The sequence below is a fragment of the Flavivirga sp. 57AJ16 genome (assembly GCF_028736925.1).
Classification (GTDB): Bacteria; Bacteroidota; Bacteroidia; order Flavobacteriales; family Flavobacteriaceae; genus Flavivirga.
Genome location: NZ_JAQZAT010000007.1, coordinates 1 through 57,671, shown reverse-complemented (window position 1 = coordinate 57,671; position 57,671 = coordinate 1). Strand labels below are relative to the sequence as shown.

General features: G+C 32.8%; 57 protein-coding genes and 1 tRNA gene (1 of these 58 running past the window's edge). 27 read left to right on the top strand and 31 right to left on the bottom strand.

The annotated features are described in order from the left end of the window. Positions 1-736 carry the 5' portion of a metallophosphoesterase gene (locus tag PQO00_RS09160; protein WP_274184544.1) on the bottom strand. The gene continues 341 nt to the left of window position 1, outside the view, so the window shows 736 of its 1,077 coding nt (coding positions 1-736); its start codon is at positions 734-736; its stop codon lies beyond the left edge, outside the window. Between the two features lie 233 nt (positions 737-969). After that, a complete protein-coding gene (gene dnaK, locus PQO00_RS09155) occupies positions 970-2,877 on the bottom strand; it encodes a molecular chaperone DnaK (RefSeq protein ID WP_274184543.1) in 1,908 nt (635 codons plus the stop codon). A gap of 432 nt (positions 2,878-3,309) precedes the next feature. Between dnaK and PQO00_RS09150 the strand changes: the two genes are divergently transcribed. After that, on the top strand, positions 3,310-4,731 hold the full coding sequence (locus tag PQO00_RS09150; protein WP_274184542.1) for an L-serine ammonia-lyase: 1,422 nt from the start codon (positions 3,310-3,312) through the stop codon (positions 4,729-4,731). A gap of 321 nt (positions 4,732-5,052) precedes the next feature. Here the strand turns inward: PQO00_RS09150 and PQO00_RS09145 are convergent, their stop codons facing one another. Further along, positions 5,053-5,511 carry a nuclear transport factor 2 family protein gene (locus tag PQO00_RS09145; protein ID WP_274184541.1) on the bottom strand — a complete coding sequence of 153 codons (459 nt, stop codon included), beginning with the start codon at positions 5,509-5,511 and terminating at the stop codon, positions 5,053-5,055. Positions 5,512-5,852: 341 nt separating this feature from the next. Here PQO00_RS09145 and panB point away from each other — a divergent pair, with 341 nt between their 5' ends. From panB to PQO00_RS09130, 3 genes are all read left to right on the top strand, one after another. After that, a complete protein-coding gene (gene panB / locus PQO00_RS09140) occupies positions 5,853-6,671 on the top strand; it encodes a 3-methyl-2-oxobutanoate hydroxymethyltransferase (RefSeq protein ID WP_274184540.1) in 819 nt (272 codons plus the stop codon). A gap of 181 nt (positions 6,672-6,852) precedes the next feature. Next, the gene (locus PQO00_RS09135; protein ID WP_274184539.1) at positions 6,853-7,551 is read left to right on the top strand and encodes an RluA family pseudouridine synthase; all 699 of its coding nucleotides are present in this window, start codon (positions 6,853-6,855) and stop codon (positions 7,549-7,551) included. 152 nt (positions 7,552-7,703) lie between these two features. Next, positions 7,704-9,083 carry an aldehyde dehydrogenase gene (locus tag PQO00_RS09130; RefSeq protein WP_274184538.1) on the top strand — a complete coding sequence of 460 codons (1,380 nt, stop codon included), beginning with the start codon at positions 7,704-7,706 and terminating at the stop codon, positions 9,081-9,083. A 50-nt stretch (positions 9,084-9,133) separates the two neighbouring features. On the opposite strand, the gene PQO00_RS09125 is transcribed toward PQO00_RS09130, so the two are convergent. From PQO00_RS09125 to PQO00_RS09105, 5 genes are all read right to left on the bottom strand, one after another. Next, complete coding sequence (locus PQO00_RS09125; protein WP_274184537.1) at positions 9,134-9,934, bottom strand: sensor histidine kinase; 801 nt, start codon at positions 9,932-9,934, stop codon at positions 9,134-9,136. Next, a complete protein-coding gene (locus PQO00_RS09120) occupies positions 9,910-10,632 on the bottom strand; it encodes a hypothetical protein (RefSeq protein ID WP_274184536.1) in 723 nt (240 codons plus the stop codon). Before PQO00_RS09120 ends, PQO00_RS09125 begins: the two co-directional genes overlap by 25 nt. Before the next feature lie 6 nt (positions 10,633-10,638). Next, a complete protein-coding gene (locus PQO00_RS09115; RefSeq protein WP_274184535.1) occupies positions 10,639-11,157 on the bottom strand; it encodes a hypothetical protein in 519 nt (172 codons plus the stop codon). 98 nt (positions 11,158-11,255) lie between these two features. After that, entirely contained in the window at positions 11,256-11,882 is a 627-nt protein-coding gene (locus PQO00_RS09110; protein WP_274184534.1) for a CPBP family intramembrane glutamic endopeptidase, read from the bottom strand. 2 nt (positions 11,883-11,884) lie between these two features. Further along, complete coding sequence (locus tag PQO00_RS09105; protein ID WP_274184533.1) at positions 11,885-12,343, bottom strand: Lrp/AsnC family transcriptional regulator; 459 nt, start codon at positions 12,341-12,343, stop codon at positions 11,885-11,887. Positions 12,344-12,506: 163 nt separating this feature from the next. Between PQO00_RS09105 and PQO00_RS09100 the strand changes: the two genes are divergently transcribed. After that, a complete protein-coding gene (locus tag PQO00_RS09100; RefSeq protein ID WP_274184532.1) occupies positions 12,507-13,727 on the top strand; it encodes an aminotransferase class I/II-fold pyridoxal phosphate-dependent enzyme in 1,221 nt (406 codons plus the stop codon). Positions 13,728-13,807: 80 nt separating this feature from the next. Here the strand turns inward: PQO00_RS09100 and PQO00_RS09095 are convergent, their stop codons facing one another. Next, a complete protein-coding gene (locus tag PQO00_RS09095; protein WP_274184531.1) occupies positions 13,808-14,830 on the bottom strand; it encodes a metal-dependent hydrolase in 1,023 nt (340 codons plus the stop codon). A 93-nt stretch (positions 14,831-14,923) separates the two neighbouring features. Between PQO00_RS09095 and PQO00_RS09090 the strand changes: the two genes are divergently transcribed. From PQO00_RS09090 to PQO00_RS09075, 4 genes are all read left to right on the top strand, one after another. Continuing rightward, positions 14,924-16,588 carry a Na+/H+ antiporter NhaC family protein gene (locus tag PQO00_RS09090; RefSeq protein ID WP_274184530.1) on the top strand — a complete coding sequence of 555 codons (1,665 nt, stop codon included), beginning with the start codon at positions 14,924-14,926 and terminating at the stop codon, positions 16,586-16,588. A 146-nt stretch (positions 16,589-16,734) separates the two neighbouring features. Continuing rightward, on the top strand, positions 16,735-17,379 hold the full coding sequence (locus PQO00_RS09085; protein WP_274184529.1) for a peroxiredoxin: 645 nt from the start codon (positions 16,735-16,737) through the stop codon (positions 17,377-17,379). Positions 17,380-17,462: 83 nt separating this feature from the next. Beyond that, a complete protein-coding gene (locus PQO00_RS09080) occupies positions 17,463-17,771 on the top strand; it encodes a co-chaperone YbbN (RefSeq protein WP_274184528.1) in 309 nt (102 codons plus the stop codon). Between the two features lie 12 nt (positions 17,772-17,783). After that, positions 17,784-18,041 carry a hypothetical protein gene (locus PQO00_RS09075; protein ID WP_274184527.1) on the top strand — a complete coding sequence of 86 codons (258 nt, stop codon included), beginning with the start codon at positions 17,784-17,786 and terminating at the stop codon, positions 18,039-18,041. 58 nt (positions 18,042-18,099) lie between these two features. Here PQO00_RS09075 and PQO00_RS09070 read toward each other — a convergent pair whose 3' ends face one another. The 4 genes from PQO00_RS09070 to katG form a co-directional block, all read right to left on the bottom strand. Then, positions 18,100-18,300: an ankyrin repeat domain-containing protein gene (locus PQO00_RS09070; protein ID WP_274184708.1), complete on the bottom strand. Its 201-nt coding sequence runs from the start codon at positions 18,298-18,300 to the stop codon at positions 18,100-18,102. 103 nt (positions 18,301-18,403) lie between these two features. Continuing rightward, positions 18,404-18,580 carry a hypothetical protein gene (locus PQO00_RS09065; protein ID WP_274184526.1) on the bottom strand — a complete coding sequence of 59 codons (177 nt, stop codon included), beginning with the start codon at positions 18,578-18,580 and terminating at the stop codon, positions 18,404-18,406. A 106-nt stretch (positions 18,581-18,686) separates the two neighbouring features. Beyond that, positions 18,687-18,902 carry an ankyrin repeat domain-containing protein gene (locus PQO00_RS09060; protein ID WP_274184525.1) on the bottom strand — a complete coding sequence of 72 codons (216 nt, stop codon included), beginning with the start codon at positions 18,900-18,902 and terminating at the stop codon, positions 18,687-18,689. Positions 18,903-19,211: 309 nt separating this feature from the next. Further along, a complete protein-coding gene (gene katG, locus PQO00_RS09055) occupies positions 19,212-21,404 on the bottom strand; it encodes a catalase/peroxidase HPI (protein WP_274184524.1) in 2,193 nt (730 codons plus the stop codon). A 437-nt stretch (positions 21,405-21,841) separates the two neighbouring features. Here katG and tpx point away from each other — a divergent pair, with 437 nt between their 5' ends. The 6 genes from tpx (at position 21,842) to ribB (ending at position 29,373) form a co-directional block, all read left to right on the top strand. Next, on the top strand, positions 21,842-22,339 hold the full coding sequence (gene tpx, locus PQO00_RS09050; protein WP_274184523.1) for a thiol peroxidase: 498 nt from the start codon (positions 21,842-21,844) through the stop codon (positions 22,337-22,339). A gap of 26 nt (positions 22,340-22,365) precedes the next feature. Further along, the gene (locus PQO00_RS09045; protein ID WP_274184522.1) at positions 22,366-22,734 is read left to right on the top strand and encodes a diacylglycerol kinase; all 369 of its coding nucleotides are present in this window, start codon (positions 22,366-22,368) and stop codon (positions 22,732-22,734) included. Positions 22,735-22,797: 63 nt separating this feature from the next. Further along, positions 22,798-25,173, top strand: coding sequence for a DNA translocase FtsK (locus PQO00_RS09040; protein WP_274184521.1), 2,376 nt, complete (start codon positions 22,798-22,800; stop codon positions 25,171-25,173). 153 nt (positions 25,174-25,326) lie between these two features. Further along, positions 25,327-25,965: an outer membrane lipoprotein carrier protein LolA gene (locus PQO00_RS09035; protein ID WP_274184520.1), complete on the top strand. Its 639-nt coding sequence runs from the start codon at positions 25,327-25,329 to the stop codon at positions 25,963-25,965. A 272-nt stretch (positions 25,966-26,237) separates the two neighbouring features. Continuing rightward, positions 26,238-28,202, top strand: a complete 1,965-nt coding sequence (locus PQO00_RS09030; protein ID WP_274184519.1) for an LptF/LptG family permease — start codon at positions 26,238-26,240, stop codon at positions 28,200-28,202. A 16-nt stretch (positions 28,203-28,218) separates the two neighbouring features. Continuing rightward, positions 28,219-29,373, top strand: coding sequence for a 3,4-dihydroxy-2-butanone-4-phosphate synthase (ribB, locus tag PQO00_RS09025; protein WP_274184518.1), 1,155 nt, complete (start codon positions 28,219-28,221; stop codon positions 29,371-29,373). On the opposite strand, the gene PQO00_RS09020 is transcribed toward ribB, so the two are convergent. The 4 genes from PQO00_RS09020 to PQO00_RS09005 all read right to left on the bottom strand — a co-directional run bounded on the left by PQO00_RS09020 (position 29,370) and on the right by PQO00_RS09005 (position 32,931). Beyond that, the gene (locus tag PQO00_RS09020) at positions 29,370-30,497 is read right to left on the bottom strand and encodes a family 16 glycosylhydrolase (RefSeq protein WP_274184517.1); all 1,128 of its coding nucleotides are present in this window, start codon (positions 30,495-30,497) and stop codon (positions 29,370-29,372) included. The two genes, ribB and PQO00_RS09020, sit on opposite strands and share 4 nt — an antisense overlap. Positions 30,498-30,626: 129 nt before the next feature. Then, positions 30,627-31,826: a DegT/DnrJ/EryC1/StrS aminotransferase family protein gene (locus PQO00_RS09015; protein WP_274184516.1), complete on the bottom strand. Its 1,200-nt coding sequence runs from the start codon at positions 31,824-31,826 to the stop codon at positions 30,627-30,629. 23 nt (positions 31,827-31,849) lie between these two features. Further along, positions 31,850-32,479 carry an NAD(P)H-dependent oxidoreductase gene (locus PQO00_RS09010; RefSeq protein WP_274184515.1) on the bottom strand — a complete coding sequence of 210 codons (630 nt, stop codon included), beginning with the start codon at positions 32,477-32,479 and terminating at the stop codon, positions 31,850-31,852. 260 nt (positions 32,480-32,739) lie between these two features. Next, positions 32,740-32,931: a hypothetical protein gene (locus PQO00_RS09005; RefSeq protein ID WP_274184514.1), complete on the bottom strand. Its 192-nt coding sequence runs from the start codon at positions 32,929-32,931 to the stop codon at positions 32,740-32,742. A gap of 141 nt (positions 32,932-33,072) precedes the next feature. Here PQO00_RS09005 and PQO00_RS09000 point away from each other — a divergent pair. Beyond that, positions 33,073-33,157 (top strand) — tRNA-Ser (locus tag PQO00_RS09000). Positions 33,158-33,246: 89 nt separating this feature from the next. Here the strand turns inward: PQO00_RS09000 and PQO00_RS08995 are convergent. The 9 genes from PQO00_RS08995 to PQO00_RS08955 form a co-directional block, all read right to left on the bottom strand. After that, positions 33,247-34,329 carry a hypothetical protein gene (locus PQO00_RS08995; protein ID WP_274184513.1) on the bottom strand — a complete coding sequence of 361 codons (1,083 nt, stop codon included), beginning with the start codon at positions 34,327-34,329 and terminating at the stop codon, positions 33,247-33,249. A 1-nt stretch (position 34,330) separates the two neighbouring features. Further along, complete coding sequence (locus PQO00_RS08990) at positions 34,331-35,131, bottom strand: hypothetical protein (RefSeq protein WP_274184512.1); 801 nt, start codon at positions 35,129-35,131, stop codon at positions 34,331-34,333. A gap of 10 nt (positions 35,132-35,141) precedes the next feature. Beyond that, complete coding sequence (locus tag PQO00_RS08985) at positions 35,142-37,979, bottom strand: type I restriction endonuclease subunit R (RefSeq protein WP_274184511.1); 2,838 nt, start codon at positions 37,977-37,979, stop codon at positions 35,142-35,144. Further along, complete coding sequence (locus tag PQO00_RS08980; protein WP_274184510.1) at positions 37,980-38,852, bottom strand: GIY-YIG nuclease family protein; 873 nt, start codon at positions 38,850-38,852, stop codon at positions 37,980-37,982. A gap of 15 nt (positions 38,853-38,867) precedes the next feature. Then, complete coding sequence (locus tag PQO00_RS08975; protein WP_274184509.1) at positions 38,868-39,227, bottom strand: hypothetical protein; 360 nt, start codon at positions 39,225-39,227, stop codon at positions 38,868-38,870. Positions 39,228-39,247: 20 nt separating this feature from the next. After that, positions 39,248-40,615, bottom strand: coding sequence for a hypothetical protein (locus tag PQO00_RS08970; RefSeq protein WP_274184508.1), 1,368 nt, complete (start codon positions 40,613-40,615; stop codon positions 39,248-39,250). A 135-nt stretch (positions 40,616-40,750) separates the two neighbouring features. Beyond that, positions 40,751-42,112, bottom strand: a complete 1,362-nt coding sequence (locus PQO00_RS08965) for a hypothetical protein (protein ID WP_274184507.1) — start codon at positions 42,110-42,112, stop codon at positions 40,751-40,753. 3 nt (positions 42,113-42,115) lie between these two features. Next, the gene (locus PQO00_RS08960; RefSeq protein WP_274184506.1) at positions 42,116-43,339 is read right to left on the bottom strand and encodes a restriction endonuclease subunit S; all 1,224 of its coding nucleotides are present in this window, start codon (positions 43,337-43,339) and stop codon (positions 42,116-42,118) included. Between the two features lies 1 nt (position 43,340). Then, positions 43,341-44,903: a type I restriction-modification system subunit M gene (locus PQO00_RS08955; RefSeq protein WP_274184505.1), complete on the bottom strand. Its 1,563-nt coding sequence runs from the start codon at positions 44,901-44,903 to the stop codon at positions 43,341-43,343. 270 nt (positions 44,904-45,173) lie between these two features. Here PQO00_RS08955 and PQO00_RS08950 point away from each other — a divergent pair, with 270 nt between their 5' ends. Then, on the top strand, positions 45,174-45,812 hold the full coding sequence (locus PQO00_RS08950; protein WP_274184504.1) for a JAB domain-containing protein: 639 nt from the start codon (positions 45,174-45,176) through the stop codon (positions 45,810-45,812). On the opposite strand, the gene PQO00_RS08945 is transcribed toward PQO00_RS08950, so the two are convergent. The 4 genes from PQO00_RS08945 to PQO00_RS08930 form a co-directional block, all read right to left on the bottom strand. After that, positions 45,804-46,844: a protein rep gene (locus PQO00_RS08945; protein ID WP_274184503.1), complete on the bottom strand. Its 1,041-nt coding sequence runs from the start codon at positions 46,842-46,844 to the stop codon at positions 45,804-45,806. The two genes, PQO00_RS08950 and PQO00_RS08945, sit on opposite strands and share 9 nt — an antisense overlap. 20 nt (positions 46,845-46,864) lie before the next feature. After that, positions 46,865-47,140: a helix-turn-helix domain-containing protein gene (locus PQO00_RS08940; protein ID WP_274184502.1), complete on the bottom strand. Its 276-nt coding sequence runs from the start codon at positions 47,138-47,140 to the stop codon at positions 46,865-46,867. An 81-nt stretch (positions 47,141-47,221) separates the two neighbouring features. After that, positions 47,222-48,268, bottom strand: coding sequence for a hypothetical protein (locus tag PQO00_RS08935; RefSeq protein WP_274184501.1), 1,047 nt, complete (start codon positions 48,266-48,268; stop codon positions 47,222-47,224). Next, positions 48,269-49,543, bottom strand: a complete 1,275-nt coding sequence (locus PQO00_RS08930; RefSeq protein ID WP_274184500.1) for a tyrosine-type recombinase/integrase — start codon at positions 49,541-49,543, stop codon at positions 48,269-48,271. Between the two features lie 635 nt (positions 49,544-50,178). On the opposite strand from PQO00_RS08930, the gene PQO00_RS08925 reads away from it, so the two are divergent. From PQO00_RS08925 to PQO00_RS08900, 6 genes are all read left to right on the top strand, one after another. After that, entirely contained in the window at positions 50,179-50,322 is a 144-nt protein-coding gene (locus tag PQO00_RS08925; protein ID WP_274184499.1) for an Arm DNA-binding domain-containing protein, read from the top strand. Positions 50,323-50,340: 18 nt separating this feature from the next. Beyond that, positions 50,341-50,748, top strand: coding sequence for a phage integrase SAM-like domain-containing protein (locus PQO00_RS08920; RefSeq protein ID WP_274184498.1), 408 nt, complete (start codon positions 50,341-50,343; stop codon positions 50,746-50,748). Positions 50,749-51,123: 375 nt separating this feature from the next. Next, positions 51,124-51,270: a methyltransferase domain-containing protein gene (locus tag PQO00_RS08915; RefSeq protein ID WP_274184497.1), complete on the top strand. Its 147-nt coding sequence runs from the start codon at positions 51,124-51,126 to the stop codon at positions 51,268-51,270. A gap of 378 nt (positions 51,271-51,648) precedes the next feature. Next, complete coding sequence (locus PQO00_RS08910; protein ID WP_274184496.1) at positions 51,649-52,488, top strand: SDR family oxidoreductase; 840 nt, start codon at positions 51,649-51,651, stop codon at positions 52,486-52,488. A 22-nt stretch (positions 52,489-52,510) separates the two neighbouring features. After that, a complete protein-coding gene (locus PQO00_RS08905) occupies positions 52,511-53,425 on the top strand; it encodes an AraC family transcriptional regulator (RefSeq protein WP_274184495.1) in 915 nt (304 codons plus the stop codon). A 233-nt stretch (positions 53,426-53,658) separates the two neighbouring features. Further along, positions 53,659-53,799, top strand: a complete 141-nt coding sequence (locus tag PQO00_RS08900; protein WP_337992834.1) for a hypothetical protein — start codon at positions 53,659-53,661, stop codon at positions 53,797-53,799. A 53-nt stretch (positions 53,800-53,852) separates the two neighbouring features. Here PQO00_RS08900 and PQO00_RS08895 read toward each other — a convergent pair whose 3' ends face one another. Then, a complete protein-coding gene (locus tag PQO00_RS08895; protein WP_274184494.1) occupies positions 53,853-54,149 on the bottom strand; it encodes a hypothetical protein in 297 nt (98 codons plus the stop codon). Positions 54,150-54,295: 146 nt separating this feature from the next. On the opposite strand from PQO00_RS08895, the gene PQO00_RS08890 reads away from it, so the two are divergent. The 4 genes from PQO00_RS08890 (at position 54,296) to PQO00_RS08875 (ending at position 57,294) form a co-directional block, all read left to right on the top strand. Further along, on the top strand, positions 54,296-54,463 hold the full coding sequence (locus tag PQO00_RS08890) for a hypothetical protein (RefSeq protein ID WP_274184493.1): 168 nt from the start codon (positions 54,296-54,298) through the stop codon (positions 54,461-54,463). A 450-nt stretch (positions 54,464-54,913) separates the two neighbouring features. Continuing rightward, positions 54,914-55,195, top strand: a complete 282-nt coding sequence (locus PQO00_RS08885; RefSeq protein WP_274184492.1) for a DUF6520 family protein — start codon at positions 54,914-54,916, stop codon at positions 55,193-55,195. 526 nt (positions 55,196-55,721) lie between these two features. Further along, positions 55,722-56,180: a MauE/DoxX family redox-associated membrane protein gene (locus PQO00_RS08880; RefSeq protein ID WP_274184491.1), complete on the top strand. Its 459-nt coding sequence runs from the start codon at positions 55,722-55,724 to the stop codon at positions 56,178-56,180. Next, complete coding sequence (locus tag PQO00_RS08875; protein WP_274184490.1) at positions 56,170-57,294, top strand: hypothetical protein; 1,125 nt, start codon at positions 56,170-56,172, stop codon at positions 57,292-57,294. Before PQO00_RS08880 ends, PQO00_RS08875 begins: the two co-directional genes overlap by 11 nt. Positions 57,295-57,671 lie beyond the last annotated feature (377 nt).

The following is a 57,671-nucleotide window of genomic DNA, read 5'->3' as shown; positions in this document are numbered from 1 at the left end:
TTCCATAATTACCATCTTTAATGGGGTAGTTCTCTTTTTCAATATGCTCATTTTGAGCATTCAAATAGGAGTGTGTTAATACTACAATGGTATGATTTTTATATTCCTTTCTACTCGTTAGGCTTTGGCCCCACTCAATAACGGTCTCTCTTGGTGCAAATTCCAGGTTCAAAAAGAGAAATTTGCGGTCATGGGGAGAAATAAACTCAAAAGCCGAATTTTCCAAGGTAGGTATGCCATCAATATTATAAGTCACTTCCCTAAGAAGTTGAGCATTTAACAAGTTTCTATGGGCTGGAAAATATGTATTATAATTTGATTTTCTGTTTTCTATATTTTTATAACCAAAATCGTGATTTCCGGCGGCTAGTATATAAGGCACTTTTCCATCTAATTTATCAAACGCTCTTGATATGGCCATCCACTGTTCCCTGCTTGGTCTATTCCCATTAATATTATCGGTGACCAAGAGCTCATTTTGTTCTACCAAATCACCTGTACACAATACCATTTTAATATTTAGAGTGTTGATATTTTCTTCAATCCATCCCGTCATAAGTTCAAATACCCCCTGATTTCGTCCAAATTTCATATAAGATTGCGGATCTGGCAATAAAATTAATGTCCAAGAATCCGGATTAGAAAGCTTAGGTGGTTTGTAGGCTTCTTGTGAATAAATAGGATTTATTAAAAGGAAAAATAAAAGTAGTCCACTAATATTTTTAAAAACAGTCATAACGCTTCTACTTGAAAATAATTGAGTCGTAAATATACTAGGATTTTATAAGTTTAAGAACGACTAACTAAATTTAAAAATTACAAACCTCTAATATATTTTGATTACTCTGTTTTACTGAACTCACTTAAATCAAAAAACGCAATCAAATAAATGATTGCGTTTTTTTAACATCTATATTTAACCTTTTGGTTATTTTCTATATGAGACCCTTCGGCTCTGCTCAGGACAAGCTACTTGACTTCTTCGAAGTCTACGTCTTCTACATCACTGCCTTCAGCCTGAGTCTGTTCTCCTGCTCCTGCATCTGGTCCTGGTGCTCCCCCTCCTTGTGCCTCAGCTTGTGCTTTGTACATTTCTTCAGAGGCTACTTTCCAAGCTTCGTTTATTTTATCTAATGCAGGCGTGATCACTTCTAAATCCTTAGTTTCGTAAGCTTTCTTCAAGGCTTCTAAAGCGGCTTCTATGGGTTGCTTTTTATCATCCGATAATTTATCACCAAACTCTTCTAATTGTTTTTCCGTTTGGAAAATCATAGAATCTGCCTCGTTTAATTTCTGAGCACTTTCAGCTGCTTTTGCATCTGCCTCGGCATTCGCTTCAGCATCAGCTTTCATTTTTTCAATTTCTTCTTCCGTTAATCCTGAAGAGGCCTCAATACGGATATCTTGTGATTTATTGGTCGCTTTATCTGTAGCAGATACTTTAATGATACCATTAGCATCAATATCAAACGTTACCTCAATTTGTGGTGTGCCACGTCTTGCTGGTGGAATACCATCTAAATGGAAGCGCCCAATGGTTTTATTATCTGCCGCCATAGCTCTTTCTCCCTGCAATACATGGATTTCAACTGATGGCTGATTATCTGCTGCTGTAGAGAATACTTGTGACTTTTTAGTCGGGATTGTTGTATTTGCTTCTATAAGCTTTGTAAATACATTACCCATGGTTTCTATACCAAGAGATAATGGAGTTACATCCAAAAGCAATACATCTTTTACATCTCCAGTTAAAACGCCTCCTTGTATTCCAGCTCCTAATGATACTACCTCATCTGGATTTACACCTTTACTTGGTGCTTTTCCGAAGAATTTCTCAACAGCTTCCTGTACAGCAGGAATACGTGTAGAACCTCCTACTAATATCACTTCATCAATATCGCTTTTTGATAAGCCTGCCGCTTTTAAAGCAGATTGACAAGGCGCTATAGTACGCTTTACTAAATCGTCAATTAATTGCTCAAATTTAGAACGTGTTAATGTACGTACCAAGTGCTTTGGGCCACTGGCTGTAGCCGTAATATATGGTAAGTTGATCTCTGTTTGTGCAGAAGACGATAATTCAATCTTAGCCTTTTCAGCAGCTTCTTTTAAACGTTGCAAAGACATAGGGTCTTGTCTTAAATCCATAGACTCCTCTGCTTTAAACTCATCTGCCAACCAGTTGATTATTTTTTCATCTACATCATCACCTCCTAAATGTGTATCGCCATCAGTGGAAAGCACTTCAAAAACACCGTCTCCTAGTTCTAGGATAGATACATCATGTGTTCCGCCACCAAAATCAAATACAACAATTTTCTGGTCTTTGCCTTTTTTATCTAAACCGTAAGCTAATGCTGCTGCTGTAGGTTCGTTTATAATTCTACGAACTTTTAAACCTGCAATCTCTCCAGCTTCTTTAGTCGCCTGACGTTGTGAATCGTTAAAATATGCCGGCACAGTAATGACTGCTTCACTTACATCTGTTCCTAGGTAATCTTCTGCAGTTTTCTTCATTTTTTGAAGAATCATGGCCGATAATTCTTGAGGTGTGTATAAACGACCGTCAATATCCACACGAGGTGTATCATTATCTCCCTTTACCACTTTATAAGGTACACGCTCTGCTTCTTTCTTAGATTCAGAATATTTATTTCCCATAAAACGTTTTATAGAATAAACCGTTTTTGTTGGGTTAGTAACTGCTTGACGTTTTGCTGGATCACCAACTTTAATTTCGCCGCCTTCTACAAAAGCTATAACCGATGGCGTAGTACGCTTACCTTCTGCGTTTGGGATGACAACAGGTTCGTTACCTTCCATCACAGAAACGCAAGAGTTGGTTGTTCCTAAATCGATTCCAATAATTTTACTCATAATATTTTATTTATACTTTTATTTATGTTCAATGTTCATTTTTAAACTCGACTTGTAATAGTCAATCATTATGCCATTTGAGAAATACTGACAAGCTGTCATTTATAACTCATATATTTTAAAGAATAGACTTAGATGGAGCAAAACAAATCAATAACCAACTAAGCACATAAGCCCCTTTGTTATTAGAACAAAGATTTGATCGTAACTAACTGACAAGCTAAAAATACTTATAAATATGATTTTCTTTAAAAAACATGAATCATTTAAACAGTCATATAATATGTCATTTTCACATTAAAAGTTAAGACATCTAACCGTAGATTTCTTACTAATTATGGCTATAGAAAGACTTCAAAATATATTCGATAATTTTAATCGGACAGCAAGGTAAAACAATTTATATTTGCACTACTAAAACGATATAGGGGCATGGAATGTATTTCTGTTTTTGATATGTTAAAGATTGGTATTGGACCATCGAGTTCGCATACCCTAGGACCTTGGAGGGCTGCAGAAAGATGGATTAAAGAACTAAAAGATAACGATACTTTTGATACCGTTGAAAAAATATCTGTAGATCTCTATGGTTCCTTATCATTAACAGGTAAAGGCCATGCAACAGATTATGCTGTCATGCTTGGGTTAAATGGTGCTGATCCGGAAACTATGCCTATAGAAAATATTGCCTCTGTTATTTCTGAAATCAAAAAAAGCAAAACCTTAAGCTTTAACAACGAAAAGCCCATCACTTTTAATACTGATACCGATATTGTGTTCAATAGGGATTTTTTGCCATTTCATGCAAACGGATTAACCTTTACAGCTACCATAAATGGAAAAAATGCAAAATCTACTTTTTATTCTATCGGTGGTGGTTTTGTAGTTAAGGAAACTCTTGAAAATTCTAAGAAAAATTTTGAAATTAAACGTTCTTTTCCCTACCATATTGATAAAGGCACAGAACTTTTACAATTTTGCAAAACTTTGGGCAAATCGATCTCTGAAGTTGTTTTAGAAAATGAAAAGTCGCTTCGTTCGGAAAAAGAAATAGATAAAGAACTAAAACGCATTTGGGATACCATGCTCGAATGCATATATATTGGTTGCCATACAGAAGGTAATCTTCCTGGAGGACTAAATGTAAGACGTCGTGCTTTTGATATGCACCAAAATTTAAAAGGTGATATTGCTTATACAAACCCTGTTGAATGGGTTTATGCCATAAGGGATACGGAAGTTAAATTTCGACAGATCTTAAAATGGGTGAGTTGTTTTGCGCTTGCTGTAAATGAAGTCAATGCTTCTTTGGGCAGAGTTGTTACTGCTCCTACTAACGGAAGTGCTGGCGTTATTCCTGCCGTTTTATTATATTATTTAGTGATTGAAAATCACGATGCTAATTTTGAAGATATTAAGCGTTTTTTATTAGTTGCAGGCGAAATTGGTAGTATCTTTAAAAAAGGGGCAACCATTAGTGCAGCCATGGGAGGCTGTCAAGCAGAAATAGGTGTATCATCAGCGATGGCCTCTGGTGCGCTATGTGAACTTTTAGGAGGCACTCCGGAACAAGTACTGATTGCTGCAGAAATAGCTATGGAGCATCATTTAGGATTAACGTGCGACCCTATTGGAGGCCTGGTACAAATACCATGTATAGAGCGTAATGCCATGGGGGCCATTAAAGCCATAAACGCTGCTGAAATGGCTTTAAATACAGATCCTAAAAATGTAAAGGTGCCACTGGATAAAGTAGTGTCCACCATGTGGGAAACTGCAAAAGATATGCATACAAAATATAAAGAAACTTCTGAAGGAGGCTTAGCTGTTGGAGTAAATCTAACAGATTGCTAGATAAAAGGCAAGCAGTATTCAGTGGCAGTAAGCAGTTCGCACCATATAACCATAATGCTCTTAGCGCCTTTGCAGCTTAGCGTGATATTTTAGTATACAGTGTTCAGTGGCAGTAAGCAGTTCGCACCGTATAACCATAATGCTCTTAGCGCCTTTGCGTCTTCGCGAGAAACATATTTCAGTAGGCAGTGTTCAGTTAACAGTATTAAGTTGGCAGTATTCAGCTTCAATTTCAACTTCATTCTTTAACCTCTTTGCGCCTTGGCAACTCAACAATTAAACGGTTAAACGGTTAAACGATTAAACAACTAAACAAAAAACCTATTCCCCACAAGTAGATTTCCTCCGAGTATCGATCAAGTAAATGATTTTCCACTGATCACCATCTTTAAATAACTGAAACGAATTAACACCACAGTGACTAAATGTGCCATTAAACCAAAACTCGTAAGGCGTCCATACATTTGCCATATTGCCGTCCACCTGAATGCTGTAATCCAATAAACGCTCGTCCCATTTTTGGTCATCTGGCCTGTTTGCAATGGCTTTTATAAATTTTTCAGAATCATCCGTAACCAAAATATCCTTTCCTTCCTTATTTCTATAAGCAGTTTGCATGAGTATCTTATCCATCATAACAGATGTCATAAGAGCTGTATCTTTTTTATGAAATCCTTCAAAAAATGTATTTACTGCAACTTTTACTTGAGCTTGCTCATCTTTTTGAGCATATATAACAGATGTCATTAAAACGAATAAATAGAATATTGTTCGAACCATAGGATGTGAATTTTAATTAATACCAATTTAACTTTGAAATCGAGCATAAGTAAAAAGAAATGGTTTTTATGTGCTATTCAAAGTTAAATACCTATAAATGTAGGACAACCTATGCAATGATGGCACATCTTAAAGAAAAGTTTAACATATACCATATAATGCAACATATAACTCGTTTGTTATTCACTTTTATGCATCATAAAATCAATCGTATCTATGACTATGATTGATTTTTATGCTTTGAACCAGTAAACACTCATTCAAATTATTTATATCGCATTTTATAACAAAACTGGTATAATTCATTACTTTTACGTACTATTTAAAAAATCAGAAAAATTATGTCTGTAGCTAAAACAGAGTACAAGCGCGTCACAGTAAAAACATTGGTTGACATGAAAGCCAATGGTGAAAAAATATCGATGTTAACTGCTTACGATTATACAATGGCAAAAATTGTTGATGGTGCTGGTATCGATGTGATACTTGTTGGTGATTCTGCAAGTAATGTCATGGCCGGACATGAAACCACATTGCCAATTACTTTAGATCAAATGATTTACCATGCATCTTCTGTAATTCGTGCCGTATACCGTGCTTTAGTAGTTGTGGATTTACCATTTGGCAGCTATCAAAGCGATCCCAAAGAAGCCTTGCGGTCTGCTATTAGAATTATGAAAGAAAGTGGTGCACATTCGGTTAAATTAGAAGGAGGCAAAGAAATAAAAGACTCTATTAAACGCATATTGAATGCTGGTATCCCAGTTATGGGACATTTAGGCTTAACACCGCAGTCTATATATAAGTTTGGTACTTACACGGTAAGAGCTAAAGAAGAAGAAGAAGCCCTGCGCCTTATTGAAGATGCCAAAATGCTAGAGCGCATTGGGTGTTTTGCTATTGTACTTGAAAAAATACCTGCCAAACTTGCTAAACAAGTCGCAGAAAGTGTAACTATACCTATTATAGGTATTGGTGCAGGAAATGGTGTTGACGGCCAAGTACTGGTATTGCATGATATGCTAGGAATGACCCACGAATTTAACCCTCGTTTTTTACGCCGTTATATGAATTTATATGAAGATATGACCAATGCGATCTCTCAATATGTTGATGATGTAAAAAGCCTTGATTTTCCAAATGATAGTGAACAGTATTAATTTTAGTAGGCAGTGGGCAGTAGGCAGTAGGCAGTAGGCAGTAGGCAGTAGGCAGTAGGCAGTAGGCAGTAGGCAGTAGGCAGTAGGCAGTAGGCAGTAGGCAGTAGGCAAAATTAAATTATTTGTGTATTAGTGATTAAAAAAATGATTTTAAAATTTAAATCAACCCTAAAAATCCAACATGTCTAAAATTGTCTCCAATAAATCCAATCTACAAGTTCTTTATGAAGACAATCACATTATTATCGTTAACAAACGGGCGGGAGATATTGTGCAAGGCGATAAAACAGGAGACAGGCCCTTAAGCGATGTCGTAAAAGGATATATTAAAGAGAAGTACAACAAACCTGGCAATGTATATTTAGGGGTTGTTCATCGCTTAGACAGGCCTACTACAGGTCTTGTTATTTTTGCAAAAACAAGTAAAGCATTACCCAGACTTAATAAACTATTTCTTTCAAAGGATATAAAAAAAACATACTGGGCCATAGTAAAAAACACGCCTTCTAAACCTGAAGGAACTTTAATAAATTGGCTAAAAAAAAATCCTAAAAACAATAAATCCACTGCGTATACAAAAGAGGTTAAAGACAGTAAAAAAGCTGTTCTTCACTATAAATCGTTAAAAACGTTAGACAACTATTATTTGCTTGAAATTAATTTAGAAACAGGCAGGCACCATCAAATACGATCTCAATTATCCAACATAGGATGCCCCATTAAGGGCGATCTAAAATATGGTTTCGATAGAAGTAATAAAGATGCTAGTATTCATTTACATGCTAGATATATTGAGTTTATCCATCCCGTTAAAAAAGAGCTGATAAACATTTCTGCGCCATTGCCAAAAGACGCCATTTGGGATGCTTGTTCCCCATAAAACCAATTAAACTTTAAATAATACCAATTAACAAATAAAATAAGCCAAATAATTCGATTAGTTCACTATCTATCTTTCATTTTAAAAATAGAAGTTCATGAATCTTCGATTTCTTTATTGGTATAATTTGAATATCTTTATAAAAAACACTTTTGGATACCATACCCATAATACTTTCAAGACAAAGGGATTTTTTCAAGTCCCAAAAAATGAAAGATGTCCCTTATAGACTATCACTTTTAAAGGCGTTAAAAAAAGAAATAATTGCTAGTGAACATGCTATTTACGATGCTTTAAAAAAGGATTTTAAAAAACCGGAATTCGAAACTTTTATTAGCGAATTTGGATTAGTTATGTCCGAGTTGAACTTGGCCATTAAAAACCTTAAAAAGTGGGCAAGACCAAAACGAGTAAGATCATCGATATTAACATTTCCTGTTCGAGACTATATCTATAAAGAACCTTACGGAAACATATTAATTATCGCCCCTTGGAACTATCCTTTTCTATTAGCAATAGAGCCTTTAATCATGGCCATCGCAGCCGGAAATACGGTTATTTTAAAACCCAGCGAGCTCACTAAGCACACATCACAGCGCATCGCAGATATCGTTCAAAGGACATTTCCTGAAGCTGTTGCAACAACCATTGAAGGTGGTGTAGAAATTGCTACAGAACTATTAGCCCAAAAATGGGATTATATATTCTTTACGGGGAGTGTTCCTGTTGGAAAAATTGTGGCACGTGCTGCCGCTAAGCATTTAACACCTGTTACTTTAGAATTAGGCGGAAAATCGCCCTGTATTATTGATGACACGGCTAATTTAAAACTGGCTGCTCGACGCATATCCTGGGGGAAGTTTTTAAACGCTGGCCAAACATGTATTGCTGCCGATTACATCATTATAAAATCTAATATTAAAGATGTTTTCATTGATGCTTTAAAAATCGAAATTGTTAAAAGATATGGTGATAATCCAAAAGATTCTAGCGATTTACCTAGAATTATCAATAAGAAAAATGTGCAACGAATCGCAGATATGCTAGCAGGTTCCCAAGTCATTTTTGGTGGTCATGTTGATGTAGAAAATTGTTACATAGCTCCCACACTAATTGACACCCCCCATTTAGATAGTAAAATAATGCGTGATGAAATTTTTGGTCCTGTTTTACCTATTCTAACTTATGATACCGAGCAGGATATTGAACATATTATTTGGAATGGCAATAAACCTTTGGCGCTCTATGTGTTTTCAAAAAATAACACTTTTGTTGAACAAACTATAAAAAAATACAATTTTGGTGGCGGTGTAGTAAATGATTTATTGATCCATTTTGGAAATCACAGATTGCCTTTTGGAGGTGTTGGAGCCAGTGGCATGGGAGCTTATCATGGAAAAACGGGTTTCAATACATTTTCACACCATAAAGCCATATCCAAACGAGGAAATTGGCTCGATCCAAGTGTGAGATATGCACCCTATAAAGGGAAATTGGGACTCTTAAAAAAAATGTTTAAATATTTCTCTTAAATAAAAAAATTCTTGAAACCGACTATCCCTCGAGGAATTCTTTAGATCCACTAGGAAATGGGATAATCCAATAGTAATTGTACACCTTCATTTGGTTTGGACAACAGCTCAAACTCTGCATTAATTAATAATGCCCTACTCTTCATGTTTATTAACCCCGAACCTTTTTCTATCCCATTCATATCAAAGCCCTTACCATCATCTGTCGCAATGATCATCAAGCTTTTTGTTTGATATTCTATGGTAATAGCTATATTTTCGGCCTCAGAATATTTTACCGAATTAGATAAAAACTCCTGTATTATCCTAAAAATAATGATCTCATGTTTTCTGTTTGTAAACTCTATTTTCTCACCTACTGTCTTAAGTTCGGCAGAAATGAACTTCATCTTTTTAAGTCGGTCTAACTCATTTGTGATAGATTTTTCAAAACCAATATTTAAAACAACTTCGTTATTCAATGTTTTTGAAAGCGCTCTTACTTCAGACAAACTATTTTTAAGGGCCTCGGTAGTATCCTTAAATTTATCCTTTATATCGTCGGCTACCTGCATTTTTAAAATACTTAGTTGCATACTCGCAAAGGATAATAATTGACCAACATTATCGTGCAATTCCCAGCCTATATTCTTAAGGGTTTGTTCTTGTATTTCGGTTTGAGCTTGTGCTATTTCTTCTTCAAAAGCCTGTTGTTGCTTTATTTTATCCAACAGCAATTTATTCTTTCTTTTTTGAAATACAACAAAAAAGATAATGACCAATGACGTTACAACTACTAAAACGGCAATCATATAAATCAATAAATAGCGTTCAGCAGGTGTACTTGCTAATTGTTGTCCGGTTTGCACCATATTAAAGCAAATGTAAAAGTTAAATACATAAATATATTAGCAAATAAGAAAATTTCCCATTGCAAAAAAATAAAATTCCAATCTCTATTAGGGTTCCCTACTTCATAAGCAAAATAAACATCATAAAAATCTAAAGGCGTAATAATTAACCACCAGATAAATATGGCGAAACTGATATAGAAATTTATAGATCTATAAAATGTTAATACCTTATCACTTTGCAAGATCTCAATAAAATAAAATACGGTACACAGTAATATGATGATAGCACTAAGAATACTCAAGATTGGGAAAAACTTATAAAAAAAGGCATCCCAATTTAAAATAATGTAGATGATAGAAAAAAAGAAATACGCATACCCAAAAAACTTAACAATAGCCCTTGACCTCTTAGTTTTTAAAATTTCATGGTAATAAAAAGAAAAAAATAAAATGGCGCCTATTTGCCAATAAGATGTAGCCCACCAATGGTTCTTTTCAAAAACAGTTCCTATAAGAAAGCTAAACATTTTTTCAGGGTGAACGTACCATGTATAAAAACTGAAAAAATCACAAATGGTTAAATAAACTAAAAAATATATAAAATATTTAGCAGCTGTAAATTTGTACTTTTTATAAAGCAACAAACCTGTTACAGCTGCTAACGATTCTGTTATAATTGTAAGAGTATAATAATTCTGTTTTATAAATTCTTCCACAAAAAATTATTGAGGGTAGCCACCAGAGCCTCCACCACCTCTATTCAGAGGAGGTGTAGGAATATCTTCCTCTTCATCACCTCTTAAACTAGATGGAAGCATACTAGCTGTGTCATGTAATTTTTTACCCGTAGGTACTATAAACATGGTCGTTAAATTCTTTTTACTTGATCCGGCATTTTCTCCATAAACACCTAAATAAACACGAATACCAGTCATATTGTATCCTAATCTTTCGGCTTCATTTTTTGAGTAAGCCAAATAATTTTCAATATCCTTTAACTTCCAGGAAGTCCAACGATTATCTTTTTTTCTTCCTTGTTGCTGTGCTGCAGAATCTACTGCTGCTTCTCTGTACTCAGTCCAATTATTATTTAAGTTTTGGGCTCTGTCCCTTTCAATAACACCATCTGGTATTTCAAATTTTGTTGACATTGATTTCACATCAATGTCCATTGAGCAAAAATAATACGTTAATACGGCTCCAATAATAAATCCCAAAATAATGTAACTAAATTTCTTCATGTTTTTAGTATGGTTGTAGTTAATAAATAGCTAGCCAAAAATAAGAAAAAGATTTAAAAGCGTCGTATTTTTGCACAATTAGTAAGGCCTTCTGGAAATTATGTAGGAAAACCAAGCATACTTCCCATTCCCACTGTAAATAACCAACAACCATAAATAGCATGTTCTATAGATACCAAGAGTGTAGATTGTGTATTTTTATAGGTTGTCGCAAACAATAAGCCCCCTAAAAAAGTGAGGGCAATCACTAAATAATTTTTGAAAAATATATGCCCTAAAGAAAATACAATAGCATTTACAAAAATGAACAGCGTATCGTTTTTAAATAAACCTTTATAACGTTGAAAATAAAAAGTTCTATAAATTAGCTCTTGTGGATACACCGAAAAGAAACTATAAATAAGCAATATAAAAATCCATAATTTAGGTTTATTGAGCAATACGCCAAAAAGCGATTCTTTATCTGTTAACCCAACAAACAATATAGTAAACATGGCAATAACAGCTAGTTTTAAAATGGTTTGCTTCCAGAACACAAGCCATTTTAGACCCGGGGCGATTTTAAACTTTTTCTTCTCAACCCTCAACAAAATATAAATGATGTATAAAAATCCAATGAAACCAATACCCATTTTAAGTTTTATAGAATAAGTAAAAGCAAAACTAACAGGTAATAGAATAAAAACAATTAAAAACTCAATGCCCTTATAGATTGCTGTATTCATAATCACATGTTAATTGCCGTGGTATGCCTTACTTCATTTATAACAAACATACTATGTGTACTACCTATATGATCGATGGTTGTTAGCCTTTTAACCATAAACTCACGAAAAGCCTGCATGTCCTTAACTAAAACTTTTAATAAATAATCATAATCACCACTAACATGATAACATTCTAGCACCTCTTTTATATTGGCAACCTCTTTTTCAAACCTTATAACATATTCTTGACTGTGCTGTACAAGCTTGATATGGCAAAATGCCACAAAAGCTTTATCCACGCGTTCTTTATTTACCAATGCAACATATTTGTTAATGTAGCCTTCCCTTTCCAGCTTTTTTATACGCTCATAGACCGCCGTTACAGAAAGGTTTAATTTATTGGAAAGTTCTTTATTTGTTTGTTTACTATCTACTTGTAAGTAATCCAATAACTTTCTATCGATCTCATCAAAAATCATAATTGAAAAATTTTCATCAATATACACAAAAACACATAAAAAAATATAATATAATCTATAAATGATCTATAAATAAGTTTTATTTTCTTAATAACAAACCATCTATTGTTTTATAATCTCAAAATATTGAGTTTTGCTATAAATTTTTTAAACATAAAACATCATGGCTTTTAAACCCGCAAATAACATACAGGACTTACAGTATTTTGGTGAATTTGGAGGCGTAAACCCTTCCATTTCGGATGCTTCGACCTATACATTTTTATCTGCAAAAACCATGTTTGATACTTTTGAGGGCAATGCCGATGGCTGCTATTTATATTCGCGTCATTCCTCGCCTTCAAATTTATATCTCGGAGAAGCTTTGGCTGCGATGGAAGGCACAGAAACCGCCAATGTTTCTGCATCTGGAATGGGCGCTATTACGCCTGTAATACTGCAATTATGTGGTAGTGGGGATCATATTATTTCTAGTAGAACTATTTATGGGGGTACTTATGCATTTTTGAAAAATTTCACACCACGATTTAATATAAACACTTCTTTTGTCGATATTACTAATTTAGAAATGGTCGAAAACGCCATCACAGAAAACACAAAAGTACTGTATTGTGAATCTGTAAGCAATCCGCTTTTAGAAGTCGCCAACATAAAGGGGTTAGCAGATATTGCCAAGAAGCATGATTTAAAATTAGTAGTAGACAACACCTTTTCCCCGCTATCTATAGCACCAGCCATGTTAGGCGCCGATGTCGTTATACATAGCTTAACAAAATTCATTAATGGATCTAGCGATACTGTTGGAGGTGTCGTTTGCGGTACACAAGAGTTTATAAATGAATTACGCAATGTAAACGATGGCGCTTCTATGTTATTGGGTTCCACAATGGACAGCTTAAGAGCTTCATCTATTTTAAAGAACTTAAGAACCTTGCATATTAGAATAGAACAACATAGTTATAATGCCACTTATTTAGCCAAAAAGTTTGAAGCCGATGGTTTAAAAACTGTTTATCCAGGGCTAGAGTCCCATCCATCCCACGAATTATTTAAAAGTATGATGAATGAAAAATATGGTTTTGGAGGTATGTTGACCATTGATGTAGGCTCTTTGGATAAAGCGAACGAACTTATGGAAATGATGCAAGATAAAAACTTAGGCTATTTAGCTGTAAGTCTAGGGTTTTACAAAACGCTTTTTAGTGCTCCAGGAAGCTCTACATCGTCTGAAATACCAGAAGAAGAACAAAAGGAAATGGGTTTAAGTGATGGGCTAATTCGTTTTTCCATTGGACTGGATGCAGATATTGAACGTACCTATCAAACCATGCGGGCATGTATGGAAGCTCTCAATATACCTGGTTCTAAATTAAAGACTGTTTAACCCGGATTACACATGAGTTGTCGTTACAAAGGTTAAACTTAAAAAGTAGAGAAGCTCTATAGTTTTAGGCATAGCCTGAGTTAAATCCCCTTGATACGTGTCCATAAACCTAACATGATGGTTTCAAAATTCTCAAACTTAGGCTTAAAAGGTTTTATATTTAATCGGCCATTGTCCTTGTAAAGTGTTAAACTAAAAACGGATGAGTTTGGATTGTTTGTATCTAAAATAGGATACCTTAAATCGTTGTATTGATACGCATTGTCCGCAACCTTATAAATGCTATAATAATGATTACTAAACCACGCCAAGTTTTTAATATCATTAAATTCAATGGGCTTTAAATCGCGTTGTTTGGGTAAACTTTTAAAATCCAAAAACCTGTTTTTTCTATCCAATAAAGAATAGTTGGCTACGAAATACAAAGAATCCGTTTCAATAATCCCATACCATAATATATTATTAAAAATAGCTGGCTGCGTACTATACCGCTCGGCACTAATATTATTTTCTGCCATAGATTTTCTAAATACAGCATCTATATAAAACTTGTTTCCTATAGTGAATAACATATAAGCAGAGCTAATTCCCAAACCTAGCTTTAACCAAAGCTTTCTTCTATTCGATGCGCTATTAAAAAACATTAAAACAATCATACAGATGAGAAATGGCAATGTATAAATGGGGTCTACTACGGCAATATTATTAAAAGCAACACGATAATTACTAAACGGAGCAAACAATTGAGTACCATACGGCGTAAAACAATCTAAAATAGGATGTGTGAACAATGACCAAAAGAACAGTTTAATCCAATCATTTTTAGTGGTAGTATGTATGCGTTTACCCGAATTATATAATTTATAAATGCCCCATCCCAAAAGAAATGCTGCAAAAACCGAAAACAAAATAGAATGCATAAAACCTCTATGGAACAACATGGCATCAATTTCATTGTTGAACAGTAAACTACCAACATACACATCCAAATCTGGAATAGTACCCCCAATAGCACCAAATAGCAAAGCCTTATTACCTATTTTCTTTCCTAGAACAGCTTCACCACAAGCTGCACCTAAAACGATTTGGGTTAATGAATCCATTTTTAATTTTAAAATACATGCAAATGTACGCAACTCATATCATTTGCATAACTTCATTGAAAATCGTAACATTACGCGACTAAAACGCAATAGATGCAAAACGAAAATAACCTTTCAGAAATAAACATTGAAAATCAAAAAATTATTGACAATAAAGCATTAAACATATGGGAAGCCTTAATTCCTGTTTTATTTTTAATGGTATTATTAGCCTACAATATCTTTTTTGCCGATGGCAGTATGCTGGGAGATTATTCTAATCAATTTATCTTATTAATATCTGGAGGTGTTGCAGCATTGGTTGGCTTTTTTAACAAAGTTTCTTTTAACATCATGTTAAAAGAAATTTGGGAGAACTTAAAAAGTGTTTTCGTTCCTATTATGATTTTATTTTTAGTAGGCGCACTTGCTGGAACATGGCTAATTAGTGGTATTATCCCAGCTATGGTATACTATGGCCTACAAGTTTTAAACCCATCCATATTTTTACCGGCTTCTGTAATAATAGCTGCCATAATTTCCATAGCAACAGGAAGTTCCTGGACGACTTCTGCAACCGTAGGTATTGCACTCATAGGCATTGGTAGCGCTTTGGGCATCCCTTCTGGGATGATCGCTGGTGCTGTTATTTCCGGAGCTTATTTTGGAGATAAAATGTCCCCTTTAAGTGATACTACAAATTTAGCACCTGCTATGGCCGGAACAGATTTGTTTACCCATATTCGCTATATGACCATTACCACAGTACCAACCATACTTATTACATTAATAGCATTTTCTATTTTGAGTACCACTATTGACACTACAGGAAGTACAGACACTGCTTTTATATTAGAAACCATAAATAACAACTTTAATATAACGCCGTTATTGTTTATTGTGCCTTTGGTTGTCGTTACTCTCATATTACTAAAAACCAAACCATTAATTGCCCTAGCTTCTGGTGTTATATTAGCTGCCATATTTGCATTGGTATTCCAACCAGAAGTATTAAATAAATTATCTTCATCTAAAACAAAAACAATTCTCACTTCTGTTTTAGCCGATACTCAAATAACTATTGACTATAAAAAATATGTTGCTACCTATACGGATGAGGAATTAGAGGCCATAAAATCGAATGCAGACTTAAAAAACTTATTCACGGACGATGATTTGGGAAAAATCTATACTAAAGACGATTTAGCAAAAGTCTTCTCTTTTAAATCATTGGACCCATCCACATTGGCCAGTAAAGTAAACAGTTTAGACAAGCTAATAACCTTAAAAAGATTAAAGAAACTCCTTAATTCTGGAGGCATGAACGGTATGCTTTGGACGATTTATTTAATATGTTGTGCCATGGTATTTGGAGGCGTTATGGACGCTATTGGTGCTTTAGCCAGAATTACAAACGCCCTATTGTCTATTGCAACGACTGTATTTGGTTTATTTTCCAGTACCGTAATAAGTTGTTTAGGTTTAAACGCTATTGCTTCAGACCAATATTTAGCCATCGTTATTCCAGGAAAAATGTTTAAGCAAGCCTTTGAGGACAAAGGGTTAGCTCCAGAAAACCTTAGTAGAACCCTAGAGGATTCTGGAACAGTAACCTCTGTTTTAATTCCTTGGAATACCTGTGGTGCTTACCAATCTGGAGTCCTGGGTGTTGGAGTTGGTGAGTATTTTATATATGCCATTTTTAATTGGCTTAGCCCTTTTACCACACTCTTATTTGCTGCTTTTTCAATTAAAATAAGACAACTGAAGAAAAAATAACAGTATAACATACTCATTTACAGATAGTATAAACAAATACTATAAGTCAATAGTTATTTAAAATTTTATTCTTATTTCATTTTCTCTTGTTATAGATTATTTTTGCATACTTAAACGCGAATTATTAATTAAAAATTTAAATACAAATGGCATTAGTAGGAAAACAATTTCCAGATTTGAATGTAGACGCAATGAACGAAATGGGTGATACTTTTAAAGTAAACGTTCTTGAAGAAGCAAAAAACAACAACAAAAAAGTATTATTATTCTGGTATCCTAAAGATTTTACTTTTGTATGTCCAACAGAATTACATGCTTTTCAAGCAGCATTAGCAGAATTCGAAAAACGTAATACCATTGTTATAGGAGCTTCTTGTGATACTCCAGAAGTACATTTTGCATGGTTAAACACAGCAAAAAACCAAGGTGGCATTGAAGGTGTTACATACCCGCTTTTAGCAGATTCTAATAGAAATCTAGCCTCTACTTTAGGTATTTTAGATATCACTAACGAGCAATACAATGAGGAAACCGGTGTTGTAACCGTAGAAGGGGACAATGTTACTTACAGAGCAACATACGTTATAGATGAAAACGGTATAGTACAACACGAAGGCATAAACAATATGCCTATTGGTAGAAATGTGAATGAATTTTTACGCATTATAGACGCTTTAACACATGTACAGGAAAAAGGAGAAGTTTGCCCTGCTAACTGGGAAGAAGGTAAAGAAGCTATGAATGCAAATAGAAATGCCACTGCCGAGTATTTAGCTGCTCACGTAAATTAAGAAATTCCAATAATCTAAATACCAAATTCCAATCACTTTGATTTTGGAATTTGGTATTTGTATATAGAAAATAAAAAAACATTATGATTCAAGAATTAAGTCAGGATAACTTAAGTGAATTGGTTGCGAGTAACAAGACCGTTGTTGTGCAATATTCTGCAACATGGTGTGGCAATTGTCGCATTATGAAACCTAAAGTTAAAAAATTAGCTTCAGAGTTAGAAAATATAACTTTTATTATCGCAGATGCTGAAAAATTTCCTAAATCCAGACAATTGGCAACTGTTGATAATTTACCAACGTTTGCTACTTTTAAAGATGGCGCATTTGTAAATCAAGTTCAAACCAATAAGTTTGATGTTTTAAAAGAACTTGTTGAAGAAGTTATCTAAAAAAACTAATTGATGAAATTACCAATAATTAAACACCTTACTCAATTCATTGAAGACAATGATGAAGATTTTGTAGTAGAAACTATTGAAACCTTAGAAGCTTTAACCGAGGTCCCATCTCTTAAAGATGAAGAATTAGATATTATTGGTGAACTTATTTCTAATATGTATGGTGCTATAGAAGTGAATAAAATGATAAAAGAAGGCACACCACAAAAAGAAGCTTTAAACCGTTTTATGAAACGTGTTTTAGGCTCTATTGACAAATAAAGAATCTCTTGAAACCCGAGCTATCTTCGTATTCTTATGATTAAATCATACTACCGCACTACCGTACACTTTCCAAAAGCTTTTCAATATCGGCAAATCCCTTTTCATTAGCATAATCTAAAGCCGTTTTACCTTCACTATCTTTAATAGCCCTATCAACGCCATGTTTTAACAACAATCCCACTATTTGGGCTTGATTGTACATGCAAGCATATATTATACCATTTCTACCATAAAATACAACATATAATTCGTTTATTTTTCACTATTTCTACATTATAAAAATAAATCGTAGCTAAGGCTATGATAGATTTTCATGCTTTGAACTAGCAAAAACTAATTCAAATTATTTATATCGCATTTTATAGCAGAACTGGTATTAAAGGTGTTGTACCATTATTGTTCTTAGCATTAACAGCTGCCCCTTGTTGTATTAAATATTCAGCTAAAAATTCATTTCCTTTAAAAGACACACCTATCAAAGCCGTATTTCCAGAATCATCAACGGTATCTATAGCTAAATCAATATAAAATGGCATAGAAAATTTAGATATAAAAAATTGAAGTTCAAGGTAAAAAGCGTAGGCATAGCCTAGTTACGGCGAGTATTTTTAACGAAGAAATTCGGTTTTTCACTCTGAAGGTTCATGTTATTTTATATTGATTTAGATATATATCCGCATTATTCTCGATGAGTAATTTTACAATATCTATTTTACCAAAATAAGCAGCAAAAATTAAAGGTGTAAACCCTCTTGAATCTTTAGCGTTTATCAAATTGGGATGACATTTTATAAGTGCTTCTACCTGCTCCCTATCTCCAGATTGAATAGCACTTTGCAAAAAATTTATAGCATTCATATTAATTTCAAAATAAATGGGGGCACATGTAGTTAAACACAACCCCCTATTCAAAATATTTAATAAAAGAATTTCTTGAAACCAACTATCCTTGAGGCAGAGCCATAGTGGTACACTTCGGCTTTAGTTTATCTTGAGTACTTCGGCTGTGCTCTGCATAAACTCTAGTCGAAAGGCTCAATACATGTTTCGCTAGTTTTTTTTGACCTTAGAGTCTAAAACCGAAATGACAATCTCAACGGAAACCCTGCCTTTGCCGGCAGGCAGGCCCGACGCAATGCGTCGAGGAATGCTTTTCGATTAAAAAAATCAGTCTAAATCAAAACGGTCTAAATTCATAACCTTTGTCCAGGCTTTAACAAAGTCATTTACAAACTTTTCCTGAGCATCATCCGCACCATAAACCTCTGCAACTGCTCTTAACTCTGAATTTGAGCCAAAAATTAAATCGGCACGAGTTCCTGTAAACATCACCTCTCCTGTTCTACGATCCCTTCCTTCAAATAATATATCATCATCTGTGACCGCTTTCCATGTATAAGCAAAATCCAAAATAATCGTAAAGAAATCATTGGTAAGATAACCTACACGATCTGTAAATACACCATGGTTAGAACCGTCATAATTAGCCCCTAATACACGTAAACCACCTACTAATACTGTCATTTCAGGAATAGTAAGTGTTAATAAGCTAGCCCGGTCCACCAATAAATTTTCTGCAGCTACTTTCAAATCTGACTTTATATAATTTCTAAAACCATCTGCTTGCGGTTCTAAATGACCAAAAGACTCTATATCTGTTTGTTCTTGAGAAGCATCTCCTCGACCTCCAGTAAAAGGCACTGTTACATCATGTCCCGCATTTTTAGCAGCTTGCTCAACACCTACGGTCCCTCCCAAAACAATTAAGTCTGCTATCGAAACAGTACCACTAAATTCTTTCTGAATAGCCTTATATACAGCAAGTACTTTTTCCAATTCCATAGGGTTATTTACTTCCCAATCTTTTTGAGGTGCTAAACGGATACGACCACCATTGGCGCCTCCACGCATATCCGAACCTCTAAAGGTAGATGCCGAGGCCCAAGCTGTAGATACTAATTGGGATATTGATAAACCAGAAACAAAAATCATGTTTTTTAAATATGTAATAGCACTGGCATTCAATGTATAGTCAACCCTTGGTATAGGGTCCTGCCATAACAATTCCTCATGAGGCACTTCTGGTCCCAAATAACGAGATACCGGTCCCATATCACGGTGCGTTAATTTATACCAGGCACGAGCAAATGCATCTTCAAAAGCTTTGTGGTCTTTATGGAAACGTTTTGAAATTTCCAGATAAGTGGGATCCATTTTCAGAGCCATATCTGCATCGGTCATCATTAAAGCCTGTCTTTTTGATGCGTCCCCTGCCCTAGGTGCCGTTTTAGCTTGCGATTCTTTTGTCGGAGTCCATTGGTTTGCTCCTGCCGGACTTTTAGTCAACTCCCAATCGTAATTTAATAACACATCAAAATATTCATGGTCCCATTGTATAGGGTTAGGCGTCCAGGCACCTTCAAGACCGCTTGTAATCGCATCATCCAAAACACCCGTGCCATACGTGTTTTTCCACCCTGTACCCATTTCTTCTATTAAACCCCCTGCAGGTTCGGCACCTATATATGTGTTAGGATCTGCAGCGCCATGTGCTTTTCCAAATGTATGGCCTCCAGCAGTTAGCGCCACCGTTTCTTCATCATTCATAGCCATACGTCCAAAAGTTTCTTTAATGAGCTTAGCGGTTCCTAATGGATCAGGTATGCCATTCGGGCCTTCCGGATTTACATAGATCAGCCCCATATGTGTCGCTCCCAAATGGCCCTCAATAGCTTCTCCACCTTCAAACCGTTCCTTATTTCCCAACCACTCTGTTTCCGACCCCCAATAAACATCCTGTTCTGGCTCCCAAATATCTTCACGACCACCAGCAAAACCAAACGTTTTAAAGCCCATAGACTCTAAAGCACAGTTACCTGCAAGAATCAATAGATCTGCCCAAGAGATTTTCCTTCCATATTTCTTTTTTATAGGCCATAGCAATAAACGTGCTTTATCCAAATTTCCGTTATCGGGCCAACTATTTATTGGAGCAAAACGTTGGTTTCCGGTGGCAGCTCCACCACGTCCATCCCCAACACGATAGGTGCCGGCACTATGCCATGCCATACGAATCATAAAGGGGCCATAATGACCATAATCTGCAGGCCACCAGTCTTGTGAATCCGTCATTAAATCTATAACTTCTTGTTTTAAAGTTGGAAAATCAACACTATTAAATGCTTTAGCATAATTAAACTCCGCTCCCATTGGGTTGGATTTTACCCCATTTTGACGAAGGATGTTCAATTTAAGTTCATTTGGCCACCAATCGCGGTTTCCCGTACCACTACCGGCTGTTTTTTTGTGAGCCCCGCCCATAAATGGGCATTTGTTTATGTCACCGTTATTTGTATCCATTTATATTAGATTTATTAGTTATTTGATTCATTGAACTCCTCTTGACTTTTTGTTTTTAACCGAAATCGAAGATTCATGAACTCCGATTTATGATAAATAAGAGTTAAATGAACTAAAATGAGCTAAAATTTGTTCAGATAAGGCTCTTTTTGAAAGTCATAGCATCGTTACGTGTAAGAAAAGTAACGAAATATAGACGAATTTTAGCCACCTTTTTAGGAAATATAAAAGTCAAAATGAGTTCATTTACACAAACTTAATTTTTATTGCTTAAAAATTAATGTTTTATTTATATTTATAAGCTATAAATGCATAGTTAAAATTTATTTAAAAAAAATTTTTAATAGTTTTTTGTAATGATTATAATAATTTCAAAAAATTAATATTTCTAAACAATTTTATATGCTTACTTTTAATGTTTAATAAAAAAATACATAATGGCAACAGTTACTTTAAAAGGAAATCCCATAGAAACATCTGGAAACTTACCACAAGTAGGAAGTTTAGCTCCAGATTTCACCTTAACAGCAATCGATTTATCAACTAAAACCTTAAACGATTTTAAAGGACAAAAATTAGTTTTAAATATTTTCCCCAGTGTAGACACGGGTACTTGTGCGCAATCTGTTAGACAATTTAATAAAGAAGCCAGCCAATTGGAAAACACTAAAGTTTTATGTATCTCTCACGATTTACCATTTGCACATGCTCGTTTTTGTGGTGCCGAAGGTTTAGATAACGTCATTAGTTTATCCGATTATAAAGATGGTAGTTTTGGAAAAGCCTACGGGCTAAATTTCATTACAGGTCCATTAGAAGCGCTACATTCCAGAAGTGTTATAATAGTAGATGAAAACGGCACTGTAAAATATACCGAACAAGTTCCAGAAACTGTCGATGAACCTAATTATAAAGCAGCTCTTGATGCTTTATAAAATATATTAAAACGGCCGTTTAATACATGACAAAAAAAGACTCCTTTATAGTAAATCGGCTTAAAAGTATTGGTTACGCTTTTAAAGGAGCCTTACTACTTTTAAGAACAGAAGCTAGTGTCAAAATTCAGTTTGCAATTGCCCTGATACTTACCTTTATTGGGTTTTATTATGAAATTTCGTCAACCGAATGGCTTGTTCAACTGTTATGCATAGGTGTCGTCATGAGTATTGAAGGTATCAATACAGCTATAGAAGCCATAGCCGATTTTATTCACCCAGAACACCATAAAAAAATAGGTTTAATAAAAGATATCGCTGCTGGAGCTGTATTTATAGCTTCCGTATTTGCTATTATCATCGGTTTTATCATATACATCCCAAAGATTTTTTAAAATACTATTACTTTAGGATAAACGTTAGTAATTTGTATTTTTGTTTAACTTAACAACGCATTAATGGCGAAAAGAAAAACCAAGACCAAAAAACCACCTAAACAAAAAATTAAAAAGCCAAGTTTTAAGCTATCGAGTCAACAAAAGTTGGTTTTTGGTAGTTTACTTGTTATATGTGGTGTTTGGTTGTGCATAGCCTTAGCTTCTTATTTCTTTACTGGAGAAGCAGATCAAAGCGTTATAAGCACATTTCCGTCCAGAACCTCAGAAACTCAAAATTGGGTCAGTCAATTTGGTGCATGGATCGGTGAGTTTTTTATTCAACGTGGTTTTGGTATTGCTTCATTTATATATTCCGGATTGATCTTTTTATCTGGAATTTATGTTTTGATGAACCTGAATAAAGCCAAATTAAGAAAACATTGGTTTTGGGGAATTTTAATAGCTGTATGGTTGTCTGTTTTTTTTGGTTTCTTCGGGAACAAAACAGATATCCTCGGTGGCACTATTGGTTTTGAAATTAACACGTTCCTACAAGATTACATTGGAAAAATAGGTACTTCCCTCCTACTTTTATTAGGACTAATCACTTATTTGGCCATTCGTTTTAGGGTTACTTTCGAAAGTTTCATCAATATCTTTAAGTCTGCAAAAAAGGATATTAAAAATGAGATTTCCGATCTAAAAGAGGATTTGATTATCCCTTTGGACAATAATTTATCTGAAGAAGCCGAAGCTATTAAATCTGCCCATGAAATTCCTTTACACAATGATGGGTCTCCAGTAAAAAAAGAAACTAATTCTGCTCCGCTTGAAGTTGAAATAGCACCAAAAGAAGACGAAGAAGAACAGGATCTTGAAATGAAGGTTGAAAAAGTTTCTGAAGAACTTTCTGAAACGGATAACCTGGCCAATAAATTAGTGGAAGACTTTGGACAATTTGACCCCACGCTTGAGCTGGCAAAATATCAATTTCCACCTCTGGACCTTCTAAAAAAGTATGACTCTGAGGGTATTACCATAAACCAGGAAGAATTAGAAGAAAATAAGAATAAAATTGTTGAGACTTTAAATAACTACAAGATTGGTATTGCTAGCATTAAAGCTACTATTGGTCCTACAGTTACTTTATATGAAATCGTTCCCGAAGCAGGTGTTCGTATTTCAAAAATTAAAAATTTAGAGGACGATATTGCTCTATCATTATCTGCTCTTGGTATTCGTATTATAGCCCCTATTCCCGGAAAAGGAACTATTGGTATCGAAGTTCCAAATAAAAATGCCACTATTGTTTCAATGCGTTCGGTTATTGCCTCTAAAAAGTTTCAAACTTCGGACATGCAACTTCCTATAGCTTTAGGAAAAACGATTAGCAACGAAACCTTTGTAGTTGACCTTGCTAAAATGCCTCACTTACTAATGGCCGGTGCTACCGGACAAGGTAAATCGGTAGGTTTAAATGCTGTTTTAACATCGTTACTATATAAAAAACATCCAGCAGAGGTTAAATTTATTTTAGTAGATCCTAAAAAGGTAGAGCTAACGCTTTTCAATAAAATAGAACGTCATTATTTAGCTAAATTACCAGACAGTGAGGATGCCATAATCACAGATAACACAAAGGTTATCAATACATTAAACTCTTTATGTATTGAAATGGATAATCGTTACGAATTGCTAAAAAATGCCATGTGTAGAAACATTGCAGAATACAACGTAAAATTTAAGGCACGTAAATTAAATCCAAATGATGGGCACCAGTTCTTACCGTACATTGTTTTGGTGGTCGATGAATTTGCAGATTTAATTATGACAGCTGGAAAAGAGGTCGAAACACCCATAGCACGTTTGGCACAATTGGCCAGAGCTATTGGAATCCATTTAATCATTGCAACACAACGCCCATCTGTTAACGTTATTACTGGTATAATCAAGGCAAACTTTCCAGCTCGTATAGCATTTAGAGTAACCTCTAAAATTGATTCAAGAACCATTCTAGATGGCTCTGGTGCCGATCAATTAATTGGTCGTGGTGATATGTTATTTACACAAGGCAATGATGTTATTCGTGTACAATGTGCTTTTGTAGATACGCCTGAGGTTGAAAAGATAACAGATTATATAGGCTCTCAAAAAGCATATCCAGACGCTTACCAATTACCAGAATATGTTGGCGAAGAAAGTGGCACAGGTATTGATATAGATATTTCAGATAGAGACAAACTATTTAAAGATGCTGCTATTGTTATTGTAACAGCACAACAAGGTTCTGCTTCCTTATTGCAACGAAAATTAAAACTGGGCTATAACAGGGCGGGAAGATTAATAGACCAATTAGAAGCAGCAGGTATCGTAGGGCCATTTGAGGGCAGTAAAGCAAGACAAGTCTTGATTACCGACCTTACAGCTTTAGATCAACATTTAGAAAACGAGATATAATTTAAATATGAAAATGAAACGAACATTAACAAATTTTAAGCATTTTTTCACAAAAGGGAATGTTTAAAATTTTTAATGTGAGAACGGAGTGGTTACACACGTTCTCAATTTTATAATCAATTTAATATCAAATAATTACTAAAATTTAAACGTGTGAAAAATACTATAACATTCCTATTGATTGCTTTTACAATTAGTAGTGGCTTAGCACAAAACAACGCCAAATTATTGTTAGATAAAGTTTCTCAAAAAGTAAAGGGCTATCAAAATATTTCAATAGCCTTTAAGTACACTCTTGAAAACGCTTCAGAAAATATAAAACAAGAAACCAGGGGTGATGTTACCATGAAAGGTGATAAATATAAACTAAACATCCTTGGAGTGATACGCCTTTTTGATGGTAAAACACTTTATACCATAAGCCCTGAAGATGAAGAAGTGACTATCTCTTCAGAAAATGATAATGAAGAAGATGCCATTACACCAAGTAAAATGCTATCTTTTTATGAAGATGGCTATACTTATAAGCTAGATATTGAACAAAGCATAAAAGGCAGAAAAATACAATACATCAAACTAACACCTATAGATTCAAACTCCGAAATAAAGTATATCCTATTAGGTATCGATGCACAGACCAAGCATATATACAATTTAATTCAACTTGGAAAAAACAGTACAAAAACGACTTTCACTGTTAATTCCTTTAAAACAAATGAGCCTTTGTCAGAAACCTTATTTACCTTTGATGCCAATAAATATAAAGATTATTACATCAACAAATTAGATTAGGTAAATACTTGTAAAACGAGTATTAACAAATTTTAAAGAACATTTTTATTTTTTAAAGATTTTTAATATGAGAACGAAGTGCTTACACACGTTCTTAATTTTATAATTAAGCTTGTTAAACAAATAATATAAATTGAATTATGCATCATTTTGAAATTCAATTGGTATAAAATTTAAACGTGTGAAACATTTATGAATAAAAATTTAATCATCAACGAAAATGATTGTATAAATGTTACATCTGACCATAAAAAAACAATCCGTGTGAACAGATGAAAATATTAGACCGATACATCCTAACTACATACCTTAAAACTTTTATCAGTGTATTTATAATACTCATGCTGATATTTATTTTGCAGACCATTTGGTTGTATATCAAAGAACTTGCCGGCAAAGATTTAGACATTGTAATCATAGCCAAATTTTTAATTTACTTTATGCCAAAACTAATTCCTTTGGTATTGCCGCTTACCATATTACTGGCATCCATTATGGTATTTGGGTCCTTTGCAGAAAACTATGAGTTTGCTGCCATGAAATCAACAGGCATTTCTTTACAACGCGCCATGTCTGGCCTTAGCATCTTTATCGTTATACTTGGATTTGTTACTTTTTTATTTTCCAATAACGTTATTCCCTGGGCAGAACTTAACTCCTATAACTTACGTAGGAATATAGCAAAACTGAAACCTGCCATGCTACTAGCTAAAGGGCAATTTAATGAAGTTGGTACCTATAATATAAAATTCGCCGATAAGTATGGTGATAGGGATCAATATTTAAAGGATATTACTATACATATTAAAGGAGCAGACGGGAAAAAAAATGAGACAACAATAAAATCCAAAACAGGTGAACTAGCGAGCGAAAAAAATTCAAATGTCTTAAAACTTATACTATTAGATGGTAATTACTACTCAGACATTACCAATACAAGATCAAAAAACCATAAACCGTTCGCAAAAAGTATATTTGAAAAATATATCATTAATATAGATTTGTCTAAACTTAACAAAGTCGATTTTGACGAAAAATCACAAACAGACAAATACAGCATGCTTAATATTAGTAGTTTAAATAAAACTATTGATTCTCTTACAGAAAAAAGGCAAGCTGATTATCAATCATTTTCAAAAAATTTATTACAGCGGTCTGGTGTTTCTAAAAAAATCAACCCCATCACACCTAAAGAGCCCGTTAATGATTCTATATACACTGGGAACCTTTTAGATCTTTTTAGTCCTAAAAAAAAGTCTGAATTGATTAATGTTACCGATAAATCAATAACCAGTGCCAAACAAATCATTATTTCTAAAGAAAGAACAAAAAAAAATGCTGAGATTTTAATCAACAGACATGTTATTTCATTACATGAAAAGTTTGCATTGGGCTTTGCTTGTATCATCTTATTTTTTGTTGGTGCGCCATTAGGAGCTTTAATACGCAAAGGGGGGATTGGCCTCCCTATGGTTATAGCCATACTACTATTTTTAACCTATCACTTTATTGGTATTTTTGCCACTAATAGTGCAAAAAGTGGAAATCTCGACCCTATTTTAGCAAGTTGGTTTTCAACCTTAATGATGCTACCTCTTGGAATCTTTTTGACTAAAAGGGCTACGGCCGATAGAGGTATCTTTGAATTAGGCAATATTATTGAACCGCTAAAGAAAGTTTTTAATATTAAAGAAAAGGATGCTGTCGATTATAAGTTTCTGGCTCCTTATAAAAACGAAGAACTCTTTAATATAATCAATAACTATAAAGCACTTGGTCATGATGAAAATATCCGATATGAAGCTATAAAATTATTAAAAAGCCGAGGACTTTCAATAAAGCAAATTAGGGAGAAAGGAATAAATATCAATGCTGACTATGATGTTTCAGAAGACATCGTTAAAAAACAAAAAAGCCTCTCTAAATTTGCTATCATTTTATATAGCATAGGAGCCATATCGCTTATACTATATTTTATTTGTAACAACAATAAGTTACCAGCATTAGCATCTGTATTGATCAAAGTGAGTATGGGTGCATTCTTATTATTTGTAGTTTACTATATCAGGTTATTAGTTAATACATTTAGGTTTTACACCCATATTAAAAAGAAAGATAAAAGGCCTCATTTTTTCCTTTTATTAATCGGGTTCCCTTTATACATAGTTTCATATGCATTTTTAAATGTAAAAATTAAGGAAGACTTAAAGCTAAATTGTTTAAATTCTTTAAAATAAGCAATATCTTTGCATTATGATTGATACCATGACACAAAAAACGACTACTAAATTAAATACTATACACGAAGCCATTGATGATATTAGAAATGGTAAAGTAATCATCGTTGTCGATGATGAAAATCGCGAAAATGAAGGTGATTTTGTTGCAGCTGCAGATATGGTAACCCCACAGATGATAAACTTTATGGCAACTCACGGTAGAGGGCTTATATGTACACCTTTAACAGAAAATAGGTGTAAAGAACTCGAGCTTAATATGATGGTGCGCAATAATACCGATCCTATGGAAACTGCTTTTACGGTATCGGTAGATTTAAGAGGTGGCGGGGTTTCAACCGGTATTTCTGCAAGCGATAGAGCAAAAACCGTTAAAGCTTTAATCGATCCAAATACGAAGCCATTTGAATTAGCACGACCTGGACATATTTTTCCTTTAGTAGCAAAGGAAGGAGGCGTTTTAAGAAGAACAGGACATACAGAAGCCGCCATTGATTTTGCCAGATTAGCAGGTTTAAAGCCCGCTGGGGTCATCGTTGAAATTATGAACGAGGATGGTACGATGGCACGTTTACCCGAACTTATTAAAGTCGCTAAAAAACTAGACCTTAAAATAGTCTCCATTGAAGATTTAGTGGCTTATAGAATGCAACACGATTCTTTAATAGAGAAAAAAGAAGATTTTCAAATTGAAACCCGATTTGGAAGTTTTAGATTAAGAGCATACAAGCAAACCACTAATAATCAAATACATATAGCATTAACAAAAGGACAATGGAAAGATAATGAAGGGGTGCTTACAAGAATAAATTCCACCTTGGTTAATAATGATATTTTAGGAACCCTTACAAATAATGTTGACAAACAACTAATCAACATGTTTAAGGTTATTAATAATGAAGGCAAAGGCGCCATCTTATTTATTAATCAAGAATCCCAATCTATGAATATTTTAAAACGTCTAGTTGTTTTAAAAGAAAACCAAAGCAGTGATAAAGTATATAAAGCCCCTAGAATAAGTATGGATGCCAGAGATTTTGGTATTGGTGCACAAATACTTCATGATTTAAATATTCATAAATTAAGATTAATTTCTAACGCCGAAGCACATACTAAACGTGTTGGTTTAATAGGATATGGCTTAGAGATTGTAGATTATGTGAAGTATTAATATATAATTACTTTTTTAGTCGTTTTTTTAGTATCAGAGAAAATTTTAACTAAGTATATACCAGGACTTAAACGAGATACTTCTAGATTTTTAACGTTTCCTAGTTTATCTAAAACAAGATTCCCTAAAATATCATAAACTTCTACTTTATCAATAATTTGATTTGATGCTATAATAATTCGTTTATTAGCAGGGTTTGGGTATATTTTATAGGCTTTTTTGCTAATTTCATTGCTATGTAATGGTTCGCTTTGATATACTCGAACATAATCTATAACCATACTACTTTCAATAAAATCAGGGCTTATCGTACCTGCTGAACCTCCCATCGCTAGATTCAGTAAAATATATTGATCTTCGAAAAACGGCCACGTATTAATATCTTTAACTGGTGGGTTATAAACATAAAAACTTATGCCATCAATTAAAAAAGTTATTTGATCCGGAGACCAATTAACCGAATACACATGGAAATTGTTTGCAACATCACTAATTGTTATTGATTGTGTATTCATCGTATTTCCTGAGCAACCATTACAGGATGTATGTATTGCACTTGAGACATGGTTATCCAAGCCTAAACCATGTTCCATAATATCAACCTCTCCACAAATAGGCCAGTTAACAGTACCAAAGTCACCATCCCAAAAACCACCATCTTCATTAATATTTTTACCTAAAGTCCATATAGCAGACCAAATGCCATTGCCTAAAGGTAGTTTTGCCCTAACATCTACACGCCCGTAAGTGAATGCGAATTTTGAGTTTAACCTTGCTGATGTATATCCCTTTGTTTCTCCTTGATCAGTAAAATTTTCTTTAATAGCTTTAATATACAAGAAACCATTATCTACAAAAGAATTCTCTATGCGGTTCGTATAATGTTGCTCTTCGCCATTAAACCAACTATTTCCAAGAGGAAATTGGGTTTGGTGAAACCATTTACTAGAATCAACAACTCCATCAATATTAAATTCATCTGCCCAGACTAAATGAGTGTATTCAACATCAATAGCATTAGACCCTATTTCTTTAACAACCTCATCTATAAAGTCATTGTGTTGCGCTAAAGACAATTGACAAGCGAATAGGATACTTATAATTATGTAATAGTTAGATTTCATAATTCAATGTTACCATTTTAACAAAAGTAATTATTAAAACCCTTATGTTTTAATTTTTAATCTATACAAAACCATACACAGGAATAATGTATAATATGATCTTACTGCACGAGGAACTAATTATAGATTCTATTTTAAAACAATTGATTCTATAACCTCTACCATTTTCGCTGCTCTACTTCTAACCTCTTCTTCGGTCCAAGATAATTTTATTAAACAAGAAATATTTCTGGCTATATAATAATCTGACTGGGTAAACGCTTTCGTTTTTAAATAACTGAGTCCTTTTTTGACTTCTTGAGAAATAGGGAATAATGATTTCAAATTTGTTAAATGATCCCATTTCCTAATGTAATGCCAATGGTTGTCATAATAATGAAAACAGGCATCTATAGCATTCTGCTTAAAGGCTTCCGATACTTTTCGAGTGGTATCTATATCTGGTAAGAAGAAATTTAAAAAGGCACAACTTTCTTCTCCTCCCTCTGGAACTGTTCTAAAAACCACTTCTGGAATTTGAGATAAAGCGTCTCGAAGTATCGTGTAATTTTTCTTTTGAATCGTTAAAAATTCAGGCAATCGTTTTACCTGTGCTAATCCTACTGCAGCATGGAGTTCAGAAATTCTAAAATTATAACCTAAAAAAGGATGTCTTTCTGCCCCCCTGTCATGACCAACATGGTCATGACCATGATCGCTATAATGATCTGCATTTGTATAATATTCTTTATTATTTGTAATCACAGCACCACCCTCGCCACATGTAATCGTTTTTACAAAATCAAAAGAAAAACAACCAAGATCTCCAATGCTCCCTAGTGGTTTTCCTTTATACACCCCTCCTATCGCCTGACAAGCATCTTCTACCAATAATAAATCATGGGTATCACAAATGGCCTGTAAAGCATTCATATCTCCCATACTCCCACACATTTGTACCACCATAACTGCTTTTGTTTTAGTAGTGATTGCAGCTTCTACAGCCTTAGGATCTAGAGCAAGTGTATCATCAATATCAACTAAAACCGGAATAGCTCCAAGCATCATAATAGCTTCAAAGCTAGCTACAAAAGTAAATGCGGGCATAATAACTTCGTCTCCAGCCCCTACACCTGCAGATGCCAGCGCAACAGAAACTGCAGCCGTGCCACTCGAAACAAGTTGTACGTGCTTCGTATTAAAAGATTGCTCTAATGCGATTTCAAGTTCTCTAGATTTCCAATGTCCTTTGCGCATACCATCAAAACCATAACGCATTAAAACGCCATTATCTAAGACATCATTAACTTCCTTACGTTCTAATTCTCCAAATAATTCAAATCCTGGCATAAATAATATTGTATATTTTTAATTTATAATTCGATAATCGTATCATCAATAGATTTTCTAACTTTTTCAAATTCAGAAAACATATCATCATCAGCTCTATAGCCAACGGGTAACAATAATACTGATTTCAATTTCATTTTATCCAACTCTAAAGTCGCATCAAATGCCTCAGGCAAAAAACCCTCCATCGGACACGAATCTATACCTTCTACAGCACATACCGTCATTAAATTTCCTAATGAAATATAAGCTTGGTTTTTTGACCATTGTTGACATTCCTCTGCAGTCATTTTCTTCATTATGTTAATAAGCTCTAGCCTATAAGGCTCTAAAATAGTGTCTGATGTCCCCCTGATGGATTTAATATTATCATAATAGTGGTTAATGTCTGTTTCACTAATATCATTTTGAATACAAATGACCAGTAAATGTGAAGCCTCTAAAACTTGTTTCTGGTTAAATGAATGTTTAACTAACGGTACCCGTAAAGCTTCGTCTTCAATAACTATTAACTTAATAGTTTGGAGCCCAAAAGAAGTTGCCGTTAAATTAAAGGCTTCTTTCAAAATATTAAGTTTTGCACTCGAAAGCTTCTTGTTCTTATCAAATTTTTTAGTAGCATAACGCCACTGCAACCGCTTTATAGTATCCATTTCATCTGTTTAAATTTATTATTTTTTATCGGTCAGATGTAATTCGCTGTTAGACATCCCAGTTGGTATCAAGAATTGTTATAGCTCATTTCAATATTAATATGTGTGCAAAAATAAGGTTTGAGATTTTGTTTTTACAATAATAAAAGAATTTCTTGAAACCAACTATCCCTACCTAGTCGGCAGACAGGATCGAGGCAGAGCCATAGTGGTATATTTCGGCTTAGTTTACCTTGATGTACTTCGGCTGCGCATAAACCCTAGTCGAAAGGCTCTGTACATGCTTCGCTCGTTTCATACCCAATTCCTGTCTCGCCGGCAGGAAGTTGCATACAGGTTTTTAAAAATCTAAATGCCTTGTTTATAAATGCCATAACGATGCTATGCAATCTGATCACAGTGTTTTTAGATTTTAATATAACTTCGCCTTTAGTACGGTGTTTTACGCTCAAATTGGTATAAAAATTATTTTTTTAAAAAGTTTGTGTTTTATTTGAAAGAATTAAAAAAGGGTTCTATATTTGCACCCGCCTACGGGAAAGGAATTTCCCTTCAGCGGGATAACCCGCTAAAAAGTAAACGCAAAAGACACTGGAGAAATGGCAGAGTGGTCGAATGCGGCAGTCTTGAAAACTGTTGAGGGTCACACCTCCGGGGGTTCGAATCCCTCTTTCTCCGCAAAAACCCTTGTAACCAATTGATTTACAAGGGTTTTGTTTTTTAGTTGACAGTATCGTTGACAATACTTAATAAATTAGTCTTATTTTTTAGAAAAACTTCAGTAAGTACTTCAAATCAATTAAATCGTTATTTTCATCAGGTAATAATACTTCTAAAGTAACTTCGCTTTGGTTTTCATTTTGTTGTTCAACCTCAATTAAATCAAATTTTAGGTCATATTTTGCATTAATGAATTTAATAATTTCATTCATATCATTTCTATCAATTAAGTCTTTCTCAATGATTAAATGTATTTGTTTTTTAATAACAATAATTAGTGAGTCATAAATATTTTTTTGAAAAGGAGAATTAATTGATTTTACTAACATTGCTAAATTATCAATGTAACGTATACTTAATGATATATCAACTAATTTTGAAAATGGGTTGGTAAGTTTGTCTAACAGACAGTTATAGTCTGAACTGTAGGTTAGTGATAGGTTATTAGGGGTTGCTAATTGGTTAAGATTTAATACTTGAATAGTTATATAACCACCAACAGAATTTGTTACCGTTCCATCTTCACCATTATCATGCTTTACATCTACATTTCTGCCCTGACATATAACTTCGAGCATTACATTGTTGATAAGAAATAAACTATCTTCTAAACTGTTGGTCAGTTTATAATCATTTTTAATTTGGTATATTATTGTCTCTACAAAATTTGATTGAGCTTTATAAAAGCACTCATTAAATTTGAACTGCACATCATCAAATGATAAGTTTGAGATACATGGATGCTCGTCTTTGCTATTTTTATCAGATGTTGAGACACTACCTATTTCAAAGTTCTTTTTATCCACTTTGACATAAATAGCGGTAGCATCTATTTTATCTCTTGCACTTATAAACTTTTGTAGATACTCAAGCTTATCTTTTACATTAAAGGAAGAAATTTTTCTAAATAATAGTTCATCTTCATCATACCTGTCAGCACTGCCATCTTCCTTAGGATGATAAAAACTCCATCTACCTAAGATACCTAATAAGAAATCCTTTGATGGTCTAAAAACTTTTAGTTGGGTTCTTCTCTTAAAATTACCACGATTTAAATCACCTATTGAAAGTTGTGTATCACCGGCGATTATTCCAAAATCAGGTGCTATACATCCTATAATTAATGTCATTTTATCCCTCTTCTTCTTTGTGACTAATTATTTTTGAAACTACTCCTGTACTTTGCTTAATATCAAAATTATGATCTAACTTTATATTAGAATTGTCAGATAACCAATCTGAAATACTTTGAATAAACAAATTTTTATTAGTCACATAATCATTTACTAATAACTCTGCATCTTCCCACTTAGTCGGATTACCAACATCAGAACTAAATTGATTATAGCTGTGGATAATCTTCCACCAAACATCTGTATCAACCTCAGTATGATTATACTTAAGTTTTGCATATTTTACTAATTCACTATCATTATTATTTAATCCTTTAGATAGTCCTACAAATTGAAAAAATTCAGCACTATCTTTAATTTCTTTTGGCATATAATAGCTATTGCAAATTTTAATTATTGGCTCTATAAAATCATCTAAGTCCTTTCTTCTTATTACTAATGCCATTCCTGACATATCTAAATAAAACTTTTCGGAAAAAATACGATTATCATCTAAGGTAAATCTTGAAATAAATTGACGTCCATTAGCACCAATCCAAGCCTCTTTATCATATATTAAGTCGACAAGTTCTAATATTTTATGTGTTTGTTCTTCAATTAGTATCGAATCGATATTAAATTTCTGATAGAGTATAACTGCAATTATCAAAGTCAAAACCCCGGCGACGGCAGATAAAGCCTTAAAAGAAGTTCCAAATATTTCTAATAAAGTAGAGTTTTCTTCTGCTATGATGAATGGAAATGAAAACGCAATCGCGCCTAAAAACAATCCTAATATAATTATATTCCTTTTTTTCATATCATATTATTTACCCCATCCCATTTATAAATGTCTCTATAAAGTCATTTATTTTAGTGATGATTCGTTTCGATGATTTTGCTCTTTCTTTTAGGCTTGGTCTTTCATTCATTACGCCAATAACCTTATCCCTTAACGGTTCTTTTTCAGTAAATAGGTAGTTGCTTACTAAATCGACTAACTTTTTGAAATCTAAGTTTTCTTCCTTACTCAAATTAACAATTGCACTCTTTTTCTCGATAGTCCAAAAGTCTTCAAAAGCATTCGGAATTAAATCCGAGTCGGTAACCAATGGAAGATTCTCTTCAATGAATTTTTCAATAAGTTCCTTCTTACTTCTTAGCTGAATTTCAGATTCTAATATGTCGGAAATCTGTTTCTTTTGTTTCTCTTGTTCTTGAGGTTTCTTAGCATCTGACAGTTTTGCTAATAAGGATAGAATATAAGTTACATTAATCTCATCTCGCCTAATTAATTCCAATTCAAAATCTATATCATTAAGTATAGATACTTTCTCTTTTTGGCTTTCTGATTTTATGGCATCATACAGGTCGAGGTATTTACTTTTATAATTTTCAAAAGTTTGTTCATCCATATGTAAATCTTCATGACTGAACTCTGTAAAGGTGCTTAAAACATTCTTAACTCTCATTAACTCTCTAAATGCCTTTACAAACTCCAATTCTTCAGCTTCAGAAACCAAATCATTAACGCTTTCAAATGTGGGTGTAATAGCTTGAACACGCTCTACTGCCTCATTAAAACTTTTTATATAATCTTCATAGGGTTGAATTATAATATCTTCAATAGCATCCTTATTTGAGAAAAGGGTTATCGCTTCATCTGTGGCTTCTTTAAGGTTTCTAAAGCAAACTACATTCCCTTGTGATTTAACTTCATCTAAAACCCTGTTAGTACGTGAATAAGCCTGTATTAAGCCATGATACTTTAAATTTTTGTCAACGTAGATGGTATTAAGTAACTTACTGTCAAAACCGGTTAAAAACATATTAACAACCAACAATACGTCTACCTGCCTATTCTTAACCCGCTTGCCTATATCTTTATAATAACTATAAAACTCATTAGTAGAGTAGTTAGTTTGGAACATACTATTATAATCAGCAATAAACTCTTCTAACCTTTCCCTTGTATGTTTGGTATCATATTGTGATGAAGGTTCTGCAACAAAATCCTCATAATCTTCATCAGGTATAAACCCATTTGCATCTTCGTCTAATTGGTTGGCTTGGTAAGAAAAAATAGTACCAACTTTCAAATCGTGTAAACCTTCTTGTTTTTTTGATTTGAACAATTCATAATATGCTATTAAAGTTTTAACGTTATGAACACAAAAAATAGCCGTGAATTTTTTATTATGAGTTTTGCGACTATGATTATTGATTATATAATTGACATTATTTTCTAATCTAATTGGGTCTTCAAATACCTCAGTCGTATTTATGTCTTCAACTTTTATATCAGTAACGCCCTCTTTAACTTTTAAAGTACTCATATACTCAATAGAGAACTTTAATACATTTCTATCCCGAATAGCGTCTGTAATAACATACTTATGCAAACACTCATCAAATAAATCTTTGGTAGTCCTTTTACCTAAAGCATTTTTAACTGAATTGTCTTTAAATATTGGTGTACCCGTAAAACCAAACATTTGTGACTTATTGAAAAACGCTTTAATCCGATTGTGGGTATCACCGAACTGACTTCTATGACACTCATCAAAAATAAATGCAACCTTTTCATTTTGAAGATTTTCCATCTTTTCAAAATGCTTTGTTTTACTTATAGCTGTATTTAACTTTTGAATGGTAGTAACAATAAGCTTTGTATCATTAGATAATTGTTTAACTAAAGCATTGGTGTTATTAGTTGCATCAATACTGCCTTCACTAAAACTATTAAACTCTTTTATCGTTTGATAATCTAAATCTTTTCTATCTACAACGAATACAACCTTATGAACGTCTTCTAAATTGGTAAGTATTTGAGCCGTTTTAAACGACGTTAAGGTTTTACCTGAACCTGTTGTATGCCATATGTAACCAAACTTATTACTCTTCTTAACGCGTTCTACAATAGCTTCAGTTGCATAGTATTGATACGGTCTTAGCACCATCAATGTATTAGCTGTATTTAAAACAACATACTTAGTTATCATTTTAGATAAATGACAAGGCTCTAAAAAATACTTGGAAAACTCACTTAACTGCGTAATGATTTTATTATTTACATCAGCCCAATAAAACGTTTGTTTAAAAGAGCGTGCTTTAACAGGGTTATTAGCGTAGTACTTAGTATTAACCCCATTACTTATAACAAAGAGCTGTATAAACTGAAATAACCCTTTACCTGAACCAAACGAATGCCTTTCATAACGATTGGTTTGATTAAAAGCTTCTTTAAGTTCCAAACCTCGACGCTTTAATTCTATTTGAACCAAGGGTAATCCATTTATTAGAATGGTAACATCATAACGATTCTTATATTTACCCTCCATGGTTATTTGATGGGTAACTTGGTACTGATTCTTACACCAATGAATTTGATTAATAAGCTCTAGATAACCGGTTTCTCCATTATCTTTAGTATAGGTAATTCTATCACGCAAGGTTTTCGCTTTTTCATAAATATTACCCTTTGATAAATGATTTAAAACCTGCTTAAACTCAGTTTCAGAATAAGATACACTATTATGTTTTTCGAGCTGAGTTTTTAGATTATTGATGAGGTCATCTTCATCTTTTATAGTTACTTTTTTATAGCCTAACTCTTGAAGTTGATTAACAAGATTCTCTTCTAAAATATATTCGGGTTGTGTTGTCATTTAATTATCTTCGAGTTGATTTTGCTCCCATTGCTTATAAGTTGTTTTGCTTCCTTTTAATTTCCAATTTTGAGGTCCGGAAATAGAGTAACCTGTTAAAAATGCTGCTGCTGTTGAGGTACTTGATGCGTCAAAATCTTCCGTAACGATTATCTTCTTACCTTCTACCTTTAAAATTCCTTTATCAATTAAAGCTTGACGTTTTTCTATAAAACCATTGGTTAAGGAATCTTGTATTTTGTAATTACCATATGAGCCTTTTCTTAGAACAAATTGTCCTTCTTGAATATAAGCCGTTCCTTCAAACCCTCCTCTTTTACTTATCAAAACAAACTCTGCTTCGGTTTTTGAAGTATCCTGCTCTATAGTTACCGATTGCAATACTGTAATACCTAAAGCAGGTAACATAAATCTTAAATTCTCCAAAAACACTTCCATATCATTAATATCAGGACGTGGTAATATCCCTGTATAATCTTTTGGTTTTCTTGGGTTTTCAATACTAAAAAGAGAATCTTTATCAATAATTTGAGCACAACGATATTCTAAATAGGAACAATGGGTTTTAGTTAAGTTATTGTCTTTGTTTTGAACCAACACTAATTTATCCCAAAAATCTTTTTGGTCATCGTGGGTTTTCATCCTATGTACACCATTCATCGTTTCTCCAACATATACTTTTTTATCATCTTCAGATACTAAAAAATAAATTCCTGCCTTATCAAAGCCATCCATTTTGTAAAGAGTCGATAACGCCGTACGAGGTGCAACTAAAGCGAACCCTGTCCAATTTATCATTTCGGCATGAATAATACCCTGGTGATTACCTTGCTCATAAAATAGTTTTACCGTTTTTCCTTGTTTATTACTCATTCCTATCTCTTTAATTTAGTATGATACATCTACTACTTCAATATCTTCTGCATTTTCAATTTGGTATTCCTTTTCGTTAGAATCAAAAAGTAAATTAAATCTTGAACCTATTCTTAATGTTAAATCACTATCGGTTGTTGCATTATCGTTGATTATCAATCGAACTCTTGCTGTAAAATCAACCCTCGTTATAACAATTATATTTCTTATTTCCGATTCATCAGTTTCTACATGAACATTAATGAAATTAACCCTATATACATTAGACACTAACCTCCCTTGATTACTAACAAACCCATCCGAAAGTATATTTTCGATAGCGATTACAATAGGTTTACTAATTAACTCTTGCTCCTTTTCAAATAATTCTTCCATAATAATTAGCTTTAAATCATCTAATTAATAAACTTACCAAATGCAAAACCAACACCTATTCCAACAAAATGGTTTTTATTTACTTCCTTCCATTGTAATTCAAAATTTACTGTTGGTTTACCTTCTTTATCTTTTAAAGAAAATGGCATCCCTAATTTCCAATTCAAAACATCATATTCTCCAAAGTTTTGTTCTATTGCGCCACTTAAACCAATACTTCCTTTTCTCAGGAAGTATGTTACCCCTTCAATCTTAATATTTGTGGTCACAAACTGCTTGAAATCTCCAACAAATACTTCTGTTGTTTTTTCTATAACATCACTATTTGTCCCATTTGGTTGTTGAAGGTTGAATTTATCTAACTTTTCTATTTCAGCATTGTTATTATTAAATACAGAGGCGAATGCGCTTAAATAAATAATTTGTTCGTTTGCCTTTTTCCAAAAGCTCGTATATCCTAAAAGTGTCTTCCAAGGCATAAATGTTTCAGTCGAAGTAGTTGACTGACTTACATCAGGTAAAAGATCATAACTTCTTTCAGTAACAGGCAATAAAGCTTCAAATGTCACATAATGATCCCATAAAAAATTATACAACTTTTCATTTCGTATAAAAGTAATCTCTTCTTCTGCCATTTTAGAATAAATTTCTTCATATTTATCTTCATAGAATGAATCCAATTTATTCGGCAAATCTGCTCCATAAACCTTATTATAAACACCTATTTCCTTTTCATAAACCTCATTTTTAATATTATCTTTTACTTCTTTTACATTGTTAGGAACAATAACCTCTTGTTTTAGATTATCGATTTGTCTTTCATAACCTCTAAAATCAATGATTCCTCTACCAACCCAAGTATACTTTAAATTAATACCTATGTCATTTTGAATATCTCCATTCTTAAACAACGTTGTAAAATTGTCTTTCAATTTTGCTTTTAGCCCTAATGTAAACAGATGAGTTAATTTGTCTGTTTTCTTCTCTCTAACAAGTTCAAAAGATCTTCCAAGAAATAAAGTTTTATCTTCTGTTGAAATAACTGCATAGGATCTTTTTAACGATAAATCTTTAGAATCGTTTATGTAACCCGAAACTTCTTCTGAGAAGAAAATATTCATCATTTTAGAATTAAACTTTTTACTTTGCTTTTCTTTAACCTTTCCTTCTGAATTGAAAAAGTATCTTGTTTCAAATAGATAATTACTCTCTATTGCCTTTAACAGTTTATCTTCATCATTAATATCCTGATAAAATGAATAAACATTATTATCTACATCAGTAACTTCAACTTTATCATCTGTAACAGTTGCCTGAACAATCTTATTTTGCGAAAAGGAATTAATAGTAAATAATAAAGGAAGAAATAAAACTTTATAAGTTCTCATTATGGTTAGTTTTTTAGTTAAACAAATCAATTATGCTATTAATTAATTTTTGAGAGAACTTTTGATAAATATATGAATTCTTAATTTTCGTACAACTCAATATCGCTTTAAATTAATATTTTAATGAATTCGGTACTATTTATATTTTCTAAAAGCTTGTATTGTTTGGTATATTCCATAGCCAACGAATATTCTTCCTAATATATCCCATAAATAAAAACCATGATCAATAACTCCATCATTACCAAAGTACTTAGTAGCATAATCAAATCTATGAGTTGGTATAATAAATTGAGCAAATGCACCTAAGTTTTCTTTGAAAATATCATTATCTATAGACCAAGCAAATTCATACAAACCAAAATTTAAAATTGATAAATAGTAAAACAAGCCACCGATTCCAATCGTAAACAAAACACCAATTATATATGATGAGCCAAACCAATTAGAAATAGCATTTAAGAAAAGTACTATTATGTTAGACAACGGTCTTGTAATAGTATGACCATTTATAAGCTTTTTATACGATTCTTTTAAATGTGTTTTACTCTCCATCACCTTAAAAGGAATAGCATTAATGAAGTTTTTTTCAGATTCAAGATGATTTTTTAAAATACGGTATGTTTCTCTTTTATTCTCTATAGGGATTTGATTATTTTGGGACACAGCGCGTTCATATACTGTTTCGTAAGCTTTAAAATAGCTAATTTTATTTTTTGTCTTATACAACTCTTCATTTGTATCGGCATAAATTTTACCATAAGAGTTATAATCATCGAACTTAAAATCGAAAACGCTTAATTTTCCTGAAATTATAGCTAAAGATAAATCGAAACCTTTTTCAGGGTTTGCCTCTCTCAATATCATTAACTTATCTATTAATGAATAAGTAAAAAGAACATTCTCTTTAAAGTTCACTGCTGAAAAAACAACAATGTCTCTAAAATCTGTTTTGTAAAATGTTATTGGGTTATGAAATGTACAACTCCAAAAATCAGCCAAACTATTAAATGTAGTATTTCTAAAATTAGCTTCATAAAGATCACAGTTATGAAACCTTACTTTTCCCTTTTTATCATTTTTATTCTCTTCAACTCCAAAAATAGCATCTTCAAAGTCCATGTTTTTAATTACAGAATCTTTAAAGGTTAAATTATTCTTATACCTCCAAGACCTCAACCTTCCGGAAAAAACACAATTATCGGTAAACTCAATATCTTTATCAGAAGAGCCAATATAAAATTTACGCAAGAACTTACAATTGTTGAATCTTAGAGTGCCTATGTTTTGAAATAAAGCCATTTCCATGTCATCAATAACTTCTTTGCTAAACGGTAGATTTAAATCAAAATCAATATCTATTTTGTCGAAACTATATTTATCTGCGTAGTAAGAAAGTGGATTACCATCTTCATCAAAATCATCAACATCAAAATCGATGTCTGATTCCCATATCTCAATTAATTCTTCAATATTTTTTGCAACTTTTCTTTCCATAATTTATACAAACATCTGTTGCAATAAGCCTTTTTTAAACTGTTGGGTATTTTCTATTTGGGTGTTTACTAATTCTATTTTAGTATCGATAGCCGATAAGAAGTTGGCTATTTTGGTTTGCTCACCTAAAGAAGGAAGTAAAAAACTAAAAGATTTCAATTCTTCTGCATTTAAGCCTGGTTGTCCAGAACGCATGGACATTACTGAAACCCACCTCCAATACTTAGGTCTTAAAGTATTGTAGTATACAAATTTTGAATTTGCGTTAATAATAGAAAATTTTATCAAAAATCCAGCATAAACTAAAATCCCATCTTCTTTTTTATATAAGTACGATTTACCAACACTGGCTCCTGTTCGAGCAAAAACAATATCATTCTCTTTTAAGTAATATTTTTCATCTATTGTTCCTTCTGGTGATGTTAATGGCTTTGGTTTAAAGGAATGTGTTGAATCCTCAATATCAGTAATTCTTAAATATTTATTCTTGCCATCAAACTCTTTTGCTGCACTACCAATACCATAATTTACATCTGAGCTTATTTGACTCAATCTTGCTTCTTTCCAATCCGGATAATCATTCCTTTTATCATCTTTAAACCGTAATTGTTGATTAAAAATTTGTTGCAATACTCCTTTTTTATATCGCTCTAAAAGGTTTTTCTTATGTTGTAGTAATTCTATTTTTTTATTTACTGATGTAAGAAATGATGATATTTTTTGTTGTTCTTTTAAATCAGGTAAGTTTAAATTTAACCCCTTTAATTGGTGATTATATAAATGCACAACCGAATTACCTTGAGCCAACGATGCTATGGCTTTCTTTTTTGCACTATTTAGGTAATAAGCAATAAATAATCCATCTTCTTTTGTTCTTATTATATTTAAATCACCTCCTAAAGCAATATCATCTTTTAAAACACATGAAGCTGTTGCAATATCTAATTGTGTTTCTCCTGAGGAGGGTATAATTATATCATTCTTCTTACTAAAGACTAAATCTTTAGTAGGCAAATTAGTTTTAGATACAATTTCTTCTATAATTTCATTATAATCTGTATAAAGTTCACCGTATCTAATACATTCTGTTGCTCCGTCTACAACTATATCTGATTTAGAAATACTCTTACCCTTTGAAAAAGTTGCTATATCATTTAAAAGAACCTTACTCCAACTATCTAAAAACTCTTTAAACCTCAACTTTGGTATTTGCTTCACTTCACTCATATTAAAATGGTGTTTTTATACCAAGTTGCTTACAAAAGTCTGAAATGATAGCATCTGTTTCTTTTATATCTTTTTCTAATATCTGTAATTCATTAGAAACTAAATCTAAATCAATAGGTTGTTCTTCCTCAAACGTATCCACATAACGTGGTATGTTAAGGTTATAATCGTTTTCTACAACCTCATCTAAATTTGCCAGATAACTAAATTTATCTATGGTTTTACGCTCTCTATAAGTATTAACTATTCTATCAATATGTTCATCTAAAAGCTTATTTTTATTACCATCCTTCTCAAATTCCTTTGAAGCATCAATAAATAATATATTATCATCGTTTACACGACACTTACTTAACACCAATATGGAGGTTGGAATACCTGTACCAAAGAAAATATTAGGAGGTAAACCTATAACTGCATCTAAATAGTTTAAATCGTTTATTAAATACTTACGTATAACACCTTCAGCTGCACCTCTAAATAATACACCATGAGGTAATACACAAGCCATAGTACCATTATCTGCTAATTGGTAAAGCATGTGTTGCAGAAAAGCAAAATCCGCTTTACTTGTTGGTGCTAACTTGCCGTATTGACTAAAACGCTCATCATTTTCGTTTAAGGGATTATTTTTACCTTTCCATTTAGCAGAAAACGGCGGATTTGCTACTACCGCTTCAAATTTCATATCAATATGTTGCGGATGTGATAAGGTGTCTTCTTGCTTAATATCAAAATGACGATAATGCACATCGTGCAAAATCATATTCATCCTACATAAGTTATAGGTGGTTCGGTTTAATTCTTGTCCGAAAAAATCATCAACCTCAACTTCCCTCGCTACACGCAACAATAAAGAGCCACTACCACACGTAGGGTCGTAAACGCTTTTTAAACGTTTTTTACCGGTAGTAACAATTTTTGCCAATATTTTAGATACTTGTTGAGGTGTATAAAACTCCCCTGCTTTTTTCCCTGCACCACTTGCAAACTCCCCGATTAAATACTCATAAGCATCCCCTAATACATCAGCATCAGCATCTTCTAAAGCGAAATCTATTTTATCTAAATGTGATAACACTTTTGCTATCAGCTCATTCCTTGCCTCTGTACTTCTACCTAACTTGGTGCTTTTTAAATCTAAATCCTCAAAGAGCTTGTTAAAATCGTCTTCACTTTCTGTACCCATTGTACTTTGCTCAATACCATTTAAAATGCTTTCTAAGTCTTCTAAAATAAAATTGCTTTCATTTTCAGTATTGGCGTTACCTTTTTTAGCTATAGAGCTGAATAACTCGTCCGGTTTTAAAAAATACCCTAACTTAATTAAGGATTCTTCTTTAATAGCATCCAAATCCTCTTCATCAGTTACTTTAAGATAATCCTTAATGGTTTCTGTTTCTAATAACTTGTTAGCGTATAAATATTGTTTTTCTGAAAGGTATTTGTAAAATATGAATCCTAATATATAATCTCGAAACTCATCGGCATCCATTTTGCCTCTTAGTTCATTTGCAATATTCCATAATTGTGCTTCGAGTAGTTTTTTTTGTTCTTCGCTCATTGATTGATTTTGGTTGTAGTAAAAAGCTTCTCAAATATAGAAAAAGAAATTAAGCTAAATAAGTATGTATTAATGTTATTCTTTAAGTGTAAATACATTTCATAACCAATTAAATATTTATCCCTTAATACATTTTCCCAAACAAGTTAGCCAATTATAGTACTCTCAATAAATTATAGTGTTGAAGTTTGTCTTTTTTGCTATTTTTATCCATCAGGCGCAAGCTAAAAAATACATATTCAATTTTGAAAAAAGCCTTACATTTACGCTATGGACATAAAACTAACAGAAACCGAAAAAATCAAAGTATTAAATTCCGATGACATATACGGAATTATGCAAAAGATTCTACTTCGAGAAAACAAAATTGACCAAAACAGAGAACATTTTTGGGTTATTGGTTTAGAAAATAACAATCGTATTCTTTTTATAGAACTTATAAGTCTGGGAACTGTAAATAAAACATTAGCAGACCCTATGGAGGTATTCAGCTTTGCGTTACAAAAAAGGGCTGTAAGGATTATTTTATGCCATAACCATCCAAGCGGTGAGTTAAAACCATCTGAGGCAGATAACGATATTACAGATAAGCTCATTCAAGTAGGGATTATTGTTAACACTGAGGTTTTAGACCATTTAATAATATCGGACAAAAGTTATTTGAGTTATGAAGATATTGGGCTTTTAGATGAGTTGAAAAAAAGCACAAAATATGTTCCTAAATATGTACTGGAACAGCGAATAAAAAAAGAGGCTACTGAAATTGCAAAACGAAATGAAAAAATTGAGATAGCTAAAACAATGAAAAGAAACGGAATTGACAAACACACTATTTCTGAATCAACAGGACTTTCATTGGAGGAAGTTGAAAAATTGCGGGTTAGAAGGAAATATAAGAGATTAGACTAAAGAACTATTGATATTATTCTCTAAAACTGCATTTAGATAGGGAGGTAATTCATATCCGCACAACTTTTCACCTGTCAATATATTTATCCAATCTGCTGAGGCTATGTCATACTCCCATTCATTATAATCAGATAAAAGTTTAGCCGGAATTTCTTCCGTATTTAAACTTTTAGGTAAGTTAAATCCAAATCGGTCAAAAATACGCTTTCCTTTCATTCCTGTTAAAATAGTATTCAATGCCTTTATATATATTTGAGCATTCCCTTTTTTATTGCTTCTTTTTTTAAGATCAGGTTCTGTAAAAATTTTACTTCCATATTTTATAATCTCAATTAATCCTGATTCTAGGTCATCCACTCTTTGCATATTCTGAGCAGGTCTTTTTGCAAACCTGGGTGTCCATAATTCCAGCCATTCGGATAATAATACCTGAGCTGTTTCTTTATCTTTAGTTATTATATGAAAATGTGGGTTGTAAGTTTTCTTAACAGGGTTAAAATTACATTCTAACGATCGAATGCCCATTAGCCTTTTTCCCTTACCTCTTTGAAACCGCTTTCTATGTTTCTCAGTTATTCTCTGAAAACCAAATATAAACTTCTTTATATACCTTGGCAAATTATAAGCGTTACATGATTTAACCGTTAAGGTTAAAAAATAAGGTTCTTTCCATTGTTTCAATATCGGATAATATTTATTAATCAATTCAGCTTTTCTAATACTACAACACAACGTACAAAATCTATTTTTGCAATATTTACCATAAAGTCTACCATCTGCCGTAAAAAGGTTCTGTTGACAGTAATAAGTATTCCAATACGATTTTTCTAATTCGGGTTCTCCTTCTTCCTGAGCAATTTCAATGAGTTTTAACATCATTATTTGTGTGATTGTTTTCCGTTTCGCCCTACCTTTTAAAGCATCAACTTTGCTGAGGTCTGAGCCTTCACCATTGACCATAACATTATTTTGTCCCGATTTGTTTGTCCTACTATCTACTAATGTATAGATATTCCCTGCTTTAGAAATCATAATAAATTAATTAAGATTAATTAGTTTCTTTTGTATTTCAGGGATTTCACTTCTTTTAGAGATTGCTCTATATCTACTCTTTTTAGAAGTAATATTCTACCAACTTTTTGAGCTGATAAAAATCCTCTTTTTATGTAATTATGAATGGATTGTTCAGAAACCTTAAGAAGTTCAGCAGATTCTTTTACGGTTAAGTTTTCAGATTTTTTCTCTTCTATTGGCTTATGTTTAATATCCAATAAAAGTGTTTCGATATTTGACAATCTTTGGTTGATTGTCTCAAATGGGTTATTCATAACAAATCGTTTTAGTAATTTGTTACAAACTTATTCGTAGATTGAGGAAGTAACTTTAAAGTAACGGTTACCTGTTTATGGTTACCTATTCTTTGTTTTAGCTTCTTTTAATTCTAATAAAGCTATCTTTTTAGCCTTTGGAAAATCTTTAAGCATTGTATTTGCAACGAAATCTATATTTGCTAATTGATTTTTTGCAATTCTATTCGTTGTATAATGAGCTATTTTATTATAAACTTTTTGAAAATACTTAATCGTTGTATTTAACCCTTCATTAGTAATTAACTCTTGAATAGCTTTTACCTTACCTTTAGGATGATTCTCAAAATAACCAAAATCCCCACCCATTTGTAAGTAGTAATAATAAAGAGCATATTGAAGTATTGATGGGTCATTTACTTTTTTAGTAATGTTTCCCTTTACCTTTAAGGAACGGTCTTTTTCTTCAACAAAAATTTTCTCTTTGTAATAGCGCAATTTATTTTCAAAAAACTCCTTTTGTAATTCAATATAGTTTTCATCTTTTCTTTGCAAAACTTTATTTTGTAAGTCCTCATCATTAATACTGTCCAATGTTTGATTAATAATTGTATATGCATTAAGTGTCTCGGATTTTGCGAACAATTCAGACAATGAAAGAAATCCAAAATTTAATGCTGATCGACACATTTGATCCAAATCAAAATACATTAGCCCCTTCCCTTCTATAAATCTAAAGCAATTAAAAAACTCAATAGTTAGTTTTTGTAAATTAGATTTATTATTGTAGATAAATCTATTTTTGAATACTATGTGAATAAATTCATTAGCAGCTACCATGAAAGTCATCTGCATCTGTAATACGTACTTTGTGCATTTTTTATCACATTTGTCCTCACTCTCACCGTTACAATATTGACATTTCTTTTTAATCTCTTTTGGCAAAGACCTTTCCATCGCATCATGTATAGCATTAATCGCTATTTCATAATTTTTCTTTGATGCAAGAAATTCTGTCAAATAATCCGTATGATTTTTTTTAGGGAATAATGATCTAAGATATGCTTTTGTCTTTTCAGGTGGTTCAATTATAGTGACCTTCTCATCCTCTCTCATAGTAATTTCAAAACCTATTGTTTTCTTTTCCATTTAATTTACCTTTTTTAACTGAGTATCGTTCATCTTCCAAACCGTTTGCATAAAGTTCTTTTTATCGTCATTATTTGGTTTATAATACTTATTAAAAACCTCTAAACTCCTATGTCCCGTGTAACTCATAATGACCTTATCAGGTATCTTTTTATTCTTCATAATAGTAATAAAACTTCTTCTAGCTGTATGCGAGGATATGCGTTCATGCAAAGGATTTATTTGCTCTATCAATTCCTTGCCTATTCTAATCGTCTTTTTAACATTTTCATCATAGCCTAAAAGCTGAAAAACTTCTTTGATATAATCATTGAATTTTTGATTAGATATATTAGGTAATTTGTAATCATATTTTTTAAGAATGTAAACAGAAAAGTCGTTTAAAGGTATTTCTAAGGTTTTATCAATATTCTTTTTATCCCTTACTTTAATAAAACCGTTTTGAATATCCTTTCTTTCTACTTTTGAATAATTGCTTATCCGCATACCAGTAGCACAACCAAAGACAAACATATCTCTTACCTTTTCCAATCTTAGGTTATTACTTAAATCAAATTCAAAAACTTCCTGAACTTGGTCTAAAGTAAGAGCAACCTCATCAGTCTGTTGTGATTTAGGTGCTTTGAATTTTTGAAAGTCCGTTTTATAGGTATGCCCGCTTTCTAAAGCCCAATAGAGAAAGGTTTTAAACAACCCAACATTTCTACGAAGAGTATTTGCCGAATGTTTCTTCTCAGTAATACAAAAATCCACAAATGAATTATAAAAAGACTTATCTATTTGATTGAAGTGTATTTTCTTATTTCTATGCTCTTGAAATTGAAAAAGTAACTTTTTATTGTATTCGTAGCGTTTAATAGTTGTTTGAGAATTAGCATCAGCCGTATAATCGTTTTTCTTTTCAGTTAAAAATATTTCATAAACTTCAAAAAACTTACTGGATATGGATTTGGTTCTTTTAAACTCAATGTCAAAATCATCTTTAATATCCGAAATAATTATTTCTCTATTAGCGAGTTTATAGTTTTGAATAGTATCCGAGAAGAAATTAGAATATCGATCTAATTGCCTTTTTATAGCCCTATGGCGATTAGCTACTTCACTCCTACCGTTGAGGTTATTGGGCTGCCTGTTTTCAAAATCCCATTGCTCTGGAATGATAGTTTCTCCAGTGGAGTAAACAAATTTACGCCCTTCATTTTTGAAGTAAGCTGAAAATAGTATTAAAGTTTCACCAGATTTATTGGGTTCTTTAAGATTAAATGTACTTCTCATAACTTTTTACCAGTTGACAGAATCGTTGACAGTAAAGTTATGATTTAATACATTATTTGGGTATAAACTAACACTAACATTATTAACAAGTTATTGACATTTAATAAGTTAAATAAAACTAAGCGTATCTAAACATAAAAGGTTCAAATACCTCTTTCTCCGCTAAGAGTTTAAGAAAACTCAATAAAAACGCTGTAAAACTTATGCTTTACGGCGTTTTTTCATTTGTGACCATCCCATAAAGTTTATTAAATGGTATGCTTTCAGTGACCTATTCCAAAAATTTCAAATAGGTCACTAGAAAACGCTGAAACACTTGTATAATACCAATTATTATTTAAAATGAGCTATAAATAATTTGAATTATGTTTTGTTCTGATATGATAGAAAATTCAATCATAGCCTTTGTTATGGTTTTATACCCTGTCAAGCTGAGCTCATGTTTTATATTGAAATATGAGCAAAATTGTAATCGAAGATTCATGAACTCCTATTTATCAAATTAGATCTGTGAGCTAAACAAATTATAGGGGTTGTTTTGAGTCATAATTGGTATAATAAGGAGTTTACGTTTTGAACATCTTGTTTCAAGTAGTTTTAAAAGATAGTTTTATCAACCTAAAAAGTTACCACAAATGACCAAAACATTCAATTTACTTTTTCTAATCAAAAAAAGTAAAACTAAAGCCGATGGCACAGCTCCTATTTATTTACGAATTATAATAAACGGAAAGCAAAAAGAAATTGCATCAAAAAGATATATAGAGCCTGAAAAATAGGATAATAAACTTCAAAAAGTGAAAGGTAAATCAGAAGAAGTTAAATCCTTAAATACATACCTTAAAGCATTAGAGCAGCAAGTTTACGATGCGCATCACGAAATAATGAAAGATAAAATTGTTGCAACCTCAGCGGTTTTAAAATCAAAACTTCAAGGAGTTGATAATAATACAAGAATGCTTATCCCAATTTTTCAAGACCACAATAATAAGATTGAAGAATTAGTAGGTAAAGAATATGCTCCAGGAACATTAGAGCGATATAAAACGTCATTAAAACATACCATTGCTTTTTTAGAATGGAAATACCAAATCTCAAATATTGACATTTCTAAAATAAATCACGCATTTATAACCGATTACGAATTTTATTTGAGAAGTGTTAAAAACTGCAATAATAATGTTTTAATGACCTTTCGACTTTAGTTTATGCTGAGCGCAGTCTGAAGTACTCAAGGAGACAAATCGTTTTATTAGTGAATTTATTGTTAAAAACTCCCTTGTTTTAAATCGAACTCACGTTATTTTAAGAATCGGAGGAGAAACTATCGATACAAATTCAATTTCAATACAACTTAAAACCAAAGGAATTGAATGTGAACTATTAGAAGATAAAATTTGCGTTTAATATGACTGAGTTTAGGGAAGATAACTTTATTGACAAGCAAGAAATACAGGTGTCAAAACCTACAAAATCTGCTGTATTGACAAAAGATTTTTTTTACGGAAAAAGGAATACAGAACGCACTTATTCCAAGCATAGGTTATGCTCGGAATGCCCAACCTTTTATTGAAAGTGGAATGACAGTAACCGGAATTGAGATTTCAAAAACAGCCATTAAACTAGCAAGAAAACATTACGGAACCGAAATGACCATTTATCAAGGTACCGTAAGTGAAATGCCTTTTGACAGCAAAAAGTATGATGGGATTTTTGTTATACTTTAATTCACTTATTGGATAGGGAAGAAAGAAAAAAAGCTAATCAAAGATTGTTATAATCAACTAGCAAAAAATGGTTTTATGGTTTTTACAGCCATAACCAAAGAAGCACCCAATTTTGGAAAAGGCGAATTGATAAGTAAAGCCCAATATGAGTTTCACAAAGGAGTGAAAATATTCTATTACAACAGAGAATAAGTCAAAGCGGAATTTAATGACTTCGGCCTTTTTGAAATCACTGTAGTAAGCGAAAATCAACCGTTCTTTTTAATAAAATGCAGTAAAATAGGAGAGCAACAATTTCAGTTACAACAATCATAGATTCGGTTACATTACCTAAATGTGTTCTTCGGAATTTTGTATTATTAATTTAAATACAAAAAAATGGACACAAAAAAAGTTTGGTTAGTAACAGGAGCTTCAAAAGGTTTAGGGCTAACATTAGTTAAAAAATTATTGGATAACGGTTATAAAGTAGCAGCAACCTCTCGAAATATCGAATCATTGAAAAATGCGGTAAATTATTCAGGTTCAGATTTTTTGCCACTTCAAGTAGATTTGATAAATGAACAAAGCATTGAAAAGGCAATTGCTAATTCCATAGAAAAGTTCAAAAAAATAGATGTCGTTGTAAACAATGCAGGTTACGGACAAGCAGGCACATTAGAAGAATTAAGTGATGCAGAAGCCAGAGAAAATTTTGATGTAAATGTATTTGGCGCATTGAATGTTATTAGAAAAGTAATGCCGCATTTTCGCGAGCAGAATTCAGGACACATTTTCAATATTGCCTCGGTAGCTGGTTTTATTGGCAATTTTCCAAGTTTTGGTGTGTATTGTGCTACAAAGTTTGCTGTAGTAGGTTTAACGGAAGCATTATCGGCAGAAGCAAAACCTTTTAACATTACTGCAACAGTGGTTTATCCAGGTTATTTTAGAACTAATTTTTTAGATGAGGGTTCTTTGATGCTGCCTAAAAAACCTATTGATATTTATACCGAAGCCAGAGCAATTGAAGAATTACACACAAGTCAAATTAGAGGTAACCAAACAGGAGACCCTGAAAAAGCAGCAGATGTTTTAATTGAATTAACTAAACAAGAAAATTTACCTTTACATTTGTTTTTAGGAAGTGATGCCTACCTATATGCAAACCAAAAAATGGAAACTATTGAAAGTGAAATGACAGCACACAAAACACTGGCAACATCTACGGATTATTAATTTTTTATCCTAAAATAGAAGAATGAAGATTGAACATTTTAAATCAATAAATGATTACCATACACTAGCAAACTTACCAAAGACAGAACATCCTTTGGTAAGTTTGATTGAGTATAGTAAAGTTGATTACCAAATGGAAGACGGGGAAACCCTTACTTGGATTCAAGATTATTATTGCATTGCATTAAAACGAGATATTGAGGTAAAGTTAATGTATGGGCAACAAGAATACGATTTTGATGAAGGATTGATGTCTTTTTTTTCACCCAAACAAGTATTGAGTATGCAAGTCACTAAACAACCAAATCTTAAACCTTCAGGTTATATGTTACTCATACATCCAGATTTTTTATGGAATACACCGTTGGCCAAAAGTATAAAGAAGTACAAATTTTTGGGTTATGATGTTAATGAAGCTTTATTCCTTTCAGAAAAAGAAGAAAAATTAATTACCAATATTATGCAGAACATTCAGCAAGAATATCACGCAAATATTGATAAATTCAGCCAAAGCATTATTATTTCACAAGTTGAATTATTGTTAAATTATGCCGAACGATTTTACCAACGTCAATTCATCACTCGTAAAATAAGCAACCATCAAATTTTAGAACAATTAGAAGTTTGTTTAACCAATTATTTTAATGATGACGATTTAACCGTCAAAGGATTACCAACTGTTCAGTACATCTCTGAACAATTGAATATCTCTTCAAATTATTTAAGCAGCTTGTTAAAATCTCTTACAGGCCAAAGTACGCAACAGCACATTCACGAAAAGCTAATTGAAAAAGCCAAAGAAAAATTATCTACTACTAATTTATCAGTAAGTGAAATTGCTTATCAATTAGGTTTTGAGCATTCACAATCATTTAGTAGGTTGTTTAAGAGTAAAGCTAAATTATCGCCTTTAGAGTTTAGGGCGAGTTTTAATTAATTTGACTGAGACCTAAAACCAAAATTGGTTTGCTTGACATATTTGAAAACTTAAAAAACGCAAAGACAAAGCAATTACTTAATTAGCACTTCGTTTTCTAAAATTAAATTATAGAGATAACCTGCTCCAAAAGTTTTATCGAATGTGATAAAAATTATATTTTAATTTAAACACCTCCAGTAGTTCAGGTATTGGTAGCCAAAGGAATTCCGTTAGGAACTGCAATCGCCTTTATGATGGGAGTTGTTGGCTTATCGTTACCAGAAGCTATGCTATTAAAAAAAGTAATGACCTTAAAATTAATAGGTGTCTTCTTTGGTGTAGTAACACTTTGCATCATAATATCTGGTTACGTATTCAATATAATTTTATAAATTAAAAACTTTTGGTTAGGTGAAAATATTTTAACAAAAAAGACCTCATATAATTACTTAATAATAACACCATTCTCTAATCTAAGATCGTATTTATAACTTGCACCAAAATTCTTGTCCAAGGTTACAAGCGTTTTGATTGTAAGTGATGACCCTTCAGGAATAAATGTATCAGATGTTATTACAAGGTCAAAGTCATCTTTACTCCCATCTTTTAAATGAATCCAGTTTCTATTCATAATACCTGCATTAATCTTGGTACAGATTCTGTTTAATTGAATGGTTTTTCCGCTATATTTTTTTGGGTATTTAACTAAATCGGCAATTTTTATAAAGCCTTTATGCAGCACTACTTTATTAGTATGGGTAATTTATATAAAAGCAGCCGTATTGAATATATTCCTGAGCCCTTGTACCAGATTAAAAACCTTTTTGATATTGGGATATAGCTCAAAGAGAGTTTTGGATCTATTATATTGGTTATAAAAGCCAAAAAATGTTACTCGAAATATTTCAAGAACATAATAATGAAATTGATAGCCTTATTGAAAAAGGTTTTGCTGCAGGAACTGTTGAACGGTATCACACTTGTAAAAAACACGTAACAGACCTTATAAAGCAGAAACACAAGATAAATAATAAAACACTCATTTTGAATACCTAATTACTTATTGAAAATAATTTCCTACTAAAAATATAATCCCTCTCGGACATTTTTTTATCCCTTAGAGATAAATCTTATTCTTTAAGTTTGCTTTTTATGGTAAACCTTAGGAGGTAAACATTATTTAAAATAGTCATAGACGAGCTAACCAAACCGGATTGTACTATTATCATAAAAGCCGTAATCTCCATTAGTGTTTATAATATCAAAATTCAAGTTGTTTAACTTTTGTGTCGAAGTATAAGTAGTTCAAACACTCAAGATAAACTTATAAGATTTATTGGTATTAGCCTAAACATAGATCATTTTAAGAATCACTACCTACTTTAAAAATACCTCTGGGTTGGACTCACGAATAATAAATTCGAGATAAAATTATAGTGTACAATCAGGAGTAAGGCCGAAAACCTGTAAAATAGAGTAGGTCATAAATTTTTAAATATCTATATTATGAAACGTCATTTTTTAAAAACAGTTTTACCTGGCTTTGTTTTTGTGCTGGCCATTTTTGCCTCTTTTGCTTTTAAACCTGCTCCAAATGATACAGGAAGTATATATATCCAGTTGTTACCTCCTCAATTTTGTACCTTATTATTAGATCAGGTACCCTCAGAATGTTCGATTTACAACTGGGGAGCGAATTGCACTACTTCTCTTTTTGGTCTTAGTTTTAACTTACATTCTAGAGTATGGGGGCTTATATGTTCGGATGTATACCGATTACCTTACTAAAGTTTAATCATAGGGGGTGCTGAAAAAAGCGCCCCTCTTTTATTTGTATTATATATGTCTGTTATTGAGTATGACATGATATTCGATAACAGCATATAATAGTACATAGTGGTGGCCTAATAAAGATATAGGGTTCATTGATAAAAGATATTAAATAGGATACCGCCTTTCGGAGGGATTAGCCTGCCATGCCATAAGCGTGGATTAATAAAATTAGTATGAACACCATTAAAAACTAACTTTTAACAACACTCTTAAACCTTTACTAAACAACCAATCACGCTTTAAAAACAAATTTTAATCCTTATTTCATGTCGTTAATAAATTATTTTCTTTGAACTCATCTTGACTTTTCTATTTCCTAAAACCTGCCTCCAGCAGATAGGAATGGCTAAAATTCGTCCATATTTCGTTACTTTTATTAACCGTAACGATACTATGCCTTTCAAAAAGGGTCTTATCTGGTCAAGTTTTATTTCATTCTTGGTTAAACACAAAAAGTCAAGACCGATTCATTATAAATATTATGAAAATCAATAGCAAACATAAAAACATTTTGTTGGAACTTATCTGTATGCTGTTTATACTATTATTTGTATATGCAGCTGTAAGCAAATTTTTAATTTTTGACGAATTTAAGATTCAAATAGGGCAATCTCCTGTGCTTACTGCTTATACGTCTTGGGTGGCTTTTGGAGTGCCTACTATTGAGATCCTAATTTCACTGGCCTTGGTCATTCCAAAATTTAGATTACCGGCCCTGTATGCTGCCTTTACCCTTATGATCATGTTTACGACCTATATTTTTATCATTTTGAATTTTAGTGATTTTATTCCCTGTTCCTGTGGAGGGGTTTTAGAAAAATTGGATTGGACCGAGCATTTAATATTTAATATCTTCTTTGTTGTTCTTGCCTTTATCGGGGTTATGATATTAAGCCCGCAAAAGAACGGCAATATTTCAAAATATGCCTATGATACGTAAAAAAACATATACCACCCTTTTTATTTGTATGATATCCGGGATAGGGATAGTGTCTTTATTATTTTCCCTTTCAGAACATAAGATCCATCGAGACAATAGTTTTACACGCCGGTTTGCTGGTCATCCCGCAATAAAAGCCAAACAACTGGATCTTTCTTACAATTCGTATTTTATTGCTGGAGCCGATCAAGGAAAAATATATTTGGGGAATAGTATCTCGCCATTTCATTTGATAATTTTAGACACGGTACTTCAGAATAAAGAAACCATTCGTTTAACCTTAGACCGGGACAGTCTCCCATATAAACACATACAGCTCCGGGTAATCCCTCCCTATTTCTTTCTTATAGACGGTATAATGCCTTATATTTTTAGGGGGAACACAACCGATTGGAAAGCCAGGTCCGTCATGGATAATCCCCCCTATTTTTCACAGGTTGAACCTATAGATTCTGTTAGCTTGCTTATTAGGGGCGTAAGTGGTAAGACCAGAGAAAATATCCTGGGCAAAATAACCCTTTCAGAAAATCCCAAGGTAGACCTTTCTCACGAACTGTTACAAAAACAGATCGATGGCATTTTCGATACCGATGGTGTGCTTCAATACAACCACCAGTTACAAAAGCTAGTATATACCTACCATTACCGCAACCAATTTATTGTTGCCGATACGGCCCTCCAATTAAACCACCTTGGAAAAACCATAGACACCATAAGCCGTGCTCAAATAGAAGTGGGAACCATAGCATCCAAAAATCAATTAAAAATGGCTGCGCCTCCCCTAACGGTAAATAAAAACAGTACAACCTATGGCAACTATCTTTTTGTAAACTCAAAATTGATAGGCAAACATGAACCTACTAATGTGTGGAACAATGCTTCTATTATCGATGTATATAACCTCGTAGAGAACACTTACGAGTTCAGCTTTTATGTTTATGACATAAAAAAAGACAAATTAAGATCATTTCGGGTACTCCATGATAAATTTATTGGGCTTATTGGCAATCATATCGTGACTTACCAACTCGACACGAATCAGTTTAAGCATCTATCACCCCATTTAAAAGAGGACGCAGATTCCAAGGTTATGACTCTCAAAGAAAATCTCTAATAAAGAATTTATGATCCATTTTATGGAATATTAACAAAAACTTAAAAGCAGAATCTTAAGCGCCTATACCTAAGACAATGTAATTCCCCTCTATTTTAGTCTTATTAAAACATTATTTATAAGCTTTTTGTAATTAATATAAAATAAGCATATTAATTGCAGAATAGGGGAAATCTTAGAGGTACGACAGCTCAATCGTACCTCATTCGATATAACTCCAGGGTCTTATTTTAACGAACTCCCGTTTATACAGCATTCAATACCCAGGATTCTGGGGCAAGAGGTTGGGGTTGAGTTCGAGCTCTGTACGGGGCAGCGGCAGCAGTATGTGGTGGTCCCTCCAATTGGGCTTGATGGGCCCGAGCGCCCCGGCGGCC

Excerpts from the sequence above, each read along its gene's own strand:
- dnaK (WP_274184543.1), bottom strand. The coding sequence starts at position 2,877 with ATGAGTAAAATTATTGGAATCGATTTAGGAACAACCAACTCTTGCGTT.
- PQO00_RS09150 (WP_274184542.1), top strand. The coding sequence starts at position 3,310 with ATGGAATGTATTTCTGTTTTTGATATGTTAAAGATTGGTATTGGACCA.
- PQO00_RS09145 (WP_274184541.1), bottom strand. The coding sequence starts at position 5,511 with ATGGTTCGAACAATATTCTATTTATTCGTTTTAATGACATCTGTTATA.
- panB (WP_274184540.1), top strand. The coding sequence starts at position 5,853 with ATGTCTGTAGCTAAAACAGAGTACAAGCGCGTCACAGTAAAAACATTG.
- PQO00_RS09135 (WP_274184539.1), top strand. The coding sequence starts at position 6,853 with ATGTCTAAAATTGTCTCCAATAAATCCAATCTACAAGTTCTTTATGAA.
- PQO00_RS09125 (WP_274184537.1), bottom strand. The coding sequence starts at position 9,934 with ATGGTGCAAACCGGACAACAATTAGCAAGTACACCTGCTGAACGCTAT.
- PQO00_RS09115 (WP_274184535.1), bottom strand. The coding sequence starts at position 11,157 with ATGAAGAAATTTAGTTACATTATTTTGGGATTTATTATTGGAGCCGTA.
- PQO00_RS09110 (WP_274184534.1), bottom strand. The coding sequence starts at position 11,882 with ATGAATACAGCAATCTATAAGGGCATTGAGTTTTTAATTGTTTTTATT.
- PQO00_RS09105 (WP_274184533.1), bottom strand. The coding sequence starts at position 12,343 with ATGATTTTTGATGAGATCGATAGAAAGTTATTGGATTACTTACAAGTA.
- PQO00_RS09100 (WP_274184532.1), top strand. The coding sequence starts at position 12,507 with ATGGCTTTTAAACCCGCAAATAACATACAGGACTTACAGTATTTTGGT.
- PQO00_RS09095 (WP_274184531.1), bottom strand. The coding sequence starts at position 14,830 with ATGGATTCATTAACCCAAATCGTTTTAGGTGCAGCTTGTGGTGAAGCT.
- PQO00_RS09090 (WP_274184530.1), top strand. The coding sequence starts at position 14,924 with ATGCAAAACGAAAATAACCTTTCAGAAATAAACATTGAAAATCAAAAA.
- PQO00_RS09085 (WP_274184529.1), top strand. The coding sequence starts at position 16,735 with ATGGCATTAGTAGGAAAACAATTTCCAGATTTGAATGTAGACGCAATG.
- PQO00_RS09080 (WP_274184528.1), top strand. The coding sequence starts at position 17,463 with ATGATTCAAGAATTAAGTCAGGATAACTTAAGTGAATTGGTTGCGAGT.
- PQO00_RS09075 (WP_274184527.1), top strand. The coding sequence starts at position 17,784 with ATGAAATTACCAATAATTAAACACCTTACTCAATTCATTGAAGACAAT.
- PQO00_RS09065 (WP_274184526.1), bottom strand. The coding sequence starts at position 18,580 with ATGCCATTTTATATTGATTTAGCTATAGATACCGTTGATGATTCTGGA.
- PQO00_RS09060 (WP_274184525.1), bottom strand. The coding sequence starts at position 18,902 with ATGAATGCTATAAATTTTTTGCAAAGTGCTATTCAATCTGGAGATAGG.
- katG (WP_274184524.1), bottom strand. The coding sequence starts at position 21,404 with ATGGATACAAATAACGGTGACATAAACAAATGCCCATTTATGGGCGGG.
- tpx (WP_274184523.1), top strand. The coding sequence starts at position 21,842 with ATGGCAACAGTTACTTTAAAAGGAAATCCCATAGAAACATCTGGAAAC.
- PQO00_RS09045 (WP_274184522.1), top strand. The coding sequence starts at position 22,366 with ATGACAAAAAAAGACTCCTTTATAGTAAATCGGCTTAAAAGTATTGGT.
- PQO00_RS09040 (WP_274184521.1), top strand. The coding sequence starts at position 22,798 with ATGGCGAAAAGAAAAACCAAGACCAAAAAACCACCTAAACAAAAAATT.
- PQO00_RS09030 (WP_274184519.1), top strand. The coding sequence starts at position 26,238 with ATGAAAATATTAGACCGATACATCCTAACTACATACCTTAAAACTTTT.
- ribB (WP_274184518.1), top strand. The coding sequence starts at position 28,219 with ATGATTGATACCATGACACAAAAAACGACTACTAAATTAAATACTATA.
- PQO00_RS09020 (WP_274184517.1), bottom strand. The coding sequence starts at position 30,497 with ATGAAATCTAACTATTACATAATTATAAGTATCCTATTCGCTTGTCAA.
- PQO00_RS09015 (WP_274184516.1), bottom strand. The coding sequence starts at position 31,826 with ATGCCAGGATTTGAATTATTTGGAGAATTAGAACGTAAGGAAGTTAAT.
- PQO00_RS09010 (WP_274184515.1), bottom strand. The coding sequence starts at position 32,479 with ATGGATACTATAAAGCGGTTGCAGTGGCGTTATGCTACTAAAAAATTT.
- PQO00_RS08995 (WP_274184513.1), bottom strand. The coding sequence starts at position 34,329 with ATGACATTAATTATAGGATGTATAGCACCTGATTTTGGAATAATCGCC.
- PQO00_RS08990 (WP_274184512.1), bottom strand. The coding sequence starts at position 35,131 with ATGAAAAAAAGGAATATAATTATATTAGGATTGTTTTTAGGCGCGATT.
- PQO00_RS08985 (WP_274184511.1), bottom strand. The coding sequence starts at position 37,979 with ATGACAACACAACCCGAATATATTTTAGAAGAGAATCTTGTTAATCAA.
- PQO00_RS08980 (WP_274184510.1), bottom strand. The coding sequence starts at position 38,852 with ATGAGTAATAAACAAGGAAAAACGGTAAAACTATTTTATGAGCAAGGT.
- PQO00_RS08975 (WP_274184509.1), bottom strand. The coding sequence starts at position 39,227 with ATGGAAGAATTATTTGAAAAGGAGCAAGAGTTAATTAGTAAACCTATT.
- PQO00_RS08970 (WP_274184508.1), bottom strand. The coding sequence starts at position 40,615 with ATGAGAACTTATAAAGTTTTATTTCTTCCTTTATTATTTACTATTAAT.
- PQO00_RS08965 (WP_274184507.1), bottom strand. The coding sequence starts at position 42,112 with ATGGAAAGAAAAGTTGCAAAAAATATTGAAGAATTAATTGAGATATGG.
- PQO00_RS08960 (WP_274184506.1), bottom strand. The coding sequence starts at position 43,339 with ATGAGTGAAGTGAAGCAAATACCAAAGTTGAGGTTTAAAGAGTTTTTA.
- PQO00_RS08955 (WP_274184505.1), bottom strand. The coding sequence starts at position 44,903 with ATGAGCGAAGAACAAAAAAAACTACTCGAAGCACAATTATGGAATATT.
- PQO00_RS08950 (WP_274184504.1), top strand. The coding sequence starts at position 45,174 with ATGGACATAAAACTAACAGAAACCGAAAAAATCAAAGTATTAAATTCC.
- PQO00_RS08945 (WP_274184503.1), bottom strand. The coding sequence starts at position 46,844 with ATGATTTCTAAAGCAGGGAATATCTATACATTAGTAGATAGTAGGACA.
- PQO00_RS08940 (WP_274184502.1), bottom strand. The coding sequence starts at position 47,140 with ATGAATAACCCATTTGAGACAATCAACCAAAGATTGTCAAATATCGAA.
- PQO00_RS08935 (WP_274184501.1), bottom strand. The coding sequence starts at position 48,268 with ATGGAAAAGAAAACAATAGGTTTTGAAATTACTATGAGAGAGGATGAG.
- PQO00_RS08930 (WP_274184500.1), bottom strand. The coding sequence starts at position 49,543 with ATGAGAAGTACATTTAATCTTAAAGAACCCAATAAATCTGGTGAAACT.
- PQO00_RS08925 (WP_274184499.1), top strand. The coding sequence starts at position 50,179 with ATGACCAAAACATTCAATTTACTTTTTCTAATCAAAAAAAGTAAAACT.
- PQO00_RS08915 (WP_274184497.1), top strand. The coding sequence starts at position 51,124 with ATGACAGTAACCGGAATTGAGATTTCAAAAACAGCCATTAAACTAGCA.
- PQO00_RS08910 (WP_274184496.1), top strand. The coding sequence starts at position 51,649 with ATGGACACAAAAAAAGTTTGGTTAGTAACAGGAGCTTCAAAAGGTTTA.
- PQO00_RS08905 (WP_274184495.1), top strand. The coding sequence starts at position 52,511 with ATGAAGATTGAACATTTTAAATCAATAAATGATTACCATACACTAGCA.
- PQO00_RS08900 (WP_337992834.1), top strand. The coding sequence starts at position 53,659 with ATGATGGGAGTTGTTGGCTTATCGTTACCAGAAGCTATGCTATTAAAA.
- PQO00_RS08890 (WP_274184493.1), top strand. The coding sequence starts at position 54,296 with ATGTTACTCGAAATATTTCAAGAACATAATAATGAAATTGATAGCCTT.
- PQO00_RS08885 (WP_274184492.1), top strand. The coding sequence starts at position 54,914 with ATGAAACGTCATTTTTTAAAAACAGTTTTACCTGGCTTTGTTTTTGTG.
- PQO00_RS08880 (WP_274184491.1), top strand. The coding sequence starts at position 55,722 with ATGAAAATCAATAGCAAACATAAAAACATTTTGTTGGAACTTATCTGT.
- PQO00_RS08875 (WP_274184490.1), top strand. The coding sequence starts at position 56,170 with ATGATACGTAAAAAAACATATACCACCCTTTTTATTTGTATGATATCC.